The following is a 56,894-nucleotide window of genomic DNA, read 5'->3' as shown; positions in this document are numbered from 1 at the left end:
GATTTCGCGCCCAACCTCGCAAACACGCACAGACAACTCCCAGCAATCTTCCAGCCGTATGCAGGCCGGGCACAGCCATAATGGAGGCATGTCCCTACCTCACCGCGCCAACGGTCCCGAAAAGCTCACCCGGCAGGGCGGCGAACCCATCCGCGCCCTGGTGGTGGATGACGAGCCCTCCCTGGCCGACCTGATGCGCATGGGGATTGAACTGGCCGGCTGGGACGTAGCCGTGGAGCACGACGGCCAGGAAGCTCTCAAAACAGCCAGGGCCTTCCACCCGGACGTACTGGTCCTGGACGTCATGATGCCCGGCATGGACGGCGTGGAACTGCTGGGCCGCATCCGCACCATCTACCCGGACATCCCCGCCCTGTTCCTGACCGCCAAGGACGCCGTTGCGGACAGGCTCACGGGGCTGCATGCCGGCGGCGACGATTATGTGACGAAGCCCTTCAGTATGGAGGAGGTGCTGCTGCGCCTGCACCGCATTGTCCAGCGCGCCGGGGTCACCGCACCCAATGCCGCTGAGTTGACGGTGGGGGACCTGTCCCTGAACCGCGACACCCGCGAAGTGTCCCGCGCCGGCGCCGAAATCACCCTGACCAGCACCGAGTTCGAGCTGCTGCAGTACCTGATGGAAAATCCGCGCCACGTGCTGAGCAAGACCCGCATCCTGGACCGCGTGTGGGACTACGACTTTGGCGGCCAAAGCAACATTGTGGAGCTGTACATCTCCTACCTGCGCAAGAAGATCGATGCCGACCGCGAACCCATGATCCACACCGTCCGCGGCGCCGGCTACGTCATCAAGCCATGCGTGTGAGCAGCAGCCCCCGTTTCACCGCGGCCCGCACCACGGCCAGCAAGGCCGCCCGCTCCGCGGCCGCCCGCCTTCGCCACCCCGGCACCTGGCACCTGCGCACCCGCCTGGTGGCCGTCATGCTGGCCCTGCTCGCCGTGATCTGCGTGCTGGTTGGAATGATCAGCTACAGCGCCATGAGCATGTCGCTCAATAGCCAGGTCAACAGCCAGCTGGCCCAGGCCACCTCCCGTTCCCACGACTTCAACCTCAACGCACCCTCCGGTTCCGCCTGCGCCCGGCCCGATCCGCTCAACGCCCGCGGCACCGGGACCGGCCAGCTCAATGCCATCATCTGCGGCGGCTACGTGGTCACCGGTGGCGTCCTCTCCCCCAGCGGCACGCGGCAGCAGCTGACCAACAATGATGCACAGATCCTGGCCGGGCTGCCCACGGCCGGGTCCATGACCGACCAGGCCCTGTCCATCGGCAGCTACCGGCTTCAGGCAGTTGCCGTCCCCGACGGGGGCGTCCTGATCACCGGGCTGCCGCTGGGCGCCGTCGACCGCACCCTCGCGAAACTGGTCCTGACCATCATCCTGGTCTCCCTGGCCGGGCTGGTGTTCCTGGGCCTGGCGGGCACCGTGATCATTCGCCGGAACATGGCCCCGCTGGAAAAGCTCTCCGCCGTCGCCACCCGGGTGGCCCAGCTGCCGCTCGACGCCGGCGAGGTCGCCCTGAGCGTCCGCGTCCCCGACACCGTGGCGAACCCCGGCACTGAAGTGGGCAATGTGGGGCATGCCTTCAACGCCATGCTGGACAATGTTTCCCACGCCCTCCAGGCCCGCCAGCGCAGCGAAACCAAGGTGCGCCGCTTCGTGGCCGACGCCAGCCACGAACTCCGCACGCCGCTGACCGCCATTCGCGGCTACACAGAACTGCTGCAGATGACCGAGTCACTGACCCCCGGCGGCAAGACGTCGCTGGGCCGGGTCACCGCCCAGTCACTGCGCATGGGCCGGCTGGTGGAGGACCTCCTCACGCTGGCCAGGCTCGACGACGGCCAGCCGGTGGCGCTGCGCACCCTGGACCTGGCCCCGCTGGTCATGGATGCCGTCAGCGACGTCCGGGTGGGCGCCCCCGGGCACCACTGGACGTTTGAGGTGCCCGACGATCCCGTAACGGTCAAGGGCGACGACGGCCAGCTCAAGCAGGTGTTGCTGAACGTGCTCTCCAACGCAGCCAAGCACACCCCCGACGGGACCACGGTGTCCACGGTGCTGACGCAGGGTGCCGACGGGGCCGCCACCGTGCAGGTCACGGACAACGGGCCGGGCATTGACCCGGCCTTCCGGGACATCATCTTTGACAGGTTTTCCCGGGCGGACGCGTCCCGCACCGGCGGCCAGGGCAGCACTGGGCTGGGGCTGAGCATTGTCCAGGCCATCGTGGCCGCGCACCACGGCACCATCCGCGTGGACAGCCGGCCGGGCGCCACCACCTTCACGCTGACCCTGCCCGCTGCACAGGCGGAGCTGCCCGCAACCGGGTCTGAGCGACACCTGGAAGGCCACGGGGAGGCTGTTTCCTCGATAAGCTAGACAGGTCGGCTGATCGAAGGGAGCACAGTGCGCCACGCTCCCTTCAGGCTGCTCCGAACCACCGCCGTCGGAGCCACCATTCTGGGCCTGGCCGCCTGGGCGCACGTCGCGGCTGGCGGGGCATTGCCCTCCCCAGCCATCATGGCGGCGCTCACCTCCCTGCACATCCTGTGCTCCACGGTCGCCACGCGGTTCCGGCTGCGCCTGCCCGCCATGACGGCGCTGCTGGCCACGAGCCAGCTGGTGCTCCACCAGGCCTTCGAGTCACTTTCCGTCAGCGCCCCCCTGGCCGAAGTTCCGGCCGGGGCGCTGAACAGCATGCACCACGGCATGCCCGCCGACTTCCCGATGCTGCCGGACATGGGCGCCACGCAGCTGGCCGGCACGGCGATGGCGGCCCATGCGGCCATGCCCGGCTGGATGGTGGTGGCCCACGTCGCCGCCACCCTGGCCACCGCCGTGCTGCTCACCCAGGGCGAAAGCGCCCTCTGGGCCCTCGCCGGCTGGCTGCGGCCGCTGTACCGTGCCGCCGCCGTCGTGCTTCAACTGCCCGCCCGGCAGGAGCGCCCCGCGGTGCTGCCGCGCACCCTGCCGCGCCTGCCCTGGCGCAATGTCCGGCCCGACACGCGCCGCGGGCCGCCGCTGGCAACGGCACTCTTCGCATAGCACCCTTCGGCAATCGCGGGGTGCCCAACCCCACCATTTTTGCGCAATTCCGCGCGCCCGAAAGGTTTCACCATGCGTTTTTCCCGTACCTTCAAGACCACCCTTGCCCTCGGCGCCACGGCCGGCCTCATGGCCCTGGGGCTCGGCGCTGCGTCCGCCCATGTGGACGCCACGCCGGATTCGACCGCAGCAAACTCGTACTCGCTGCTCACCTTCAGCGTCCCGCACGGCTGCAGCGGCTCGCCCACCACCAGCCTGAAAATCACGCTGCCGCAGGAACTGAACGCCGTCACGCCCACGGTCAACCCGAACTGGACCATCAGTGAGTCCACCGAAAAGTTTGCCACCCCGCGGACACTGGCCGACGGCAGCAAGATCACCGAACGGACCAGCGCCGTCACGTATACGGCCAAAACACCGCTTGACCCGCACCAACGGGACACGTTCACGCTCTCCCTGCAGGTTCCGGACACCGCGGGCAAGACGCTGTATTTCCCCACGCTGCAAACATGTGAAAAGGGATCCACGGACTGGAAGGACATTCCGGCCGCCGGGGCGTCCGAGGACAGCGTCCAGTCGCCTGCACCTTCCCTGACGGTCACCGCGGCCGTGGCCGCAGGCGCGGACCACGGCTCGCACGGCACCACGGACGGTACCACGAACAGCGCCTCGGCGGCTTCCGGCGAGAATGCCGGGAACGACGGCGCCGCCTGGCCCGCGTGGCTCGGCTTCGGTGCCGGTGTGGCCGGGTTGGTCCTGGGCGGGCTGGCGTTTATCCGCAGCGGCAGGACCGTTTCGCCGAAGTAGCCCCACCCGTTTTCCCCTTCCGCCGAAACAGCGGATGCGCGTCGAGATCCGCACAAACATTGTGCGGATCTCGACGCGTGGCCGCTAACTCGCGTTAATTTCGGCCAGGATGGTCCGCCGGTTGGCGAGGACGGGAAGGGTTTGCCGGACCTGTTCGACGGCGGCCACGTCCAGATCGGCCACCAACAGTCCCTCGCCGCCGTCGAGCCTGCCGAGCACCTCGCCCAATGGCGAGATGACTGCGCTGCGGCCGATGCCTGTGGGCGCCGTGCCGGTGGCGGCGATGCCGGCCGTGGCCGGGTCACCCTGTCCGCAGGCCAGCACGAACGAGGTGGCATCCAGGGCCCTGGCGCGGACCAGCAGGTCCCATTGATCCGCCTTGCCCGGGCCCGCTCCCCAGGATGCACAGACGATGGTGATGGACGCGCCCGCCTCGGCGTTTGCCACAAAGAGCGCGGGGAACCGGACGTCGTAGCAGGTGGCCAGGCCCAGCGTGGTGCCTCCCAGGTCAAAGGTGGCCACCCTGTCGCCCGCATCAACGGTGCTGGATTCGGAAAATCCGAAGGCGTCGAACAGGTGGATCTTGTCGTAGTGGGTGTCCGCATCCGGGCCGGCCACCAGCAGGGTGTTCCTGACCCGTCCGCCGGCTCCCGGGGTGAACATTCCCGCGACAATGGTGACGCCGAATTCGCGGGCCAGTTCCCTGACAGCGTTGGCCCAGGGGCCGTCCAGTGGCTGGGCGGCGTCCGCCACCGGGTTCCCGAAGGCGCACATGGCCGCCTCGGGGAACACCACCAGCTCCGCGCCCTGGTTCCGGGCGTCGGCGGTGTAGCGTCGAATCAGCCGCAAGTTTTCTTGTGGATCCGCGGAACTGATGATCTGGGCGAGCGCAACGCGCATCTTTTTCTCCTCGTTAGTGTATACGTAGGGTATGCAAGCAAATCGTGAGTCCCTGTCGGGACGCGACAGGGCCTACGAGTTTCTGCGCGACCACATTCTGACCGACCCCAATATGCAGGGCACCTTCCTCAACGAGCAGGAGCTCGCGGCACAGATTGGCGTGTCGCGGACCCCCGTCAGGGAGGCACTGCTGCTGCTGGTGGCGGACGGATTGGTGGAGCTCATCCCCAAGCGCGGGGCGCTGATCCCCACCATTTCCGGCCGCCAGATTTCCGAACTCTTTGAACTGCGCAACGTCCTGGAAAAGTACGCCGCCGGCGCCGCCATCGGCGCCGGGCGCGTGCCGCTGGCCGAAATGGCGGAGACCCTTTCGCAGCAGGCCGCGCTGGTGGACAGCCTCGAGCCGGATGCCGCCACGGAGTTCATCCGCCTGGACCAGCATTTTCACCAGCTGCTCATCGACGCCGTCGGCAACGAGCTGATGTCGCAGACGTACTCCAAGTTGCGTGCCCGCCAGGTCCTGATCGGCGTCCAGGCACTGTTCCGCAGCCAGGACCGGCAGAACCGGGTGTGCGAGGAGCACGGCCTGATTGTCGGCGCGCTCAGGGACGGCAATGTCCCTGCCGCAACCGCCGCCATCGACGCGCACCTCGCCGTCACCCTGGACCTGTTCCTGCGCGGCTAGCTGTGCTGGTGCGCCGGTTCGCCGGCGCTGGAGCCGGACTGGCCGGCGTCGTCGTTGGATTTGGCTTGGGCTGCCAGGCCCGCCGCGAGGTAGTTCTCATCCTCGCTCACGTCTGAATTCCGGCCCATGGCCAGCCCGACGACGGTCAGGGCGGCCGCCACCGCGGCGTAGATTGCCACGGGAACCCAGCTGTGGAAGCTGCTCAGCAGTACGGTGAACATGAGGGGTGCAATGGCGCCGCCCACAATTCCGGCCAGCGTGTAGGCCAGCGAACTGCCGGTGTAGCGCAGCCGCGGGCTGAACTGTTCAATGACATATGCTGCCTGCGGGCCGTACATGAACGAATGGAATGTCAGGCCAAGGACAATCCCCAGGATCAGCAGGGGAACGTTGTGGCCGTGCACCACGCCAAAGAAGACAAATGCCCACACCCCTGAACCGGCAGCCGCAATGCCGTACAGCAGGCGGCGGTTGATGTGGTCGGACATGGCCCCGGCCAGCGGGATGGTGATCACCTGGCAGCCCGAGGCCACCAGGACGGCCATCAGGACGTCATTGCGGGTGTAGCCGAGCTGGGTGGTGCCGTAAACCAGGGTGAAGACGGTAAACAGTGCATAGGTGACATCCGGCCCGATGCGGCAGAGGATGGCCGCCGTCAGGGGACGGAGCTGGGTGGTGAAGACTTCCTTTACCGGTGCCGTGGGCCGGTCGCCGCTTTCGGCGATGGCCTTGAACACAGGGGTGTCCTCCAGGCGCAGCCGGATCCACAGGCCAAAGGCCACCAGCAGTGCGGAGATCAGGAAGGCAACGCGCCAGCCCCAGGCCAGGAAGGCCTGCTCGCTCAGGGATGCCGTCAACACGGCCAGGGCGCCGTTGGCCATCAGATTGCCCAGGGGCGGGCCGATCTGGGCTGCCGAGGAAAAGAAGCCGCGTCGCCTGGGATCGCCAAATTCACTCGAGAGCAGCACGGCGCCGCCCCACTCGCCGCCGACTCCCACGCCCTGCGCGAACCGCAGGAGCACCAGGATGATGGGTGCCGCATAGCCAATGTTTGCGTAGGTGGGCAACAGCCCAATCGCGAAGGTGGCTGCGCCAATCATGACGAGTGTGACCACCAGGACGTGCTTGCGCCCCAGCTTGTCGCCCAGCCGCCCAAAGACGATGCCGCCGATGGGGCGGGAAACATAGCCCACGGCGTATGTTGAAAATGCCAGGATGGCGCCGGTGAGGGCATCATTGCCCGGGAAGAACAGGGCCGGGAAGACGATGGCCGAGGCCGCCGAATAGACGGCAAAGTCGTACCATTCCAGGGATGTGCCGCTGAGGCTGGCAATGAATGCCTTGACAAGATCCCGTCGCTGTGGCTGCGGGCTTTGTGACTGCCCGCGGGCAGCGTGTGCTGTATTCGCCATGGAGGTTCCTTTCAAAAATATGATACCGGTCACGTGTTGTACTTCTTGTATACAATACGCATACTAGAAAGGGAAAGGCGAGAGCAATCTCAAAATTTCCCAAAAAACATCCCACAGCGAAGGAACCCTCCCATGAGCGCCCTGACTTTTGAACTCCCCGACGCCACCACCACCGTGGTGTCCGTCAAGAACCTCCTCAATGCCGGATACGCCGGACGCGCCCAGGCCGAGGTCCAGGCGCACATCGCCGAACTGGCCGAACTAGGCATCCCCGGACCGTCCACCACCCCGGCCCTCTACCCGGTGTCGGCCTACCTGGCCATGCAGGCTGATTCCGTGGAAGTGCAGCACGCGCGCACCTCCGGCGAAGCGGAGTGGGCCCTGGTCATCAGCGAGGAGGGGCCGCTGCTGACAGTTGCCTGCGACCACACCGACCGCGCCTTGGAAGTCCACGGCGTCGCGTGGAGCAAGAACGCCTCCCCGGACCTCCTGGGCCGGCAGGCCTGGCGGCTCGACGACGTCCGGGACCACCTGGACCAGATCACCATCAAGGGGTGGGTGACCGGCGACGACGGCCTGGAGACCCTGATCCAGGACAGCTCCCTAGGCGCTCTCCTCCCCCCCGACTACTGGCTCGACGTACTCGAAGACCGCCAGCTCAACGGCGTTGGCACCGTCCTGCTCTCCGGGACCGTTGCCATGACGGCAGGCGTGGACCAGTTTGCCCCCGTCTGGCGGGTGGAGATGGGTGACCCCGTCACGGGACGGACCATTGGGCTGGACTACACGATTTCCACCATGCCCGAGCCCATCGGCTGACACGCCCCCCCTTTCGCCGAGTTAGCGGGCCCGCGCCGAGACACGCCCTCCTATTGCGCGGTCTCGGCGCGGATCCGCTGACTCGACGGGTTCGACGGCGGCGGGGCTGGTTGACTCCGGGAACACAGGGGACAAAAGTTAAGCCATGACCATTGAGCAGCGCACCACAGTCCGGCAACGTACCACCCGACGCCTCCCGGCCGCTGCCCTGCTGGGCGCCGCGGCCGTCCTGGTCCTTGCCGCCTGCGGGCCGTCCGCCGGACCCGCGGCCGGCACGTCCGCGGCCACCACCGCGGCGCCAACCACCGCCTCAGCCGAGCCTGCCCCCACAACGGAAGCGGCGACGTCGTCCGCTCCTTCAATGGCGCCAAGCACGGCCGCAACCCCGCCCCTCTGCGCGGCGGCCTCCCTGGCCGGCTCGCTGGACGACACGGGCGGCGGGGCGGCGGGGCACATCTACATGAAGCTGATCGTGAAGAACACCTCGGCCGCCACGTGCATCCTGGACGGCTACCCCGGAGTCTCCCTGGTCAAGGCGGGGGTGGACACGCCCATCGGCGCCGCGGCCGTGCGCGATGCTACCGCGCCCTCGAAGGGCCCCATTTCCCTGGCCCCCGGCAAAAGTGCGGCCGCCGTGCTGCGGTACACACAGGCGGGGAACTACCCGAACTGCACTCGCGTGGCGGCGGATTCCGTGATGGTGTACCCGCCCAGCGCCACGGACCGGTTGGTGATCGCACACCCGCTGACCGCGTGCAGCAATAGCAATATTGAGCTGCTGACCATTGGCGCATTCCAGCAGTGAGCATCCCTCTCGGGGCAAATATTGGGGCGAGTTTTGGGGCGCGTTTTGGGGCGAACCGCGTGCCGGAACAGCTCGAGGCCATGTGCCGGCGAGCTTTCGGACCTGCCACCATTGAGGCCGTCGCGCAGCTGCCGGGCGGGAACTACAACTCCACGTTCCGGGTGGAGCTGGCGGGCCGGGCGCCCGTGGTGCTGCGCATTGCCCCGGAACCGGCCGGCCAGTTCCGCATCGAGCGCACCCTGATGCGCAATGAAGTGGCGGCGGTGCCGTTCCTGGCGCCAATCGCTGAGCTCATGCCGAAGGTGCTGGCCACGGATTTCTCACACCAGTTGGTGGCTGGCGACTACCTGTTCCAGGAATTCCTCCCCGGCGTCCCGGCGGCCACTGCACTGGCATCGTACCCGGACATCGGCCCGTTTTGGGAGGAGCTTGGCGGCCTCCTGGCCCGCATCCACGCCGTCCAGGGCACCCATTATGGCCAGGTCCAGGGCCCCCACTTTGGCTCGTGGAGCGGGGCGTTGGCGGACTATTTCCATGACCTGTTCCTTGACCTGAACACCGCCGGCCTGCCCGCCAGCGACATCCGAACGGTGGGTTCCTTGCTGGCCAGGCACGCCGATGCAGTGGACTCCGTGCCCGGGCCGAGGCTGCTCCACGGGGATTTGTGGATTGGCAATCTGCTCCTGGACGCGGACGCGAAGGCGCCGCACATCACCGCCGTGCTGGACTCGGACCGGACGTCCTGGGGCGATCCGCTGGCGGACTGGACGTTCCACCTGCTCCGCCGGCGCGGCACCAGGGAGAAGGACGCCTTTTGGCGCGGCTATGGCGGGAAGCCGGCCGAATCGGAAGGCGCGGCTGTCCGGCAATTCTTCTACAGGGCCCGCAGCCTGGGCGAGGCCCGGCTGGAGTACCACCGCCTGGGCCAGGAGTCCAAGGCCGAGGCCACGTATCCCCGGCTGGAACGAGAATTGGATACGTTTATCGCTGCGGTTTGATGCGTGGCTTTGATGCTCCGGTGTGATGCTCCGGCCACGCCTGGGCCCGACGCCGAAAGCCAGCCCTACTTCGGCCGGCTGCTCTGCCAAAAGTTGGGTGGCTCGTCCCCGTCAAATTCCTCGAAGAAACCGATGAACGCCGGATCGCTCTCCTGGGACTCCCGGCGTCGGCCGTTTTTCAGCACATACAGCCTGTTGGCGCCGAAGGCCAGGACTGCCGCGGCGGTCAAGTGCATGGCGCCGCCCCAGACTTCCACCGGCACCACCATGGCCAAAAAGCCCGCCACGGCCACTGCGGCCCCCACGGTCACCAGCAACCGCAGCCGTTCAAAGTAGCCATAAACGGCCACACTGGCGCCCAGCACCAGCCACGGCCCGCAACCGTTGTCAAAGGGGATGAGCGCCCCGAGGAGGACTCCCGCGGCCGTGCCGCCGGCCAGGTACAGGTAGTGCCTGCGGGGTGCCACCCACCAGGTGGGGCGCCGCCACAGCCAGCCGGCACTGACGGCGGCAGCAGCCAGGCTGCCGATCACAAATGCAAAGGACGACGCCCCGTTGCCGTGCTGGCCCACCATGCTGACGGCGCCGGTGAACAAAAAGAGCAGCGACAGGCAGACAAGCGGCACCCAATTGTTCCCGATATGCCGTTGTTGCACCGCAGCCGCCTTCTCCCGTCATTTCCACAGTCCCGGACCGCCGTCCTGGCACCACAAAGTTGGCGGGGACCGGCAACGGCAGTCATTGCCACTCCTAGGGCTAGATTACAGCTCCGCCCGGACACTTTTTGCCCGCATCCGCCCCGCCTGTGCGAATCGTTATCCTCTCGCATCTTTGTCACTCCGGTGAGGCATGATGGAGCCGTGCAAACTAATTCCGCCTCCGGTGGCATGGAACTGTTCGGGGCACCCGCCCGCGAATGGTTTTTGGGCGCCTTCGGCTCCCCCACGCCTGCCCAGGCGGGCGCGTGGCACGCCATTTCCGGTGGCGCACATTCCCTGGTGGTGGCCCCCACCGGCTCCGGCAAGACGCTGGCCGCGTTCCTTTGGGCACTTGACGGCCTGGCCGCCGGCACCGGTGCCAGCACCGCCAGCACCGCCAGCACGACGCCGGAGCTTGCCTTGGGTGCCCCGCCCGCCCCGGGTGCCCCGCCCGCCCCGGCCGCCACGGCCCGCGCGGGGTCCACCAGCGTCCTGTACATTTCCCCCTTGAAGGCCCTCGGCGTGGATGTGGAGCGCAACCTGCGGGCGCCCCTGATCGGCATCACCCAAACCGCCAGGCGGCTGGGCCTGGACCCGCCGCACGTCACCGTGGGCGTCCGCTCCGGCGACACCCCCGCCAATGAGCGCCGGCGCCTCCTCAGCCACCCGCCGGACATCCTGATCACCACGCCCGAATCGCTCTTCCTCATGCTCACGTCCAAGGCCCGCGAAACGCTCGCGGGGGTGCGCACCGTGATCATCGACGAAGTCCATGCCGTGGCCGGCACCAAGCGCGGCGCGCACCTGGCCGTGTCCCTGGAGCGCCTGGACGCGCTGCTGCCCCAGCCCGCACAGCGCATCGGCCTCTCCGCCACAGTGGAGCCGCGCGAAACAGTGGCGCGCTTTTTGGGCGGTTCCGCACCCGTCACCATCGTGGCCCCGCCCAGCACCAAGAACTGGAACCTCAGCGTCACCGTGCCGGTCGCGGACATGACCGACCTCCCCGCTCTTGCCTCAGCCCACGACCTCGGCCCTGCCTCCGGCCTGGCTCCCAACGCCTCGATCTGGCCGCACGTGGAGGAAAGGATCGTGGACGCCGTCCTGGCCAACCAGTCCACCATCGTCTTCGCCAACTCCAGGCGGCTGGCCGAACGGCTCACCGGCCGGCTCAATGAAATTTACGTGGAACGGCTCGAGCTGGCTGCCTCCGGGGACGTCCCTGCCCCGCAAGGCCCGGACGACGCCGCCCCCTCCGACACGGAGCCCTGGCGGACCGCGCCGTCCCCCACCGGCCCGGCCCGCCTCCCGGCCGAAATGATGGCGCAGGCAGGGGCCACGGCCGGCGCGCCGAACGTGCTGGCCAAGGCGCACCACGGCTCCGTGTCCAAGGAGCAGCGGGCCCTCATAGAGGATGACTTGAAGTCCGGTCGGCTGCGGTGCGTGGTGGCGACGTCGAGCCTGGAACTGGGCATTGACATGGGCGCCGTGGACCTGGTCATCCAGGTGGAGTCGCCGCCGTCGGTGGCCAGCGGGCTGCAGCGCGTGGGGCGGGCCGGGCACCAGGTGGGCGAGGTGTCCGAAGGCATGCTGTTCCCCAAGCACCGTGCGGATTTGCTGCATTCGGCGGTCACGGTGGAGCGCATGCTGGCGGGGCACATCGAGCCGCTTTTTGTGCCGAAGAACCCGCTGGACATCCTGGCGCAGCAAACCGTGGCCGCCGCAGCGCTCGGGTCCATAGACGTGGACGAATGGTTTGACACCGTCCGGCGCAGCGCCCCTTTCGCCGCACTCCCCCGGTCCGCCTATGACGCCACCTTGGACCTGCTGGCCGGGCGCTACCCGTCCGACGAATTCGCCGAACTGCGGCCCCGCATCATCTGGGACCGGGTGGGCGGGACCATCACGGGGCGCCCCGGCGCGCAGCGGCTGGCCGTCACCTCCGGCGGCACCATCCCCGACCGCGGCCTGTTCGGCGTCTTCATTGCTGGCTCCGATGAATCTGACGCCGGCAAGGCCAACAAGGGCGGGCGCCGCGTGGGCGAGCTCGACGAGGAGATGGTCTACGAATCCCGCGTGGGGGACCTTTTTGCCCTCGGCGCCACCAGCTGGAAGATCGAGGACATCACCTTCGACCGGGTGCTGGTGACGCCGGCGTTCGGCCAGCCGGGCAAGCTGCCGTTCTGGAAGGGCGATTCGCTGGGCAGGCCAGTGGAACTGGGCCGGGCGCTCGGCGCCTTCATCCGCGAACTCAGCGCCGCTCCCCGCAAGCAGGCCCTCGAACGCTGCGAAGCCACCGGCCTGGACCAGTGGGCGGCCAACAACCTGCTTGGCTACCTGGACGAGCAAAAGGCCGCCACCACGCAGGTCCCGGACGACAAAACCCTCATGGTGGAGCGCTTCCACGACGAACTCGGCGACTGGCGCGTGGTCCTCCACAGCCCATTCGGCATGCCCGTCCACGCACCCTGGGCCCTGGCCGTTGCGGCCCGGCTGCACGAGCGCTACGGCCTGGACGGTTCCGCCATGGCCTCCGACGACGGCATCGTGCTGCGGGTGCCCCTGATGGATGACGAGCCTCCCGGCGCGGACTTGTTCCTCTTTGAACCCGACGAGCTGGACGGCATCGTCACCGCCGAGGTGGGAGGCTCCGCACTGTTCGCCAGCCGCTTCCGCGAATGCGCCGCCCGCGCCCTGCTGCTGCCACGCCAAAACCCGGGCAAGCGATCGCCCCTGTGGCAGCAGCGCCAGCGCTCCGCCCAGCTTCTGGACGTGGCCCGGAAATACCCCCAGTTTCCCATTGTGCTGGAGACCGTCCGGGAATGCCTGCAGGATGTGTACGACCTCCCCGCACTGAAGGACATCGCCGCCAGCATTGAGCGACGCGAGCTGCGGATCGTGGAAACCACCACCCAACAGCCCTCACCCTTTGCCCGGTCGCTCCTCTTCGGCTACGTGGCCAGCTTCCTGTACGAGGGCGATTCCCCGCTGGCCGAACGCCGCGCGGCCGCCCTGTCCCTGGACCCAGCCCTGCTCGACGAGCTGCTGGGACGGGCCGAGCTGCGCGAACTCCTGGACCCGGACGTCATTGCCGCCACGGAGGCCGAGCTCCAGCGGCTGGCCGGGAACGGCAGGGACACGGACAGGCGAGCCCGCGGGCTGGAAGGAGTTGCCGACCTGCTCCGCCTGCTGGGCCCGTTGACGGTTGCCGAGGTGGCGGACCGCCTGGTCCCCTCCGCTCCTCCCGGACAAGGGACGGGCGACGCCGGCCTGCCGCCCGCCGCTGCCGGCCGGACTGCCACTGCGGCCGGTTCAGGGGCCACCGCTGCAGCTGCCGCTGAAGGGGCTGCCGCCGCTGCGGATGCCGCCCACCTCGCCGCGGCGGCCGGACACCTGGAGGCCCTTGTTGCCGCCAACCGCGCCCTGCGGGTGAATATGGCTGGCAGGGAATGTTTCGCGGCCATTGAGGATGCGGCAAGGCTGCGGGACGCCCTCGGCATCCCGCTGCCCATGGGCGTGCCGCTGGCGTTCATTGAACCCGTGGCCGATCCGCTGGGCGACCTGATCGGCCGGCATGCGCGCACCCACGGCCCCTTCACCGCGGCGGAAGTGGCGGCGAGGCTGGGACTGGGCATCGCCGTCGTGCATTCCGGGCTGGCACGGCTTGCCGCAGACAAGCGCGTGACGGAGGGCGAATTTATCCCCAGCGGCTCCCATCACTCGCAAGTCCCCGGCTCTTCCCATAGCTCGCAAGCTCACTTCGGGACCCTCGCCGCAGTGGGCCCTGGCTTCGAGGATGGCGCCAGTGAATGGTGCGACGTGGAGGTGCTGCGCCGGCTGCGCCGCCGGTCCCTCGCCGCGCTGCGGGCCGAGGTGGAACCCGTGGATGCGGCCACCTTCGGCCGGTTCCTGCCGGCGTGGCAGCATGTTTCTGCCGCATCCGGGGCGCCGGCGCTGCGCGGGCTGGACGGGCTGCTGACCGTCGTCGACCAGCTGGCGGGCGTGCCCATTCCGGCGTCGGCCTGGGAGCCGCTGGTGCTGGCGCAGCGGGTGGCCGACTACCGCCCGGCCATGCTGGACGAACTGACGGCCACGGGCGAGGTGCTGCTGTCGGGCGCCGGTGCCCTGGGCGGCAGCGACGGGTGGCTGAGCCTGCACGTGGCCGAGTCCGCCGCCCTGACGCTGAACCCGCCGGCTGATTTCGCGCCCACGGAGTTCCAGCAGCGCGTCCTGGCGGCCCTGTCCGGCGGCGGCGCGTACTTTTTCCACCAGCTGCGCGAGATGGCGGCCGGCGGGCCGGATGACGTCCCCGCCGACGACGAGCTTTCCGCCGCCCTGTGGGAGCTTTTTTGGGCTGGGCGGATCAGCAATGACACCTTCACCCCGGTGCGTTCCCTGCTGTCCGGGGGGCATACGGCGCACAGGCAAAAGCCGGCGCCGTCGCGCCTGCGCCCGGCGCGCTCGGGGCGCTATGGGCGGCTGCCCGGCCGGGCCGGAACCGTCCAGAGGGGTGCTCCGCCGCTGGGTGCCGGGCGTTGGAGTGCGCTGCCGGATGGCGACCTGGCTGCCGCTGGTATGCCTGAGGCAGGCGGCGCTACGACGGCAAGTGCGCAGGCCACGCTGCGCAGCCATGCCCTCGCCGAGCTGTTTCTGGACAGGTATGGCGTGGTCACCCGCGGATCCGTCATGAACCACGGGATCCCCGGCGGCTTCGGGCTCATGTACAAGGTGCTGGCGAGGCTCGAGGAAACCGGAAAGTGCCGCCGCGGGTACTTCATTGAACACCTGGGCGCGGCACAATTCGCGGTGCCCGCCACGGTGGACCGGCTGCGCACCTTCAGCGACGACGCCGCCCTCAACCCCCGCCCGCCGCAGGCCCTGGCCCTGGCGTCGACCGACCCGGCCAACCCCTACGGAGCAGCCTTGCCGTGGCCGCCGCTGGATTCCGGCCACCGCCCCGGGCGCAAGGCGGGTGCCCTGGTGGTGATGGTCGACGGCGCCCTGGTCCTGTATGTGGAGCGCGGCGGCCGGACGCTGTTGTGCTTCAGCGACGACGACGGCGCCGTGGCCCTGGCCGCGGATGCCCTGGTCCAGGTGGTCAGGCGCGGTGCGGTGGACAAGCTCGCGATGGAGAAGGTCAACGGCGCCGGCATCCTGGACACCCCGCTGGCCGCGGCGCTGCTGGCTGCCGGGGCGTACAGTTCCCCGGGCGGGGTGCGCATCCGTGCCTAACCCCCTGAAACCCTCCCTCACATTTGGGGCGTTTTCTTCAATCGCTCTCTCAGCAATTGACGTGAAATGCGGGACGCTGTCGCACTCATTGCGAGAGCGTTCGGGAAAAACCCGCAAATGCTGCGGGAGCGTTGGGCGTGTGGGTGGACATGAGTGACGTGTTGTGGTTGGCGGACCGTGACTCGAACCGTCGGCCGGCCCTCCATGCCTGAGGGGGACACTGTCTGGCGGCAGGCTCGGGACCTCCATGGCGCCCTGGCCGGGCAGCCGCTGACGGGCTGCGACTTCCGCGTGCCGCAGCTGGCAACCGTTGACTTCACCGGGCGCACCGTGGAGTCCGTCCAACCCCGCGGCAAGCACCTGATGATGATGCTGCCCGCCCGCGGCCCGGCCGAGGGCGCGGCGGTGATCCACTCGCACCTGGCCATGGAGGGCCACTGGGACATATACCCCGTCAGGAATGCGACGCAGCCTCCGACAGGCCCGCGGACCGGGCGCGGCGGCGAGTGGCGCCGGCCTTCCCATACAGCGAGGGTTGTCCTCACCACTGAACGGCTGGTCGCCGTCGGCTTTTCCCTGGGCACCCTGGAAGTGCTCTCGCCCGCGCAGGCGGCGGCCGCCGTCGAACATCTTGGGCCGGACCTGCTCGGGCCGGATTGGGATGCGGATGAGGCGCTGCGCAGGCTCCATGCGGATCCGCAGCGGCCCGTCGGCTTGGCTCTCCTGGACCAGCGGAGCCTGGCCGGGATCGGCAACATTTACCGCAACGAGCTGTGTTTCCTGGCCGGAGTCCACCCGTCCATGCCGGTTGGCGGGGTGCCGAGGCTGCCACGATTGGTGGAGCTGGCAAAGCGCCTGCTGGAGGCCAACAAGGACCGGCCGCAGCGCTCAACCACGGGCGGGCCGGCACGCGGGGACGCCTCAGTGTGGGTCTACGGGCTGGCCGGGAAGCCGTGCAAACGCTGCGGTTCACTGATTCGGCACGCAAAAATGGCCGATCCAGCCGCGCCGACACATGCCCCGCGGGACATTTACTGGTGCCCGAACTGCCAGGCCCTGCCGGAATGACGCCCGGGGTGGTTGTTGCCATTCGCCTGTGGAAGTTCTGCCGCTGACGGAAAGTTACTGAGCAGTCGGTGCTGCACGGTCCATTTTCTGCAGCCGCAATCTGTCCGCCGTGGCCGGATCATGCAGGAAGGCCGACAGTGCCAGCGCAAGTGCGGGCAGCGCGATCAGCACCGTGAGCGTGAAATGCAGGGTGGTTGCATCGGCCAGCACCCCGAGCACCGGGTTGAACAGGCCGCCCACGGTGACGGCCAGGCCCACTGTGACGCCGCTGGCCGTGCCGATCCGGTTTGGCAGGTAGTTCTGCCCCAGGATGACGAAAACGCTGAATGGGACGAAAATGCTTACGCCGGTCAGCACCACGAAGACCATGGCGAGGCGCCACTCCCGCACCAGCACCAGGCCAGCCATGGCAGGAAGGCAGCAGGCAAAGCCGTACCTGATGGAGACCATTGCCCCGAATCGGTCCGCCAGCCAGCCGCCCAGCAGGGTGCCGCACGCACCGGACACCAGGAAGACGGTCAGCGCGGCGCCGCCGATAACCTCCGAGGCACCCAGCCCGTGGATGAAGTACAGGGCCAGAAAGGAACTCAGCCCAAAGAACACGATGGAGCGAACCACCACAATGGACGTCAGTTTCAAAAAATCCGGCCAGTTGTCCCGCCCCTTGGGCATGGCCGCGGGACGGCGCTCGCCGTCGCGCCCGTCGAGCACCGGCCCCAGGCGCCTGGCCAGGATGAGTGCCATGACGAGGGCCGGGAGCACCAGCAGGGCGGTCCCCCGGAGCCCGAACCAGAGGAGCACCGGCGTGGCCAAAAGGGAGCCGAGCGCGAAACCGATGTTCCCGCCCAGGGCGAATATGCTCATGCCCTTGTTGCTGTCGCCGGCGGCCCGCCGTGCGGCACTGGCTGCCGAGGGGTGGAACGCTGCAATGCCCAGGCCCGAGATGGCGATCATCACCCACGTGACGGCGTAACTCGGGAACAGGCCGGCGGCACCCACGCCCAGCGCCGCCGTCGTCATCCCCAGCGGAATGAGCCAGCGGCGCGGCTTGCGGTCCGTCCACACGCCAAAGGCCGGCTGGACCACGGAGGAGAGCATGGTTGCCGCGAGGGTCAGCCCCGCCACGGCCGCGTAGCTGTAGTGGCGTTCGGAGACGAGGAAGGGCAGCATGGCCGGCACGATGCCCTGGTAGAGGTCGTCGACCATGTGCGCCGAGGACATCATGCCAATTCCGCGTCGATTCACCAGCGAACCCCACCTTTCCGCCTTCGCGCCACGCTTGTTTGCCCCGGATCCTGCACCGTCAGGCACTCCCGACACTACGCCCTGAATCCATCGGTACCCTTGAAGGGTGATGAAATCCCCGCTTCCCGTGCGCAACGGGGTCAATGCGACGCGCATGCGCATGCCGGACGGCGGCCCCTGGGCCACGGCCATGGAATATGTGCTGGACAAGTTCAACCACGTTGACCCGGCCGGAATCGTAGACAGGTTTGAACGCGGTGAGGTCATGGCCCTGGGCGGGGAGGTGGTCACGCCCACCACTGCGCTGAACGAACATGTTTTTATTTGGTACTACCGCGAACTCCCGGTGGAAAAGCGCCTGCCCGTGGAGCTGTCCATCCTGCACCAGGATGAAAACCTGGTGGTGGTGGACAAGCCGCACTTTTTGCCCACCACGCCCGGCGGCATGTACGTCCAGGAATCGGCCCTGGTGCGCCTGCGAGTGTTGCTGGACCTGCCGGACCTGGTGCCGATCCACCGCCTGGACCGCATGACGGCGGGCGTGCTCCTGTTCTCCGCGAATCCGGAGACCCGCGGAAACTACCAGCTGCTCTTTGAAAAGCGGCACATTGAAAAGACGTACCGTGCAGTGGCCCCTGTCCTGCCCGGGCTGGAATTTCCGCTGGTGGTGCGCAGCCGCATGGTCAAGTCACGCACGTACCTGCTGGCGCAGGAAGTTCCCGGGGAGCCCAATGCGGAAACCCGGATCGAGCTCATGGACACCCGGATGGACCCTTCATCCGGGCGCCAGCTGGGGCTGTACGAGCTGCAGCCGCACACGGGCAAGACGCACCAGCTCCGTGTCCACCTGGCCTCTCAGGGCATCGGCATCCTCAACGACCCGTTCTACCCGGTGCTCCACGAGCAGGCGCCGGATGACTACACGAAGCCGCTTCAGCTGCTGGCCCACAGCATTTCCTTCACGGACCCGCTGACGGGCGAACCCGTGAAGTATTCCTCCGGGCTGCGCCTATCCGCCTTCCCGGACCACAACTGAGCGGATCCAGCGGGCCCGGGCCGCATAAAGTGATGGAGCGTCGGGCGAAACACCGCAAAAGGTGATGGAGCGTCGGGGGGGCGAAAACGGCGCCCTACTTGCGGCCCTTGATGGCCCCGTAAACGGCCGCCACGACCAGTCCGCCGCCGATGGACAGCAGCCACGTCTTGATGTTGAAGAAGGAGCCGAGGTCGGTGTGGAAAATCAGCGAGCCCAGCAAACCGCCCACAATGGCGCCAACCACGCCGAGGATGATGCTGGTGACCCAGCCGCCCTGCACCTTGCCCGGCATGATGGCCTTGACAATGGCTCCCACGATCAGGCCGAGAATGATAAATCCAAAGAATCCCATGGTGTTCTCCCTGTCTTGCGTAGTTGTCCATGCGCGTTCGGTGCGGACATGTTGGCTGCACCAAAGCTAAATCGTACTGGGAAGTAACATCCCCACGATCAATCTACTGTGATCGACACCACATGACAAACTTGACAGGCTCGACGGCGGATTGCCCGCCAGGTGTCGGCTACAGGGCCAGCCACTTGCCGGCCGAGCGGCGGTAGCTGCGCAGCGCGGCCGTGGTGGCCACCGTCTTCACCCCGTGGCGCATGGAAGCCGCCGCGTCGCGCGCGAGGCGATTCTCGGCGTCGTACTCGCTGGCCTCCACCATGAAGCGGACGGTGATGCGCGGGACGCCGGCCACGACGTCGAGCTGGTTGGCCTCAACCACGTGGGCCGCACCGACGGCGGCAACCGCCATGGCCATGACCTCCTCGGGGGCGTGGCCCGGGCGCAGGCCGGTGATCTGGATGGTGGCGCGAAAGGAAGGCATTGTCCCAGCCTATTGGGTGGCGGGGCCGGGGCAGCAGCCATAAACTCGGATGTGGCAGCGGAATGTACGGAACTCAAGGAGCCGGCATGAACCAGAGAAATGACTATCCCGCGGGCGTTCCCTGCTGGGTTGAGACCTTTCAGCCCGACGTGGATGCCGCGCTGTCCTTCTACACTGCCGTCTTTGGGTGGCAGCCGGCCGGTCCGGGGGACCTCTCCGGCGACGGGGACGGCGGCCGCTACTACGTGGCCCGCCTGCGGGGGCTCGATGTTGCCGGGATTTCCTCCCAGCCCGTCCCCGGCGCACCCACTTCATGGCTCACGTCCGTGGCGGTGGCCGACGTCGATGAGGCAGTGAAGGCCGTGACCCAGGCCGGGGGAACCGTGGTTGCGGCCCCCTTCGACACCCCTCCAGTGGGCCGCGCCGCCGTGGTGGCCGATCCGGACGGGGCGGTCCACGGCTTGTGGGAGGGTTCAGCCCGGGCCGGCGCCCAGCTGGTCAACGAGCCCGGCGCGTGGTCCATGAGCCAGCTGGCCACCCCCGACACGAGCCGGGCCGCCGCGTTTTACGCCGACGCCTACGGCTGGACCACGGAAACCCTTGGCGCGGGCGACGGCGCCGCCACCCTTTTCCGCCTGCCCGGCTATGTTGGGGGCGTGCCGCAGCAGCCGGTGTCCCGCGAAGTGGTGGCGGTCATGGTTGCAGGCCCCGGCCCCGCGCAGTGGACGCCCAATTTCTGGGTGCCCGACGCCGACGCGGCTGAAAGCACGGCGGTGCGCCTTGGCGGCCGGACCCTGGTGCCTGGCTTCCCGTCACCGGCGGGAAAGACGGTGGTTCTGGCGGATCCACAGGGCGCCGTGTTTTCGGTGACGGGGGTCGACCACAGGGCGTGAACTGGGCGGCGTGAACTGCACGGCGTGAACAAATGCCGCCGCTCCCGCATTTTGCCGCCGCTGTACCGGTGGCAAAATGCGGGAACGGCGGCAAAACTTCGCTGGGGGGCTATCCGGTGTTGCGAAGGCCCGCGGCCACCCCGTTGATGGTGATGAGCATGGCCCGCTGCAGGCGCTCATCCACCTCCGTCGCGCCGGCGTCGGCCTCGCGGACGCGGCGCAGCAGCTCCACCTGCAGGTAGGAGATCGGGTCCAGGTATTGGTCGCGGACGGACAGGGAGCGCTTGAGGAGCGGCTGGCGGTCCAGGAGTTCGTCCTCGCCGGTCAGCAGCTGGATTTGCTCAACCGTGAGCTCGTACTCGGCTCGGATCGTGGCAAAAAGATGCTGCAATTCTGCCGGAACCAGCGTGCGCACGTAGTGGGCGGCGATCTCCATGTCCGTTTTGGCCAGCGTCATCTCCACATTGGAAATGGTGGAGGAGAAGAAGTGCCAGTTCGCCAGCATGTCCGTCAGTGCGCCGGCATGCCCGGCGTCGCGGGCCGCCTTGAGGCCGGAACCCACGCCAAACCACCCCGGGACGATTTGGCGGGACTGCGTCCAGCCGAACACCCACGGGATGGCCCGCAGCCCGCCCAGGCCGGAGCCGGAATCGGGCCGCTTGGACGGGCGGGAGCCAATGTTCAGGCTGCCCAGCTGCTCCACCGGGGTGGAGGCGAGGAAGTACGCCGGAAGGTCGCCGTCGTCAATCAGGGCCCGGTAGCCAGCGAAGGCGGCGTCGGAAACTATTTCCATGACCGCCCCGAAGCGGACCAGCTCGTCCTCGGTGTGGCGCGGCGCCTGGTGCAGCGCTGAGGCCTGCATGACGGCGGCCAGCGACAGCTCCAGGTTTTCCCGGGCCAGCTCGGGCAGCGAGTACTTGTCGGAGATGACCTCGCCCTGTTCGGTGAACTTGATGGCCCCCTCCAGCACGCCGTTGGGCTGGGCCAGGATGGCGTCGTACGTGGGCCCGCCGCCGCGCCCCACGGAGCCGCCGCGGCCGTGGAACATGCGCACGTTGACGCCATGCTTGACGGCGACGTCGCGCAGCTTGCGCTGGGTCTTATGGATCTCCCACTGGCTGGTCATGACGCCGGATTCCTTGTTGGAGTCCGAGTAGCCGAGCATGATCTCCTGCATGTTGCCGCGCAGGCGCACCAGCTCCCGGTAGGAGGGGTCTGAAAGCAGCTGGTCCACAATTTCGGCGGAGGCACGCAGCTCGTCAACGGTTTCCAGCAGGGGCGCAAAGCCGATCTTCGCGTAGCGGTTCTCGCCCGTCAGCTGGACCAGGCCTGCCTCGCGGGCCAGCACGGCGGGCGCCAGGACGTCGTCCGCGCCGCGGGTCATGGACACAATGTAACTTTCGACGACGTCGGGCCCATAGGTGCGCAGCGCCCGGCGGACCACGCGGAAGACGTCGTACGTGCCGTTGGCGGCGCCGTCGAGCCTGATGGGGTGGCCGGAAAGCGGACGGTGGCTGGCCAGCTCCCGGCTCAAGACCTGCAGGCGTTCGGCCCGGTCCAGCTCGCCGTAGGGGCGGGGCAGCTCGCCCACGCGGTCCATGAGCTGCCCGACGGCGTCGTGGTGGTGGTCGGCGTGCTCGCGGATGTCCAGGGTGGCCAGGTGCAGGCCGAAGGAGGCGACGGCGCGGCGCACGGTGGCCAGCGCCCCGTCCGCCACGAGCGACGCGGAGTTGTTGCGCAGGGACGTGTCTAGCAGGGCCAGGTCGGCCAGCAGTTCGGCCGTGTCCTCATAGTCGCGTCCGGGCTCGTGGAAGGCGTCCGCGGCGGCGCGGCGGCGGGTGTTGAGCAGCTTGGCCTTGATGCAGGTGAGCTTGAGGCGGTAGGGTTCCTCGGCGTTGAGCTCCAGCACGCGCGGGTCAAGGCCCGGCAGCCTGGCCAGGTCCGCCGCGATGGACGCAGTCAATTCCGGATCCGCACCGTACAGGGCGCTGGAGTTGGAGAGGATGGAGAGTAGCTCGTCGATCATGGCGATGCTGATCTTCACGGCGTTGGCGTTTTGCAGGACCAGCACCTCGCGGGTGACGTCGGGGGTGACGTTCGGGTTGCCGTCCCGGTCCCCGCCGATCCAGGAGCCGAAGCGCAGGGGTGCCGCGCCGGGCGGCAGGGTGACGCCGTGTGCGGCCAGAAGCTGGTTCAGTTCTGTCAGGACCTCCGGCATGGCATCGCTGAGGATGTTCTGCAGGTAGTAAATGGCGTTGCGGGCCTCGTCGAGGGGCGTGGGGCGGACCTTGCGCAGCTCGTCCGTTTGCCACATTTGGTCAATGATCTCAGCGAGCTTGCGGTCCTGGCGTGCCCGGGCGCTGCTTCCTTCGGCCGACGGCGTCGCGAGGATGTCGGAGAGCTTGCGGACCTTGTCCAGCACGGAGCGGCGGGACGCCTCCGTGGGGTGGGCTGTAAAGATGGGGCGCACGTCCAGCTCGTTGACCACTGCCTGCAGGGCACCGGGGCCGGCCTTTTCGGCGATTTCGGTGACGGCCTTCGCCAGCCAGCCGTCCGTTTCGTCCCGTGCGCGCAGGCTCCTCACCCGGTGGACCTGCTCGGCAGCGTTGGCCAGGTGGAAGTAAAACGCAAAGGCCCGCACCAGCTCCGTGGCCTGCTCCAGCGGCAGGGAGGCGAGGACCTCGCGGACCTGCTCGGCGACGTCGTTGGCGCTCCACGGGCCGGTGCCGGTCTCCCCGCGGGCCGCTTCCTTGGACTCCTTGGTGAGGAGGCGGACCTCCTCCACCATGGCGAGCAGGTCCGGGCCGTGCTGGCGGACCAGGGACTCGCCCAGCAGGGTGCTGACACGGCGGACATCGGCCCGCAGCTCCGTGTCCTCCGTGGGATCGCCGGCATTTCCGGGTGCGTTGGCTGAGAGTTCCGGACTCATGGGTCGGTGTCCTTACGGTGTGTGGTGCTGGGGGACACGTATGCTGCGTTGGATACGGTGGGGCTTCTTTGGTGCCGATTGGATTCTATTGTGCGGGGGCCCACACGGCGAATCCGTCCCGGCAGCTGTTCACTTTCCGGCACCGCCCCCGGATTGCGGCCCCGCAGCATACCCGGCGTGGACCTTTTCCCAGCACGGATAAAAGTCGTCCCACCAGTGCTGCCAGTCAACGCTTTTGCCGTCCAGGGCCTCCTGCAAATGGTCAAGGTGGACATGCCAGCCGGCCAGGGACATGGGCACCACTTCATCCGGGACGGCCAGCGTGTTGGTGAACACCAGCCGGGTGCCGCCGTCGTCGTTCGGGGCCAGCTCAACTCGGATGGTGCCGTGCATGGCATTGCTCAGTTCCAGCAGCTGCGGGGCTTCGGCGGCGAGCACGCGGCCGTTCCACCAGTCGCTTTCAATGCCGTGGCCCTCATCCTTGACGTTGAGCCATTTGAGGTCAAAGGAGGAACCGGTCCGGGCCTGGCCGCGCACCCGGCACCACCACATTTGAGTTTTTGCCGGGTCCGTGAACATGGCCCAGACGTCCGCGGGCGCCGCCGAGTAGTCCCGGACGAGAGTCAGCTTCACGCCGTCCGGGCCCGCCGGGTCCACGGTGCCGGGGCCAAAGCGGGCCATGTCCTTGTTCAGGTGGTTGTTCGTTCCCATCGTCCCATTCTTCCATCCCCCGGGCGCCGGGCGGGGGCGCGGGCGGAACGGTGGGACGGGGGTGGGCGCCGGGCAGGATGGGGCGCTGGCGCCGGCGGCGGGCGGAATAGGCGCCTCGACGCCCCGCGTTGTGCCTACAGTGGATTCAGACACAGCACCCGCAGCAAGGAGCACCATGAGCACGCAACACGCCGAACAGATCCCCCTGACGGAAAGGTGGGACCGCTTCCGCGCCGGGCGCAACTCAGCCCTTGCCTCGCAGCACGGCTGGCTGACACTGACCTCCTTCCAGTGGCTGCCCGCCTCCCCCGCCGCGCTGGACGCCGTCCCCGGGCTCTGGAGCACTGACGGCACCGCCGCGTTCCTCACCGCCGCTGCCCCGGACCACCTGACGCTGGTGGAGGGGGAAACGCCGGTTGACGGCACCATTGAGGCCACCCTGGCCGATGAAGAATCGCTCATGTGGGTGCAGTTTGGGACGGTGGTGGTTGAGCTGGGCATGCGGGCCGGGCGCTACATGGTCCGGACCCGCGATGCGCAGTCCCCGACGCTGACCGGCTTCACGGGAGTTCCGGTGTTTGGCTACAACCCGTCACTGGTGCTCACGGGCGCCTTTGAGCGTTACGCCGAGCCGCGCACGGTGGCGATCACCACGGCCCACCCGGACGTCCCGGGTGCCGCCGTCCTGGTGGGCGACGTGGTCTTTGAGCTGGGCGGCGCCACATACCGGCTCGGGGCCGAGGACGGCGGGCCGGACTCCCTGGTGGTCACGTTCCACGACGAAACGAATAATGCCAGCAGCTGGCGCTGGCGCAAGCTGGAGGTGGCCAAGCCGGGCGCGGACGGAGCCGTGGTGCTGGATTTCAACCGCACCGTCAACTACCCCGCCGCCTTCAGCGACTTCGGCACGTGCCCTGCCCCTGTCGAGGGGAACCGAATCAAGGTAGCCGTTCAGGCCGGCGAGCGCGACCCGCGGAAGTAGCCCTCCCCACCGACCCGACGCTCCCTCACCTTTCGCGCCCTCCCCGCCGACCCTCCCTCACCTTTCGCGCCCTCCCCGCCGACCCTCCCTCACCTTTCGCGCCCTCCCCGCCGATCCTCCCTCACCTTTCGCGCCCTCCCGGCCGACCCTCCCGAGCGAATTGAGGGAGGGTCCGTCTTGGGGCCGCGTTTGATGAGGGAGGGTCCGTCGTGGGGCCGCATTTGATGAGGGAGGGTTGGCCATATGTGCCCATTTGCTGAGGGAGCGTCGGTGGTGGGGGTGGGGGCTAGACGATCGCGGAGACTCCTGTGATGGCGCGGCCCGCAATCAGCGTGTTGATCTCATGCGAGCCCTCATAGGTGTAGATGGCCTCCGCGTCCGCAAAAATCTTCGCCATGCGGTAATCCGTGACGATGCCGTTGCCGCCCAGGATGGAGCGGCCCATGGCCACGGTTTCACGCATGGCGGCCGTGGTGTGCGCCTTGGCCAGGGCCACCTGCGCCATGGTGGCGTCAGAGAGGAAGCCCCCGGCGGCCCCGGCATCCCCGCCATCCTGCAGCGCGGCGATGCGCACCATCATGGCCAGCGACGCCGTGGCGTTGCCCAGCATTTTCACCAGCTGCCCCTGGATGAGCTGGAAGGACGCCAGCGGCTTCCCGAACTGCTGCCGTTCGACGGCGTACGCCCGGGCCACGTCGAACGCCGCCAGTTGCTGGCCCACGGCCTGCCAGGCCACGGAGATCCGCGATCCGCGCAGCATCTTGTTGGTGTCGCTGAAGGAGCCGACGCCGGAGAAGCGGTCCCGCTCCTCCACGCGCACGTTGTCCAGGGTGATGTGAGCGTTCTGCACTGTCCGCAAGGCGATCTTGTGTTCGATCTTGGTCCGTTCGACCCCTGGCAGGGACCCGTCCAGGATGAAGCCGCGCACCTCTCCCGTGTCCGCATCCTTGGCCCACAGCAGCATGTGGTTGCAGAACGTCCCGTTGCCGATCCAGCGCTTGGTGCCGTTGAGCACCCAGTGGGTGCCGGCGTCGTCCTCCACCTTGCGGGCGGTGGTTTCCATGCCCCCGGAGACGTCGCTGCCGTGGTCCGGTTCGGTGAGGGCGAAGGCGCCGGTGGTGCGCAGGGCGATGGCGTCGGGGAGCAGCCGTGCCTTTTGTTCCTCCGAGCCGAAGTCGATGAGGGCCTGGACAAAGAGGTCGTGGTGGACCAGGAAGAAGGTGGCCAGCGAGGTGTCTGCGCGCGTCATTTCCGCGATCACCAGGCCCGTGAACAGGTGGGAAAACTGCAGCCTGTCCGGGGCGGCAAGGTTCAGGGCGGCGATTTTGGGTAGGATGTGGGCCGGGAATTCGGCGTCGTTCCACCACTGTGTGGAGTACGGGGCCACTTCCTCCGCCAGGAACGTGCGCAGCTGCGCCAGCTTGGCGGCTTCCTGGTCCGTCAGGAGGGACTCGTAGCCGAAAAAGTCGGCCGGCGGCAGTGCCTGCATTCCAGTCACTTGGGCCCCATCCGGATGGCGCCGTCAAGCCGGATCGTCTCCCCGTTGAGCATGGCGTTCGCTGTGATGTGCTCAACGAGGGCAGCGTATTCGGCCGGCTTGCCCAGGCGCGACGGGTGCGGCACCTGCTGTCCCAGCGAATCCTGCGCGGCCTGCGGAAGTCCGGCCAGCATGGGGGTTTCAAAAATGCCGGGCGCAATGCTGACCACGCGGATCAGGGAGCGCGCCAGTTCCCGGGCCAGCGGCAGCGTCATGGCGGCCACGGCCCCCTTCGACGCCGCATAGGCGGGCTGGCCGATCTGTCCGTCAAAGGCCGCCACGGAGGCTGTGTTCACAATGACGCCGCGCTCCGGCCCGAATTCCCCTGCCAGGGGTTCCGCCGCCGCCATGGCCTCGGCGCACAGCCTGACCACGTTGAAGGTGCCCAGCAGGTTGATGTGGATGACGCGGGCAAACTGGTCCAGCGGCAGCACGCCGTCGCGCCCCAGCACCTTGCCCGGCGTGGCAATTCCGGCACAGTTGACGGCGATGCGCAGGGTCCCCAGCGCAGCCGCTGCCCCAATGGCGGCCCGTACCTGGTCCTCAAGCGTGACGTCGGCGGGCGCAAAAACAGCCCGCTCCCCCAGTTCCGCCGCCAGCTCGGCACCCTTTGACTGCGGCAGGTCCACCAGCACGACGGCGGCCCCCGCCGCATGCAGCCGCCTCGCCGTCGCTGCCCCCAGGCCCGATGCGGCGCCCGTAATGAGCGCGACGGTGCCGTTCTGTGAAATTTCCATGGTTCCTCCTCGTTGAGGTTGGCCGGCCCGCACTGGGGCCGCGAAAACTGCAAAGGCTTGCGTTAATGAATACTAACTGAAATCCCTTGTCCGGGACATGCCTCCCTGCAGCAAACAGTACGCTTGGGTCCATGACGGATCACGGAATGGCACCCTCCGGCGGGCAGTGGGCGGAACGCGCGGCCCGCACCGCCCTCAACGTCCATGCCCGCTTTGGCCACCGCCTCATGGGCGTCCCCGGCACGTGGATTGGCGCCGTGTCCGTTCCCGCCACGCAGGACCCAACGCCCTGGTCCGAATGGCACTACTGGTGGCAGGCCCACTACCTCGACGCCGTGGTGGACGCCGGGTTGCGCGAACTGGGGTCCGGCAGCAGGGCCTCCGCCGCCCTCTCTCTGGCACGGGGGCGTGCACTGCTGAGGGGCATCATGGTCCGCAACTTCGGCCGCTTCCCCAACTACTTCTACGACGACATGGCGTGGCTGGCGCTCGCCGCCGACCGGCTCAACGGCCTCTCCCTGGCATTGTCCGGCCGGCCCTGCCTTTTGGCGGGCGTGGCATCCTCCACGTTGACGGCGCAGCTTGGCCGGGCCCGCGACGGCGTCCTGGGCGGCGGCATTTACTGGTCACGGAAGCGCGACTACAAGAACACGCCGGCCAATGGCCCAGCTGCCCTGCACTTCGCCCGGACCGGCAACCTGGACCTGGCCCGCGCCATCTCGGACTGGCTGCGCACCGAGCTGTTTGATGCCGGCTCCGGCCTGTACCTCGACGGCGTCCACCCCACGCCCCGGGGCCCGGAAGTCGAGCGCACCATCTACACGTACAACCAGGGCCCCATCCTGGCCACCCTGCTGGAACTCGACCACCCGCAGTACGTGAGCCAGGCCGCGGAGTTGGTAGCCGCCGTCGAACGCGGCCTGGCCACGGCGGCTGGCGGGCTGCGGCTGGAGCCCGGCGGCGACGGCAGCCTGTTCACCGGCATCCTGTGCCGCTACCTGGCAGTGGCGGCCCGGGACCTGCGGCTGCCGGAAGGATCACGCACGACGGCGGCGCGGCTGGTGGCGCTGACGGCCGCCGGCCTCGCAGGGGAGCCAGACCCTGAGGGTGCGAGCGGGCCGGCCCTGCTGTCGGCCGCAGTCCAGCGCTGGACCATATTTGAGGCCGCCGCCACCCTGCCCACTGCGTAGCTACCGTGCCCGATGCGCGGCCGGCCCGGGGCCCGACGAATTATGCGCAAAACGTACCGGACAGTCCGGCGCACAAGCAGCGGTGCCTGATTCCGCATCGACTCAGGGGCGGCGCTTTTGCGGGTGCGGGGTCTCCCCGGCCGCCAGCATCTCCACGAACCGGGCAATCTTCGCCACCCGGGCCGCCGGTGTCTTGACGGTGGTGGTCCGGTAGATCAGCGCGTAGCGGTTCACCGCCGTGAGCACCTCAAACATGGCCTGCGCCCGCGGATTCGCGGCGATGGCGGCGGCCAAATCAGGTGGGAGCTGCGCATCCGCCTGATTGACATAGGCCGCCTCCCAGCGGCCGTCGGCCTTGGCTGCCTCGACGGCGGCCACCCCGGCAGCTTCCATGACGCCGGCCGCGGTGAGCCGCCCAATGTTCTCGACGTTGTTCTTGGACCACTTGCTGGTCCGGGTGCGGGGTGTGAAGCGGGTGAGGTAGCTGCCGGCGTCGCGCTTGCCGATGACCCCGTCGATCCAGCCGAAGCACAGGGCCTCATCCAGCGCGCCCGCGTAGTCCAGTGCGGTGACGGTGCCGCCCTTCTTGTGGAGCACCAGCCGCACGCCCGGGCTCGATGCATGGTGTTCCAGCAGCCAGGCCCGCCACGCCGCAGCGTCCGGGAGCAAGAGTTCGGGGAGCTCGATCATGGCTACACCCTAACGTTGGTAGCGTGGAGGCACCACCAACCACGGAGGCACCATGCTGCGCGTCCGCCCCATCCTCTCCACCTCCGCCCTGGACGACCATGCCGCCCTGCTCAGCGCGCTCGGCCTCGGGTGCACGGAAAACCACACCGACTGGCGCGTTTTTGACTCCGGCCGCGGCAAGGTGGGCCTGCACCGCACCGCTCCCGGCAACGACGGCGGCCGGCAGGACACCAGCACCGCAGACGACGGCGGCCGGCGGGACGGCTCCGTGCAGCTGGGTTTTGAGATCCGGGACCGCGACATTTTTGTCCGGCGCACGCTGGCCGACGGAACCCGCGCGGAACTGCTCGAAACGCCGCACGGACCCTCAGCCCGCGTCACTGCGCCGGATGGCTTCACGTTCCTGGCCGACCCTGTCGTGGACCCCGCAGTGGACCCCGCCAACCCGGGCCCCGGCCCCAACACCGCCGGCCCCGGCCCCGTGAACCCCCACACGCGACAAAGCAGCGCCGTGCAAAACAGCCCCGCGCGCCCCGGCCCGCCCACCGTGGTCCAGCTGTGGCACACGCCGGACGTGGATGCCGCCCGGAAGGTGCTGGCGGACATCGGCGCCCGCCTCCTGCCGCCCCGCCCCGACGGCACAGGCGGCAGCAGGTTTCAGGCTAAGAACGGCGGGCTGGTGGAGGTGCACCCGGGCGGGGTGGCCGGCGTCGGGCTGTGCCTTGAGTTCCCAGCCGAACCGGCCGCCCTGAAGACCTGGCTCACCGCGGCGGGACTCACCGCGGCGCCTGCCCCCGGGCCGGCCGGCAGCTCCTTCCGGGTGCACACGCCGGGCGGGGCCGCCATTTGGGTCCGTGCGGGCGGGTTCATGGGGTAGAACTGTTACATGAGCGTCCGCACTCCTGATCCCTACCCCGGCTGGCTGTCCAACGAGGACCTGTACGAGGCCCGGAACCGGCTTCCCATGGTCTACGTGGAGGTGGTGCCCGTCCGGCTTGACCCCCTGGGCTACGTCAACGAGGTGGGGCTGCTGCTCCAGGCCGACGACGAGGGCTCCATGGTGCGCACCCTGGTGTCGGGGCGCGTGCTGTACCGCGAAACCATCCGGGCTGCCCTGGTGCGGCATGTGGAAAAGGACCTCGGCCCGCTGGCGTTCCCGCAGCTGCCCGTGAGCCCTGTGCCGTTCACCGTGGCCGAATACCTTCCCTCGCCTTCGCAGACCGGGTTCACGGACGAACGCCAGCACGCCGTGGCCCTGGTGTATGTGATCCCCGTGACGGGCGAGTGCGAACCCCGCCAGGACGCCCTGGAGCTGACTTGGATGACGCCGGAGGAAGCGCTCAGCCCCGGCGTGCAGGCCGAATTCGTCGGCGGCCGCGGCTCCCTGGTGCGGCAGGCAATCTCCTACGCCGGCGTGGGCAGGTAACGAACAGGCGTAGGGTGCTGGCCCGTTCCTGCCAAGCGGCGTAGATTACGATGCATGGACAAGACCCAGCTCTCGGTACTCGTCAATGCGGACGCGGAACAGGTGTGGCTCATGCTGCGCGAACCAGCCAGGATTGCCCAGTGGCACGGCTGGGAAATGGACGGCCTGCAGGAGGAGATCCAACAGATCTACTATGGAGACGACGTCACGGAAAGCGACGATCACCTCCGGCTTGAGCTGGGCATGGGCGACGTCTTCACCCTGGAGCCCGTCCCGGACGGCACCCGGCTCACGCTGACCCGCGGCCAGGCGACGGGTGAATGGGCCAAGTACGACGCCGACATCACGGAGGGCTGGTCCGTCTTCATCCAGCAGCTCAAGTTCAAGCTGGAACGCCACCCGCACACCCCCCGCCGGACCATCTTCGCCGACGGCACCAGCGCTGCACACACCCGGCTGTGGGACGCCCTGGGCATTGACACCGGATGGCTGCCCGACGCCGGCGAACCGTACAAGCTGACCCTGACCACAGGGGCCACGCTGGAGGGCAAGGTCTGGTACCGCACCGAGTCCCAGTTGGGCCTGACAGTGGCGGACTACGCCGAACACGGCGACGGCCTGCTCATCCTGGCCCAGCAGGCGCCCGTGGAGGGCGTGCGCGAACATCCCGGTGCCCAGGTCATCGCCTCCACGTGGGGGCTCGGCGCCGCAGCGATGGATGCCATCGGCTCCCAGTGGGACTCCTTCATGGAGACCCACTACCCCGACGCCTAACGGTCCCCGGACGGGCAACTAACAACCGCGCCCGCCCCCCGCATTCGCGCCCAGTGGTACGGGCGCGAATGCGGGGGACGTGCGCGGTTGCGTCCCGAGTGGGCCACAGACTGGCTACAGAACGGGTCCCGGTGTTTCCACCGCCCGGGCCGCAAAATCGGAAACCTCGGGATCGTCCTCATTGGCGCCAAAGTCCGAGGGCTTGGTGATGTCCTTGCCGTTGGGCACCTTCAGGGCCTGCAGCACCAGGGTGACCACCACGGCCACCAGGGCGTTGAGCACAAACGCCGTGACGGCGATGTAGACCTTGATGTTGGTGCCCGGGATGGCCGCAATGGAACCGCCAAAGTGGGCGTGCGAGACGGGGTTGACAACGCTGTAGGCCGCCCACGTGCCGTAGATGATGCCCACGGCCCAGCCTGCCAGCAGCGCCCACTTGTGGAACCAGCGGGTATACAGGCCTGCCACAATGGCCGGGAACGTCTGCAGGATCCAGATGCCGCCCAGCAATTGCATGTTGATGGCCGTGGAGGCGTCCATGCCGATGACGAAGATCAGGGCTCCGAATTTCACCACCAGCGAGGTGACCTTGGAGACCTTGGCCTCCTGGCGCGGGGTGGCATCCTTTTTGAAGAAGTCCTTGTAGATGTTGCGGGTGAACATGTTCGCCGCCGCAATGGACATGATGGCGGCCGGCACCAGGGCACCGACAGCGATCGCGGCCAGCGCCACGCCTGCGAACCAGGACGGGAAATTGTCCAGGAACAGCTGCGGGACCACCAGCTGGGGGTTGATGGTCTTGCCGTCCAGCTCCACGGGGCGGGTGCCGGCGGCGATGGCCACGTAGCCAAGGAGCGCCAAGAAGCCCAGCACCAGGGAGTAAAGCGGCAGCACGGCCGCGTTCTTGCGGATCGTGTTGCGGCTCTTGGTGGCGAGCACACCCGTGATGGAGTGCGGGTACATGAACAGCGCCATGGCCGATCCCAGCGCCAGGGTGGCGTACGCCGCGTAGCTGTCAGCGCCCGGAATGAACGGTCCGGGAACCTTGCCGGTGACAGGGTTCACGGTGGTCATCTTTGCCTGGGCGGCACCGAAGATGTGCTCCCAGCCGCCGAACTTGGTGGGCAGGTAGATGATGGCCACAATGACGGCCAGGTAGATCAGCACGTCCTTGACCACGGCAATCATGGCCGGGGCGCGCAGCCCGGAGGTGTACGTGTAGGCGGCCAGCACCACGAAGGCCACAATCAGCGGCAGGTCGTTGAGGAACCAGTTGCCCGGGCTGCCCACGCCCAGCACGGTCAGCACGGACTTGATGCCCACCAGCTGCAGTGCAATGTAGGGCATGGTGGCGATGATGCCGGTGAGCGCAATGGCCAGCGAGAGCGGCTTGCTGCCGTAGCGCCCGCCCACAAAGTCTGCCGTGGTGACAAAGCCGTGCCGCTTGGACACGGACCACAGCCGGGCCATCAGCAGGAACACGATGGGGTACAGCACAATGGTGTACGGAACGGCGAAGAAGCCGCTCACGGAGCCTGCCGCCCACATGGCTGCCGGGACCGCCACGAAGGTGTAGGCCGTGTAGAGGTCCCCGCCCAGCAGGAACCAGGTGATCCAGGTGCCGAACTTCCGCCCGCCCAGGCCCCATTCGTCAAGCGAATGCAGGCCGTCCGGCCCGCCCGTGCGCCAGCGTGCGGCATAGAACCCGAGCACGCCCACCAGCACAAAGAGCACGACGACGACGACCAGTGCGGTGACGTCCACGCCCCTGGCTGCTGTCGGGGCGGCGGCCAGTGCCGCGCCCACCATGGCCGGTGCGGCGCTCACTTGGCCTCACCTCCGGCGTCGTGCCTGCCCCTGCGCCCGGCCTGGTCCTGCAGGACGGCGCGGCGGCGCTTGTCTTCGGTGGTCATCAACTTGTAGCAGATGCCGATCAGGATGGCGCAGATGGGCACCCACAGCATCTGGTACCAGAAGAAGAACGGAAAGCTGAAAAGGTGGGGGTCTGCGTGCGCGTACATCGGCACGGCAAGGGGGAAAATAATGGCAACGGCCAGCAGTATTCCACTGACCACGTACGGCATGGGTCGTGCCGGTCCCCGCGTGGGTGAATCATGAGTGGTGTTCGGATAGGACATGAGCGGCTCCTTTGGGCTCTGCAGTCCATGGGTGTTTCTGACTTTTTCATGGTAGGGACACATACGGAACGATCGGTAGGTATTGGGAAAATTAGTTTCCCGTGTCACCGGCCACATTCCGCATCGTTGCACACCGCTTTTACAACGTGCTACGTTTGCGTTCGATCGTGATCAACCGGCAGGAGGTGGTACCCATGAACGCAGCATCAACAGTGGGCGCTCCCCTGCAGTCCACGATCGCGCGACTGAGGTAGTCGCCGCTGGGAGCGCCGGATCCGGCAATTCGCGAAAGGCGACTCCCATGAACACAACACCTTCTTCAATTCCCCGCATCTCCCCGGCAACGGCCTCCCATGGCATGCCCGGGCCTGCTTCCGTCCCCGGCGGACGGGCAGTGGTCCTCGGCGGCGGCGGATCGACAGGCAATGCCTGGCTGATCGGCGTGATTGCCGGGCTTCACGAGGCCGGGCTGGACGTGACCGGCGCCGACGTGACCATCGGGACGTCGGCCGGGTCCACGGCCGCGGCCCAGCTCGCAGGCACCACGCCAGCCGAACTGCTGGAAGCCGTCCTCACCGCGGCGCCCCCGCCGCGGACAGGGCCGGCAGGACCCGTTGCCCCGGGGGTTGGGCGCCCCGCCAACGGGCTGGCCGCCGACTACATGGCGCAAACACAGGCCCTGATCGATGCCGCCGTGGATGCGGCTGACATGCGGCGCCGCATGGGCGCGGCCGCGCTTGGCCGGGCGGCATCATCGGACGGTGCCGCGCAGGCCAGGTGGCGAGCCACTGTCGCCGCCCGCCTCCCCGGCCTGCAGTGGCCTCAACGTCGCCTGCTCATCACGGCCGTCAATGCCCAGACGGGGGAACCTGCCGTCTTCGATCGGGACAGCGGCGTGGACATTGTCGACGCCGTGGCCGCCAGCTGTTCCAGCGGCTTTGCCTACACGATCGGCGGTCAGGCCTACATCGACGGCGGCTACCGGCGTAACGAGAATGCGGACCTGGCTGCCGGGTGCGGGCGGGTGCTGGTGCTGTCGCCCTTTGGCGGGCGCACCCGGCATCCGGCGGAGTGGGGCATGCAGCTGGCCGCCCAGGTCGAGGAACTGCGTTCAGCCGGCAGCCGGGTCGAAACGATCTTCCCAGACAGCGGCTCCGAGCACATTTTCGGCGCCAACGCGATGGACTTGTCACTGCGTCCCGCCGCTGCCCGGGCCGGCTACGGGCAAGGCAAGGCCTTGGCAGGGCGGCTCGCCGAATTCTGGGGCTGAGGCCTATTTTTTCGGTGGCGCACCCGCTGCGTACCCGGGGAAGCCGCGCATGTCCTTATTTAGGGACATGCCATTCTCGTCGACGGGGAAGCTATCCAGCACCTTGTTGGTGGCTGTGTCGACAATGATGATTGATTTCTTCGGCCACCGTGGATCCGGGTGCACCGTGTAGTTGATTGCGTGGCTCCCCGTGGCGCGGTTGTAGCCGTCGACGACAGTATTGGTTCGGGTGCTGATTTGGACGGTTTCATTAGGCAGACCGGCGTCGCTGCCATCCTCGGTGGTGCTGTTCCACCAGCCAATGTAGCCGCCGATTTTAGTCTTTATGGTTTCGCCGTTTGTGGGGCGACCGGAGGCATCAACCGTGAAGCTTTCCATCACCCGGTTTTGTGCCGGATCGAGTACGAGCATGACATTGCCTGCCCATGTTCCGTCTCGGAGGACCGCCCAGTTTTTCGCCGACAGCGTGGCCGGGGCACCGATTCGCTGTACGACAGTGCCTTTTCCGGTGCTGAAGATGACGAGGTTGGTGGGCTGTCCCGGCAGGGGCTTGCCATCCCACCAACCGTGGTAACTGCCGTCCGGGGACAGCGTGAACCTCTCAGCTGTGGTGAGCCGTTGCACACCGGAAACGTCAAGGGGCGTGAGCTTTTGCGAGGCACAGCCCGTCAGCAGCGCAAGGGCAATGACGAGTAACCCAATCGCCCGCCTAGTCCGGCTGCCCTGTCCAAATTGGTGCGGCTTGCACGTGGCCTCCATCATTCGTCCCTCCCGGACTGGTAGGGCGAAGAACACAGTGTGGGTGCAGCCGTGCCGGGAAGGTAAGGACGGTACAGGAGCATGATTCCGTCGTCTTCGTGGACTACCCGAAAGCCGTAGGATTCCTTGAATTGGAGGGCGTCGAAGGGAGTGAAATTGCCGTCGCCCCCGCCGCCGGTGTCGGTTTGGGTGAAGTCAATGACGGCCCAGCTGGCGTAGTCCACCTGACGGCCAAGCATGCCCACATTCGTCCGGTTAGTCAGGTGCGGCACCAACCGGTCATCTGCCTCCACACAGACGCCGGAGGGAACCATGTTGACCACCCGCTGTTGGGCAGCCATGTGGGCCGTGTACACCCCCGCCTTTCCCGTGAGCACATCGTGGACGGGGAACAGTCCAGGCAGGAAGGCAATGCCTAGTGCCGTGGATGCTGCAAAGACTGCGGGACCCCACACTTTCACGCCGTGCAGGCGCGGATGTCGCCGGACGACTTTAGCAACGACATCCACGGCCGCAAGCACCAGAATCGGGGCAAGGATGGCGTTGTATTGGAAGGCCGTCGACCACGTGCCTGGACGATCGCTCAGGAGCCTACTGGCGATAATGGGCGCCGCGAGCAGGACATAAGGCGACAGAAACGGGAGCAGCCCCAGTGGAAGGAATAAGGACGCCCACAGGAACTGTTTCGTGTTGTTATCGAACATGATGGCGGCCGATTTGAAGGGGTGGGCCGCGATGAACGACAGCGCGGCGCCCATTGTCGGCCCCAGAGCGGCGTACTGCCAGTACCCAAAGCTGGAGGACCTGTTGAAATGGGGGATGAGGCGTCCCGTGGTGAACAGGTAGCCGCCGACGCCCGTGACGAAGAGTGCCAAGGAGAGCTTCCATCGCCGGCGCAGCGCTAACACCATGGCCACGGCGACCACCATGAACCCCATGTCCTCACGAACCCCGAGGAGCATGACAGAAAGGATCGCGACTACAACATACCGGTTCCGGTCCACGGCGAGGATAATCCACGCGATCAGCGGAACGCCGAAGGCTATTTCGTGAAAGTCAAAATTCACCAGGCCCTGAATTGGCCACCAGAAAACATAACCGCCCGACACTGCCAGCGCCGCCCAGGAGGCAAGCCGCGCGCGGCAAAAGAGGTAGACGGGATAGATCGAGGAGGCCATCAGGACGGCCAAGGCGATGCCCAGCATGCGTGGGTCGTTCCACAGCCAATACAACGGAGCAAGGAGAGCAATGATGGGGTGGAAGTGGTCACCCATGATGTTGTAGATCAGGCCCTTGATCTCGCTATAGGGACCCATGAATGCGGAATATTGGCGAACCACCTGGTCGAATATTCCCAGGTCATATCCAGCAGAGCGAAACGTGCTGTACCGGAGCATGGAAAGGGTCGAATAGGCCGTTGCGGCCACCAGGGCAAGTAGGTTCACCCAGCGAAGCTCGCCCGTAAACAGGGTTCCGGCACGGCTGGCAAGCCGCCGCCCAAGGGATTGACGCCACACCACTTGGCGTTGCGATCCGTCCAAAACTTCCGTCGTCATCCATTCCCCCTGCCGGCTGCCAAGTCTACGTGTCCGACGGCCCAGCATCCCTCACCCCAAGGCCGAAAATGAAGGATCGGGGCCGGCAGGCGAACAGGACGGCACCGAAACACTGGCAAAATGGGGGCATGCCCTCCCCCGAATCTGCCACGAAGCTTTTCACGCCCGCGCCGGCCACGGCACCGCACGCCCTCCCCGCCGGACCGGCATCCCAGGACGAGTTCGGCTTCCGCGTGGCCACCCGGCTGGAGGATTCGTGCACTCCCACGTTGGCCGCCGTCGAACTTAACGGCGGAAGGTTCCAGGGCCGCACCGGGGTCATCACCACCCCGCACGGGACCATCAAGACGCCCGCCTTCATCGCCGTGGGCACCAAGGCCACCGTGAAGTCGGTGCTGCCGGAATCCATGGAGGAACTGGGCGCGCAGGCGCTGCTCTCCAACGCCTACCACCTGTACCTCCAGCCCGGCGCGGACATCCTCGACGAGGCGGGCGGGCTGGGCAGGTTCATGAACTGGCGCGGCCCCACCTTCACCGACAGCGGCGGATTCCAGGTCATGAGCCTGGGCTCCGGCTTCAAAAAGGTCATCAACATGGACGCCGCGGCCGCCTCACCCCACGCCGGCGCGGACGATTCCGTGGCCGTGGGCAAGGAGCGCCTGGCGCACATTGACGACGACGGCGTCTGGTTCAAGTCGCACCTGAACGGCGACATGCACCGCTTCACCCCAGAAGTTTCCATGCAGGTCCAGCACCAAATCGGCGCGGACATCATGTTCGCCTTTGACGAGCTGACCACGCTGCTGAACTCGCGCGGCTACCAGGAAATGTCGCTGGAGCGGACCCGGCTGTGGGCACAGCGCTGCATCGAGGAGCACTTCCGGCTCACCGAAGATCGGGTTGGCAAGCCGTACCAGGCGCTGTTCGGGGTCATCCAGGGCGCCCAGTATGAGGACCTGCGGCGCAAGGCTTCCCGCGACCTGGGCGCCATGAACTTTGACGGCTTCGGAATTGGCGGGGCGCTGGAGAAGGAAAATCTGGGCACCATTGTGCGCTGGTGCGCCGAGGAGCTGCCGGAGGACAAGCCGCGCCACCTGCTGGGCATCTCCGAGCCGGATGACATCTTCACGGCCATCGAAAACGGCGCCGACACCTTCGACTGCGTCTCCCCCACCCGCGTGGCCCGCACCTCGGCGTTTTACACCCCGGACGGCCGCTTCAACCTCTCCGGCGCCCGCTACAAGCGCGACTTCACGCCGCTGGTGGACGGCTGCGACTGCTATGCCTGCGCCAACTACAGCCGCGCCTACATCCACCACCTGTTCAAGGCCAAGGAAATGGTCGCGGCCACGCTGGTGTCCATCCACAATGAACGCTTTGTGGTGAAAATGGTCGACGACGCCCGCCTGGCCATCGAGGACGGCACCTTCTTCGAGTTCAAGGCGGAGACGCTGCGCCGGTACTACCCGAAGCGGTAGTCGGAAGGGAGGACGGCGGCGGCAGGGGGGTGCAGCCCTTTAGAGCACGTACGTCGGTTCGTGCCTCTTGAACCAGCCGATCACCAGCGTGGTTACGGGAACCAGCAGGTACTGCACGCCCACCTTGTACAGGAAACCCACCACCACGTAGTTGGCGAACATGCCAAAGCCCACAATGCCGATCACCGGCGCCGCAATGCTGCAGAAAATGAGGGTGTCGATGAATTCGCCTACTCCGCTGGAGCCCATGAGGCGCATCCACAGCTTCCGCTCCCCCTGGCGCGCCTTCAGCCGGACCATGATGAGGGAGTTGATGGTCTGCCCGGCCAGGAACGCGAGCAGGCTGGCCAGCACAATCTGCGGCACCGGGCCCAAGGCATCGACCAGGGCGTGCTGCTTGGCCACCCCGTAGTCGTCGGTGAACCCGGGCAGGGCAATGATCACCCAGTAGCTCAGGGACGCAAAGATGGACAGCGCGAAGGTGGTGAAGATGGCTTTCCGTGCCATCTTGAAGCCGTAAATCTCACTGATCACGTCTCCCAGGATGTAGGCGAACGGGAAGAGGAAGAAGCCGCCGTCCGTCACGATCGGCCCAAACAGCACACCCTTGGAGGCGCCGATGTTGGAAAGGATCACGATGACGGCCATGCAGGCGAGCAGGATGCCGTAGTAGCGGCTTCCAACGTCGGCAAAGCGCGGGGCGGACCGGGGACTGGCAGCGGTTTCGGGCGTGGCGGCATTGTTTTGCAGCGAGGGCATGGCGGTGTCTCAAATCATTGGTAAGTGGTTCGCCCAGCCGCCGCCCGTCAGGCAGCAGCCGGCTGTATTATCACTGGGCCCGTCTGCACCCGGGCCATCCCAATTCTGCCATGCCGGGTCAGGGCTTGGTGAAGCTGATGATCTCCGCCGCCTTTGACCAGCCTTCGACGGCGGCAAAGCGGGCGGCCTGCGCGGCGTCGGCCACGAGATACAGGACATCGGCTCCGTGCAGGAACGCCTCGTCGCCCAAGGCAGCCACCATCGCCTGTTCAAACGCGACCACCAGCTCGTCGTGGCCGTCGTCCACGGTCAAGTTGCCCAGCACGCCCAGCCCATCCTCGAGCTTGATGCGCCCGTCCGCCACGGGGCGGTCAAAAAGTGCCACCTCAACGGCGTCGTAGTTCTCCATCGGCGCCTCCGCCACGTACGCGTCGGCGGGGAGCGAGGGCACCAGGTCAAGGTCGTCAGTTTGGGCCGTAAGGAGCACCAGGGCGCCGGTTTCGCGGAACCCGAGCGGGCCGGCAAACTCCCGTGCCGCCGCGGCGTCCTCGGTCACGAGGGACAGCACGGTGCCGGGGGGAAAGGACGCTGCATGTGCCCTGGCGCCGTCGCCGGGCCACGGAGCCAGCCGCTCGGGCACGGCACCGGTGATGACCACCGAACCGTCCTCCGCGGAGCCTTCCAGGTCACGCACCGCAGCCCATGCCGGGCCCCACACCGCTAGAGTTTCCTGCCAATGCGCCATGTGCTTCATCCTTTGCCTCAATGCCTTCGGTGGCCACACGCCGGCGCGGGCGGTCCGTGGAGGGCTGCGGGTCCGGCCCCTCAAGCATAGGCACAGCGGCGGCGTGCCCGCAGCGGCGATAGCATCGAGCCATGAACGGATGGCAGCAGGACGTCCTCGGACCCGGCTTTGAACAGCTCACCCTGGAGCTGCCCGCCGGCTCCCCCGCCACGCTGGTCCGCCACGCGGGCGGCGGCGAACGCTGGGAGCCCTCCGCGCTCACGGGTGCTGACGTGCTTTACGTCCACGGCTGGTCGGACTACTTTTTCCAGCGCGAACTGGCCGAATTCTGGACCCGGGCCGGCGCTTCGTTCTACGCCCTGGACCTCCACAACTACGGCCGCAGCCTGCGCCCCGGCCAGTCCCCGGGCCAGGTTTCCTCCCTCTCCGAGTACGACGGCGACATTGCCGCCGCGCTGAAGGCGATGGGGCGGTACGGGGCCGGGACCCCGGTGGAGCCCGCAACGGCCAACGCGCCCATGGCCGGAAACGGAAATGGCGGCAGCCCCGGCGCCGAACCGGAAGAACCGCACCCAGGCGGGCCCATGGCGTGGGTGGCCGAGGCCCTGGCCGCCCTGGCCCGCCGCCGGGCCGCCCCCGCCGAGCCAGGCAGGCGTCCCCTGGTGCTGCTGGGGCACTCCACGGGCGGGCTGACACTGAGCCTGTGGGCCGCGCGGCACCCGGGCGCGGCAGACGCCGTCGTGCTTAACAGTCCGTGGCTGGAGTTCCAGGCTTCGGAAGTGGGGCGGGCCATGGTGGCCCCGCTGATCCAGGCCCGGAGCCGGTTCCGCCCCCTGGCGCCGCTGCCGCCCCTTGATCCGGGGTTTTACACGCGCGCGGTGTCATCACGCTTTGACGGCGAGTGGGACTACGAACAAAAGTGGCGCCCTGACCGCGGCTTTCCGGTCACGCCGGGATTCCTCAATGCAGTATTCCGCGGGCAGGCCGAGGTGGCGCGCGGGCTGGGGATCGAGGCACCGGTGCTGGTGATGCTTTCGGACAAGAGCTACCTGCAGCCGCGGTGGTCCGGCGATGCGCTCGCGGCGGATGTGGTGCTGAACGTGGACACCGTGGCGCGCCGGGCCCTGGACCTGGGCAGGGACGTCACGCTGCACAGGGTCGCCGGCGCCTTCCACGACATCTTCCTCTCCCCCAGTGCCATCAGGGCGCACGCATATGCGGGAATGGGGCGCTGGGCGGAGGCAGCCCTGGATGCAGCGGCTGCTCGCAGGTGGGCGGAGCGGGCAGAACCGGCCACGGAAGCCTAGTTGCCGATTTCCGTCCGCACCGCGTACAGCTCCGGGAAGAACACCAGGTCCAGGGCGCGCTGCAGGAAGCCCACCCCGGAGGATCCGCCCGTGCCCCGCTTCATGCCAATGATGCGGTTGACGGTGCGCACATGCCGGAACCGCCACAGCTGGAAATTGTCCTCCAGGTCCACCAGCTCCTCGCAGGCCTCGTAGAGGTCCCAGTAGTCGTCCGGGGACTCGTACACCACGCGGATGGCCTCCATCAGCTCCGCGTTGAACACATGCGCCTTGCTGACGTCGCGCTCCAGCAGCTCCGCCGGGACCGCGAAACCGCGCCGGGCCAGCAGCTGCACAAACTCATCGTAAATGCTGGTTTGGGCCAGGATTTTGGCCAGCATCGCCTGGGCGGGCGGGTTCGCCTCAAACACCTTCAGCATGGCCGCGTTCTTGTTCCCCAGCATGAATTCCACGGCCCGGTACTGGTACGACTGGAACCCGGACGCGGACCCCAGTTCGCCGCGGAACTGCGCATATTCGCTGGGCGTGAGGGTGGCCAGCACGCTCCACTGCTCCGTCAGCGAGCGCTGGATGTGCTTTATCCGGGCCACGCCCTTCATGGCCGCCCGCAGGTTGTCCGAGGCGAGCTGGAGCCGCACGGCCCTCAGTTCGTGGAGCATGAGCTTGAGCCAGAGCTCGGAGGTTTGGTGCTGGATGATGAACAGCATCTCGTCGTGGTGCCCGCTGACGGGCTGCTGCGCACTGAGCAGCGTGTCCAAGGCCAGATAGCTGCCGTAGCTCATCTTGTCGCTGAAGTCCGTTTCAATGCCGGCTTCGAGCCTGCGCGTGTTCGCCTCCACGCCGTCGCCGCCGCCAGCCTCCACCGGCCCTGTCTCCCTTGACATCGCCACAGCCTTTCCACAAAAGTTCCACAATGGTTTCACCACACACTACGCCCGCCGCAAAAGCTCCAACACCAAGTCCCGGCAGGTGGCGTACTGGCCACTGCTGACGTCAATCAGCGCGTAGTGGTCCCCGGGCACCTCCACCAGCTGCGCCTCCCCGCCCGCGGCCACCGCTGCGGCAACGTAACTTTGGCTCTGGGAGGCGGGGACGTCGCCGTCGTCCATGGCGTGGACGGCGTACACCGGAACGGCCAGGGGCACGGCGGCCAGCGGGTCCGCGCGCCGCACGCTGTCCCCCAGGAGCGCGGTGACCGCATGGTTGCTCAGCCCCAGCCGCTGTGCCTCGGCCAGGTTGAGCAGCCCCGACTGGCTCACGACGCCGGACAGCACCACCGCGGGCCCGGCACCCGCCGCCGTGGCCGGGAAGGAGGGGCGGCCCGCAGCCCAGGCGGCCAGCTGGCCCCCCGCGGAATGACCCAGCGCCACCACGCGGGACAGGTCCAGCCCGTGTTCGGCGGCCGCGGGGGCCAGTGCGTCGATGCCCGCCGCCACGTCCTGGAACGTCTCCGGCCAGCCGCCCCCGTTGCCCATGCGCCGGTACTCCAGGTTCCAGGCGGCCACGCCGTGGGCGGCGAGGTCGGCAGCCAAAGGGGCCCCCAGTTCGGCCCCGTAGCGGCTGCGCCAGAAGCCGCCGTGGATGACCACCACCGCGCCGGGCAGCTTCCGTTCGGGAGGCTGCTGATTCGGCTGCTGGGGCAGCACTTGGGGCAGATACAGCTCTGCCCATTGGGACGGGTCCGGGCCGTAGGCATAACGCTGCGGGTTCATGGACCACAGCGTATCGGCACCACGGCACCCCGGCAGGGCCGCGGGGCGGAATTTCTGGCCACTTTCGGAATATTCAAGAGGTATTCCGTGTCTAATGTGGTGTCAATTTGAAAGGCGGGATTGCCATGAGTCCAACAATGAAGGCCATGACATACGCGCAATACGGCGGAACTGACGTTTTGAGCAGCACCGAGCTGCCTTTTCCCAAGGTTTGGCCCGGCTGCGTTTTGGTCCGGATGAAGGCGGCAGGCGTCAACCCGATGGACTGGAAGATCATGGCCGGTTGGATGGACGACTTCTATGCCGTCCGGTTCCCCGTCATCCCCGGCGCCGATGTGGCGGGCATTGTGGAGGCCGTTGGCATAGACCCCCCGAATTTTCCGTGGGCGATGAGGTATATTCCTTTGTCTTGTTGATCCACAACGGTTCCGGCGGCGTGGGGCGCATTGGCGTCCAGCTGGCTGTCAACGCCGGAATCCGCGTCATCGCCACCACCTCCCCCGAGAACTTCACCCTCCTGCGCGAACTCGGCGCCGAACCGGTGGAATACGGCGAGGGACTGGCGGACCGCGTCCTTGCCCTGGCCCCGGGCGGCGTGGACGCCGTTGCCGACTTCATCGGTGACGTTGTGGACCAGACCATGGCAGTGCTCAAGCCGGCAGGCCGGCATGTGTCCATCACGGATGGGGCCGTGCTGGGCCGGGGCGGACTGTTCATTGGCGGACGCGCGGACACACACAGCCTGGACCGCCTCAGCCAGCTGGTGGACGCCGGCGCACTGACGGTGGACGTGGCCGCCACCTACCCGCTGCAGGACGTGGCCGCCACCTACCCGCTGCAGGAGGTGGCCGCCGCGTTCCAGGCCAGCATGTCCGGGCACAGCGACGGCAAGATCGTGATGACGGCGTTCACCAGCTGAGGCTGGCGGGAATCTTCCGGCCCGGCGCACGGTTGGCCGAAGGGACAGCGTTCCAACGACAGCTTTCAACCCGAGCAGCAAAGGTGGATCCCCATGAAGGCCATGACATACCCGCAGTACGGCGGCCCCGAAGTCCTTGAACAGTCCGAACGCCCCGACCCGAAGGTGTCTCCGGGCTCGGTCCTGATCCGCGTCAAGGCTGCCGGGGTCAACCCGGTGGACTGGAAGGTCATGGCCGGCTACCTGGACCAGATCATGGATGTCACCTTCCCCGTCATCCCGGGCTGGGACGTGGCCGGCGTGGTGGAGGCCGTGGGCCTGGACACCCCGGAGTTCCAGGTGGGCGACGAGGTGTACTCCTACGGCCGGCGCGACACCGTCCAGGGCGGCACCTTTGCCGAACTCGTGGCGCTGCCCGCCTCGGCGGTGGCCCGCAAGCCGCAATCGCTGAGCTGGGAGCAGGCCGCCGGGCTGCCGCTGACGGGGCTGACGGCCCTGCGGTCGCTGGATGTGCTGGAGCTGCAGTCCGGGGAAACCCTCCTGGTCCACAACGGTGCAGGCGGGGTGGGGCGCGCCGCCATTCAACTGGCGGTTCACTCCGGCGCCCGCGTCATTGCCACGGCGTCAGCCAAAAACCATGCCCGGCTGCGCGAACTCGGCGCCGAGCCCGTGGAATACGGCGACGGCGTGGCGGACCGCGTCCTGGCGCTGGCACCCCGCGGCGTGGATGCCGTTGCCGACTTTGCCGGCGGCGTGCTCGAGGCAACTTTGGCCGCGCTCAAGGACGGCGGGCGGCACGTTTCCATCGCCGACGGCTCCGCGGCCGCGCACGGCGGACGCTACCTCTGGGTCCGGCCCGATGCCCGCGAATTGGACCGGCTCAGCGGGATGGTCGACGCCGGCACCCTCACCGTTGACGTCGGCGCCACGTTCCCCATGGAGGAGGCGTCCGCGGCGTTTGCCGCGAGCATGTCCGGCCACGGCGGCGGGAAAATCGTCCTGACCCCGTTTAGCTGACAGGCTGCGGGGCTGCCCGCCGCGGGCGGCTACGGTTAAAGGGTTCGCTTTCCGCCGACTGCAAGGAACCCCTGTGGCCAAGAAGTCCAAGAAGTCCCGATTCGGCAACCCTGCCAGGGCTGCGGCCGACGCCGCCGCGAGGGCGAATTCCGTGCCGTTGCGTGAGGTGCGGCTGGACCGCGCCATGGAGGCGCTGGCGCCAGGCTATGCCCTGTGGCTGGAATCCCAGGGCCGCCCGGACGCCGACATTGACATGAGCTTGATGGTCCTGGACGACTTCTTCGACCTGTACCGCATGCTTGAGCCGACGACCGACGCGTTGTCGCTGGTGCCTGGGGCGGTGCGTGAGGTCCTCGCGGCCGCGGCCGCAGCGAATCCACAAGCCACATTCGCCCTGCGCTCCGGGGTGCGGGACTATGTGGGCTACCTGGTCCAGGCTTCATTGTGGACGGGGACCCCCGGCGAACTGGCAGAGCTGGCGGACGTTTTCAAGCAGCCTGCCTGGCCCGGTGTGGACCCCGCCAGCCCTGCGTCACTGGCTCTGCCGCCTGAAGGCGCCGCGGACCACGACGTCGACCTTGACGACGGCTGGGACGACGACGGCTGGGACGACGGCGGCGGCGCCGTTGACCCCGCGGACTACGCCTTCGCCGACGTCTTCGTTCCGGAGCAGGCGGCGGGGCAGTTCGCCAGCACGGCCAGGGAATCACCGCTCTGGAAAAACGTGGAATCGATCCTGGCCTGGGTTGGCGGCGGCAGGGACGTTACCACCAAGGGGGTCCTGCGCAAGAAGGACAGGGCGCAGGCTGCCGTGGCAATCCGGCACAGCGGCGCCGGACTTCTCGGCGCCGCCGTGAGTTCCTCATACACGGCTGCGGAACTCGAGGCCGAAGCCCTCGACAGGCTCGCGCTGTACTGGCACCTGCTGACCAGCCTGGGGCTAGTTGCCATCGAGGCCGGCCGGGCCGTCGTCGGGCCCCGCCTTGGCGAGCGCCTCGGGGACGAAGCGGCAACGCTTGAGGTGTTCCGGGACGTGCTGGGGCAGTTCATCTTCGTTTCCACCCTGTCCGGGTCAGAGCCCGGCCGCTACACCAGCTGGCATGTGGACATGGCGAGCTTCATGGCTGAATGCTCGTCGGAAAACCCGCCCGAATCGGCGCCGCTCGTCCAGGCGCTGGAATCGCCCGACACCGCCCATCCCGAGCTATACATCCTGGCCAGAAACGTCGCCAGCTGGGCAGCCGAGGGCCTGGTCACAGTTGACAGCCACGTCACGGTTCCGCCTGCCTTCCGCCGCGAGGTGGCCGACATGCTGGCGGAGGATTTCCACATCAAGGCCGTCGGACCCGGCGCGAAAAAGCAGCCCCAGCAAGTCACGGTGGACGCGGTGCTGTTCGACCTGGACGGGACACTGATCGACTCCACGCCAGCCACCGAGCGGGCCTGGCGCCGCTGGGGCGAGCTGATGGGGCTGGACGGCTTTGAATACGGCAGCCACGGCGTGCCGGCCCAGGCCCAGGTGGAGCAGTACCTTGAGCCGGCACGGCAGGAGGAAGGCTTTGAACTGATCAAGGCGCTGGAAACCGCTGACACGGACGGCATCCTGTGCAAGCCGGGCGCAGCAGAATTGCTGGCCTCGCTGCCGGACGGATCATGGACCATTGTCACCTCCTGCACGCGCGGGCTGGCCGAAGCCCGGCTGGCTGCAGCCGGCATCGCCGTCCCTGCGCACATGGTGACGGCGGACCAGGTGGCGAACGGGAAGCCGCACCCGGAACCGTTCCTGCTCGGCGCCGCCCGGCTGGGCTCCGACATTGCGCAGTGCCTGGTGGTGGAGGACGCCCCTGCGGGACTGGCCTCCGGGACGGCGGCGGGTGCCATGACCCTGGCCGTCGCAGGAACCACTGACGCCGCGGACCTCACGGCGCACTATGTGGTGGACAGCCTGGCCGGCGTGGCCGCCGCGGTGCTGCCCAACGGCCAAATCCAGCTCACGCTGCCCTAAGGAAACAGCGCCGGCTCAGCCGTCCAGGCCGGTCTGGGCCTCGTGGACGCGCAGGTGCATGAGGGCCAGGTCAATGAGCGGCGTCTCGAGGCCCTGCTCCCGCGCGCGGCGGGTGAAATCGCCCAGCAGGTGCTCGCCCTCGTTGGGCAGCCCGGCGCTCATGTCCCGGTACAGCGAGGAGGTAAACGTGGAACCGGGCTCGGTCAGGAGTCGCAGCGCCATCCCAAGCTGCTTCTCCGGCACCGGGAAGCCGGCCTCCGTGGAGACCGCCACCGCCTCGGCCAGCGCGGCGTAGACAAATTCCAGCCCGCCGGGGACGGCCACAATGGCACCGGCCGGCCCCCGCATCAGGCACGTCACCACGCCCGCCGTGACAATGAAGACCCACTTGTGCCACATCGCGGCCAGGGCATCCCGGACGGCAGTGGCCTCAAATCCGGGCACGTCAATGACGGCCAGGATGTCCCGCACCCGTGAGCTGACCTCCCCGTGCTGTTCGCCGATGGCCCAGCGCGCCAGGGGCATGAGCACCTCAATGTCGCCGTCGGGCGTGACGGTGGTGATGAGCTAGACGGTGCTGCCAAGGACCTTGCCGGCCCCAAACGCCGTGGCCAGCGCATCCATGTGCGCCATGCCGTTCAGGAAGGGGATGACCACGGTGTCCGGGCCAACCGCCGGGGCCATGTCCGCGATGGCGGCCTGCAGCGCGGTGGCCTTCACGGTCAGCACGACGACGTCGAACGGCTCGCGCAGTTCCGCGGCGGTCATGAGGGCGGGAACCACTGTTTCCACTTTTGGTGCGCCTTCCGGCCCGGCCGGCCCGCCGCCGTCGAGCACCAGGCGCAGTCCGCGCTGGCGCAGGGTTTGGGCGCGCCCCTCCCGGACAAGGAACGTCACGTCGCGCCCGGCCTGGGCCAGCCGCGCACCAATGTAGCCGCCGGTTGCCCCGGCCCCCACCATCAAAATCCTCATGCCAGCTCTTTTCTGCGTCTGCGGTGCCTGCCGTATTCGTGCCAGGTCAGCACCACAATCAGAATATCGAACACGGTCAGCGCCACCAGCCCCAATGACGGCGTCACGGACAGTTGGTAGAACTGGTACAGGATGAAGATGACCAGGACGCCTATCATCCACGGGTACGCCCACAGCTTGTCCAGCAGCAGAGCCGTCACCAGCACCACTTTCACCACCCCGTGGGCCAGGAGGTACAGGGCGGTGAAGAAGACCACGTGGTTGGTCAGCCCCGAGGCGCCCTGGAGGATGTGGTTGGCGATGAAGTCGTTGGGGTCGTCGGTCAGTTCCGGCTGGGTGACCAGGATGGCCAGCTGGTTGATTTGGGCGGGCGCCACGAAGAGCAGGAAAGCGCCCCCCACCAGCTCAAGGACGCCGTCGAGCCCCTTGAGAATGATGCCGATGGCGAAGAACCTGTCCCACCAGTCCGTGAACTTCAGCACTGCCATATTCGCCTCCCGCCAGGATTGCTGCTTGGAGCGTAGCACCGTCAGCCGGGCGGCGGTTGGGCGCGGCAGTCAGGTCCGCACAACCACATTGAGCGGCTCTTCACCGCGAAGCATGCGTTCGGCCTGGCTGCGCAGCAGGCGCGCCATCCTTGGCATCATGGCGCTTGAGGCACCGCCCACATGCGGGGTTACGATCACGTTGGGCAAGGCAAACAAAGGGTGCCCGTCGGGCAGCGGCTCCGGATCCGTCACATCGAGGGCCAGCCGGAGCCGGCCGCGGCTGGCATGGTCAAGCAGCGCGTCGGTGTCCGCCACGGCACCACGGGAGACGTTGACGACCAATGCGCCGTCCTGCAGGAGCGAGAGGAAGCCGTTGTCGATCAGGTGCGTGGTGGCCTCGTTGAGCGGAACCCCAACCACCACGATGTCGGCCTGCGGCAGCAGGGAAGGGAGCTCGTCGATGCCGTGCACGTGCCCGCCGGCGTCCTCGCGGGCCCGAGAGGCAACGCGAACCACAGTCGTTTCGAACCCGCGCAGCCGCTCCTCTATGGCCTTGCCAACGCCGCCGTAGCCAACAATCAACACTGTGCGGTCAGCGAGGGACTCCCGTCGCAGCGGCTCCCATGTGCCCCGCCCGGCTGACCTGACAAATTCAGGCAGGCCCCGCTGGGAGGCCAGCATGAGCGCCACCGCAAGCTCCGCCGTCGAGGTCTCATGCACCGAGACCGCATTGGCGAACACGTTTCCCGCCGGAAGCGCATCCGCGACGCCGTCATAGCCAATGGACTGGCTTTGCACCAGCCTGGCTGCGACACCGTTCAACGCCGCGAGGGGTCCCGTTCCGGCCATGTAGGGCGGCACCACAATGTCAATGTCGGCTGCAGGGGGAGGTCCGGCCATGTCCCATTCGACGAGCTCGACGCCGTCGGGCACAGCTCCGAATGCTTCACGCAAGGCCGAATCGGGGACACTGACAAGTATGTGGTTTTGACCCATCCCTTGAGGATAGCCCAGTACGGCCGTACGATCAGGACAAGTCCCCACGCCCTCCCCGGCGCAGTTCCCCAGCCGGGCCCGGCGAGCGCGTGGGCCCAACCAACAGGGACGGGGTGCCGCATGGAACTTGCACAGCGTTTGGGCCGGCTCGGCACCGAGACTGCGTTTGCGGTTTCCCAGGCTGCCTCCGATTGGGCTGCACAGGGACACAGGATCTATCCCTTCCACCTCGGCGATATCGACCTGGCGACGCCGCCGAACATTGTCGAGGCGATGGACAAGGCCATAGCCGACGGCTTGACGGGATATTGCCCGGCCGCCGGAATACCGCTGTTGCGCGAAGCGCTCGCCGAAGACATTGGCGCCAAGCGCGGGATGGCAGTGGGCCCGGACCAGGTGACCGTGCATCCGGGCGGGAAGCCGGTGATCGGCCGGTTCATCCAGACGGTCATGAATCCGGGGGACGAGGTCCTGTACCCAAACCCCGGCTACCCCATCTATGAGAGCCAGATCGAATACTTTGGCGGCACGGCCCGGCCATACCGCTACCTCCCCACGGACCATGGATTCGCGATCGACCTGGGGCAGCTCGAGTCGATGATCGGCCCGGCCACCAAGGCCATCATCTACAACGACCTGCAAAACCCCATCGGCGCCGAATCCACCGAGGCGGAACGCAGTGCCATTGCAGGGCTGGCGGAGCAGCACAACCTCTGGGTGCTCTCCGACGAGGCTTATTTTGAGATGCGCTATTCTGGCTCGTCCCACTCGATCGCGGCGCTGCCGGGCATGGCCGAACGCACCGTCATTTTGTACACCTTCAGCAAGAAGTTCGCGATGACAGGCTGGCGGCTGGGGTGCGCCGTTGCCCCGCGGGCCCTCTCCGAGGCGTTCGCCAAGCTCAACACCAACGACGAATCCTGCACCACCCACTTTGTCCAGCGCGCCGGCGTGGAGGCACTCCTTGGCGACCAGTCCGGCCCCCAAGCCATCCTCGCCGAACTGGAAGCCCGCCGGGATGCCACCGCCGAACTGCTCAACTCCATGCCGGGAGTCAGCGTTGCCAAGCCGAACGCCACGTTTTACCTCTTCCCGGATGTCACCGGCGCCATGGCGTCTAAGGGCATCAAGGAGCTGCAGGTTTTCGCGACGGAGGCGCTGCACGCGACGGGCGTTTCGTTTTGCACCCGCCTGCACTTTGGCCGGCCCCAGCCGGGGGAAGAGCGCTCCTACGCCCGCTTCGCCTATTCCGGCCTGCCCGTGGACGACATCCGGGAGGGACTGGGCCGGTTGAAGTCGTGGCTTGAAATGTAGGCTGCGGGCAGGCGCGCCAGTTCGGGAAAAGTGGAAGGTCGCGCCGCTAATTGCGCCGGCCGGCCCCTTCTGCTGCTAGCCGCACCAGTTCGTCGTCGAGGTCCTCCACGTGGAGGCTGTTCCCGCGGGTTTCCCCCACCCACAGCACGGCCGCAACCGAGACCACTGTCAGCGCCATGATGTACAGCGCGATGGAGCCGGACCAGCCCGTTTTTTGCAGCAGGACCTCGGCCACGGTGGCGGCAAAGGCCCCGCCCAGGATGGCCCCGATCGCGTAGCCAATGGAGATGCCCGAGTAGCGGATGTGCGCCGGGAACATCTCCGCGTACATGGCGGACTGCGGCCCGTATGACAGGCCCAGGCCGATGGTCAGCACGAAGATCGCAAAGCCGTAAACCACCACATTGCCGGTGTCGATGAGCAGGAACATGGGAATCATCCACACGAAGACCAGTGCGTAGCCGGCTACAAACGTGGCGCGGCGCCCGATCTTGTCCGAGAGCCAGCCGCCCACCAGGGTGAAAATCAGCCAGCCAAAGGAGCCGATGGTGGTCGCCAGGAGCACCGGAGCCAGGGGCATTTTCAGGACCTTGGTGGTGTAGGCGATGAAGAACGCGATGACCAGGTAGCCGGCGGCGTTGTTGGAAACGAAGATCAGCGCCGCCTGGATGACCTGCTTGGTGTTGGTCTGGAACAGCTGCTTGAGAGGGGTGTGCTCGGAGGCCTTGCGCAGCGCCAGCTGCTTGAACACGGGGGATTCCTCCACGGCGCGGCGGATCAGGTAGCCCACCACCACCAGCACCACGGAGAGCAGGAACGGGATGCGCCAGCCCCAAGCCGTGAACTGTTCCGGCGTGGTGGCGGAGCGCAGGATGTAAAGCATGCCGGTGGCCAGGATCATGCCGAGCGGCACGCCGATCTGCGGGTAGGCGCCAAAGTAGCCCCGCTTGCCGGCCGGGGCGTGTTCCACGGCCATCAGCGCCGCTCCGCCCCATTCCCCGCCGGCGGAGAAGCCCTGGATGACGCGCAGCAGCACTAGCAGCATCGGCGCCCAGAGGCCGATCTGCGCGTACGTGGGCAACAGGCCGATCAGAGCCGTGGCGGCGCCCATGAGGATGAGGGTGAGGACCAGGATCCGCTTCCGGCCAAATTTGTCGCCCAGGTGCCCGGCAACAATTGCCCCCAGGGGCCTGAAGAGAAAGGATATGCCGATCATGGCGAAGGCCAGGATCTGGCCAAGGCCGGGATTGTTCTCACTCAGCGGCTTGAGGAAAAGCGGGGTCAGCAGGGTTGCCGTGAGCTGGGCGAAGATGAAGAAGTCGTACCACTCGATGGTGGTGCCGACCAGGGTGCCGGCGAGGACCCTGCGGGCCTCGGAGCGGTTTTCCGGCGATGCTGTCGGTGCGAGGGACATGCGAACTCCGTTGTTCAGCGCGCGGACGCGGTGTGCGGGACATATAAATTACCGACCGTTCGGACGGTAATAAAGTTCCGCCAGCCTACCATGCACCGTGTTTCAGCTCACAGTGGTCCGCCTGGTGAGACGCGTCCTAGCCCAGCCAGTCGGCGTCGTCCCCAGGTCCGCGGAAGTGGGAGCGCAGGTATTCCCCCACCACGGCGGCGCCGAGTTCGCCGGCGTCGGGCGCCACCACGCGCCCGCCGATCCGCCGGGCCATCGCAGCCACGAAGCGCTCCAAGCCGGGGTCATCGCCCAGCCGGAAGAACGTCACCTGCGTGCCGGCGCGCCCCAGGCGGTCAAGCTCAGCCACGGTGGCGCCAATGGTTTCCGAGTCCGGCGGCCAGGAGAACCACGGCTCGCCGTCGGCCAACAGATGGGCGGTGGGTTCGCCGTCGGTCACCACCAGCAGGACGGGCTGGAGGGAGCGGTGCTGGCGGAAGAAGCGCCCGGCCAGCAGCAGGCCGTGGTGCAGGTTGGTCCCCTGTTCCCGGTCCGCGGGCAGGGCCGTGAGCTCGCCAATGTCCATGGACCGGGCGCGCAGGCCGAAGGACACCAGCTGCAGCCGGTCGCCACGGAAGCGCGTGGAGACCAGGTGGTGCAGGGCCAGGGCCGTGCGTTTCATGGGCACCCAGCGGCCCTGGACTGCCATGGAGAAGGACACGTCCACCAGAAGGACGACGGCGGCGCGGGTGCGGGCTTCCGTTTCGGCCACCTCGATGTCCGCCACGTCCAGGTGCAGGCCCGCCGCCGGATTGCCGCCGCCGGCAGCCGTGCGGGTGATGGCGTTCGTAATGGTCCGGGTGACGTCCCACGGCTCGGCGTCGCCAAACTGCCACGCCCTGCTGGAACCGGACGGCTCCCCCGCGGCGCCGGCAGCCCGCGTGTCCCGGGACCCCGTCCGCCCGGACAGCTGCCGCGCCGTGTCGCGCAGCAGCGACTTCCCGAGGCGCCGCATGGCCTGTGGGGACAGCCGGAGGTCGCCGTCGGCACCCCGGCGCAGGTAGCCGCCGTCGTGCATGGCGCGCTCAATCTCGGCGAGGGTCCTGGCGGAAACGGCGGCGTCCCTGCCCAGCTGGCGGGCCAGGGCGTCCAGGTCGAGGTCGTCCAGGGTGGAACCGTTGTAGGACTGGGACAGCTGTTCGGCCAACGCATCGAGTTCGGCGAGGTCCTGGAGGACTCCTGTGCCGTCGCCAAGCCCCAGCCCTTCTTGGCCCTGGAAGCGTTCGGAACCGGACCAGTCCTCGCCGGGGCGAAGGGCCTGCAGATTGGCGTCAAGCGCCTCAAGCCCGGACATGAGCCCGGGCGAGCCGAAGGCCTGGGCCGAGAGCCGCATGAGTTCCTCGCGCTGCTCCGGGGACATGGACTGCATCAGGCGCTGTGCCGCCGCCGCACGCTTGGCCAGGGCATCCACCAGCTCGTCCACCGACTGCGGATTTTCCGGAAAGAATCCGCCGTGCCGGGCCATGAATTCCGCGAAGTCCCCGTCGGTGTCTTCCCCGCGCCGGTGTTTGTCGAGCAGCCCGTTGAGGTCCCGCAGCATCGCCTCGACGGCCTCGCGGTCCTCCTCCGTGGCGCCCTCCAGGGCTTGCTTCATCCCGGCGAATCGCTGGTCCAGGAGTTCGCGGCCCAACAGGTCCTTGATGCGTTCGTAGGCTTCCCTGGCCTCGATGGACTGCCAGTCGTAGGAGGCGAGTTCATTGACCGCGGCCGCGGTGGACGGTGGCAGGTTTTCCAGCTGCATTTCCCGCAAGGCCCTGTCGGTGTCGTCCATGGCCACGTCGCGGGCCAGCTGCTTGCGTTCATTGAGGACTGCCTGCTCCAGCAGCTTGCGGACCTCCTCAAGGGTGCCGTCCAGGCGGTGCCTGCCCAGCAGCTCCTGGCGGCGTTCTTGGATGCGCCCCGCCAGCTCATCGAGGCCCGGCCTCCGGGCGCCGCCGCGCCGCAGGTACTCCCGGAGCGCCCGCCGCGGCGAGTATCCGGCCATGACGTCTTCAGCAATGGCGTCGAGGGCGTCGGCCAGGTCCACCGGCGGCGCCAGCGGATCGGGGCCGCCGGCATAGCGGCCGTACCGGGACAGGTGTTCGCGTGAAGCCATGATGCCTCTTATCCGTAGACGGTCTCCCCGCCGTCGGAATCCTTGGAAATCCGGCGGGCCAGGAAGAGCCCTTCCAATGCCAGTTCAATGGCGGCGGCGCGCTGTCCGTCGTTTCCGGCCTGGAGGTGGCTGCCGATCGCCTCGTACAGGCCGGAGCCGTTGAGTGCCGGGAGGTTGTCCAGGAACTCCCGCGCCGTGACGGCGTCACCGGTTGTCACTGTGGTCCGGCCGTCGAAGGCGGCAACCAGCGGGGCGAAGTCCAGGCCCCGGTAGTGCTCCCGGACGGTCTCGGCCGTGGCGGTGCGCAGCAGGTGGTCAAGAATTTCCCTCTCGCGCCCCTCCTCGCCGGATTCAAACTCCAGCTTGCCTGACAGCACGTCCACGGCGCTCTCCAGGTCGACGATTCGGGCCACGGCCGCGTCCTCCCCGCGCACGGCCGCCCTGCGCAGGGCGGCCGCCGCCACGGTCTCGGCGCCGGCAATGCCGAACCTCGCCGAGACGCCGGAACTCTGGTTGATGGCCGGGGACTGGCGCAGCGCACGGGTGTAGCGGGCCAGGATCTCCAGGATGACAGCGGGAACGTCCGCCACCAGCTTGCCCTCCTGCCGGATGACGGCGATTTCGTCTGCCAGTTCCAGCGGATAGTGGGTGCGGATCTCGGCGCCGAAGCGGTCCTTCAGCGGCGTGATGATCCGGCCGCGGTTGGTGTAGTCCTCCGGGTTCGCTGAGGCCACCACCAGGACGTCCAGCGGCAGGCGGAGCACGTAGCCGCGGATCTGGATGTCCCGTTCCTCCATGACGTTCAGCAGGGCCACCTGGATCCGCTCGGCGAGGTCGGGCAGTTCGTTGATGGCCACAATGCCCCGGTTGGCGCGCGGCACCAGGCCGAAGTGGATGGTTTCCGGGTCCCCCAGCCGCCGCCCTTCGGCCACGCGCATGGGGTCCACGTCGCCGATGAGGTCGGCCACGGAGGTGTCCGGGGTGGCCAGCTTCTCCAGATACCGCTCGCTGCGGTGTCGCCACTCCACGGGCAGCGCATCGCCTTCCTCGCGGACGCGGGACCAGGACTGCGCAGTAATGGGTTGGTAGGGGTGTTCGTTCAGTTCGGAACCGGCGATCACCGGCTGCCATTCGTCCAGGAGCCCGGCCAAGGTGCGGAGCAGTCTTGTCTTGCCCTGCCCGCGCTCACCCAACAGCACCACGTCGTGGCCGGCCAGCAGGGCCCGTTCCAGCTGGGGCAGGACTGTGCCGTCCAGGCCGTGGATTCCGGGCCACGGATCGCGGCCTTCGGCGAGCGCCGCGAGCAGGTTGTCACGAATTTCCCGGCGCAGTTCCTTGTGCACATGGCCGGCGGCACGCAGCTGGCCAACAGTGGAGATGTCTGGATGCTCACTCACACCTCCACGGTAGACCCCGCCGGCTTGGGAATCGAGACCCCGGCCACGCCGCCGGAGGGACATGGCGCATCCTTCAACCCGCCGAGGATGCCGACTCGGACATTTGAGGTCGATATATTGACCTCAAATGTCCGGGTCGACATCCGTGACCCCCGGGGGTGGTTGAAATGGCCACGCAACCCGGCCTCTCCCGGAGTTCAATAGTTGAACTGCCCTTCCAGATACGGAACAATGGCTGGTGGAACCCCAGGTACTTCAGCCTGCCGGCCGGTCCGTGAAAAGGATGATGACGTGGGCACAGCTTCAACTGGCGACGCCGCGAAGGCCCCGGCGCACTCACAAACCCTCTCGCGCGGCATCCGTGCACTCGAAATCCTGGCGGACGCCCAGGCGCCCATGACCATCACCGAACTGTCCGCAGCCTTGGGCGTCCACCGCTCCATTGCCTACCGGATCCTGCGCACGCTCGAGGACCATTCGCTGCTCATGAGGGATGATTCCGGCCGGGTCCAGGCGGGCCCCGGGCTGGCGGCCCTGGCCCGCGGCGTCTCCCGCGACCTGCAAACGGCCGCCCTGCCGGAACTCACCCAATTGGCGAACGAGCTGGCCATGACCGCGTTCATCGCCGTATGGGACCATCGTGATTCGGTCACCCTGCTGACCGTGGAACCGCGGCATTCCGGCGCCACCCTGGCCCAACGCCCCGGCACCCGCCATTCCTTCAGCTCCGGGGCTCCGGGCATCGCCATCCAGTCCGCCATCAGCGAGGAAGCGTGGGCGCGACTGGCCCCGGGCCTGCCCTACCGCCCCGAGGCGCGCGCTGCCAAGTTGGCCGGATACGCCACCAGCCACGACGAAGTTCTGCCCGGCGTCTCCGCCATTGCTGCCCCCATCCACAATCCCCACGGCACACCGGCAGCCATCTGCGTGGTCTTCCTGGGACCCAGCGCAGACCCGGACTCCATCGGAGCGCGGCTTGCAGCCAGCGCCCGCACGGTCGAGGCCCAATTGCAGTAGCCCGCCGATGGTCACGGCTAGCCG

At 67.7% G+C, this 56,894-nt stretch carries 50 protein-coding genes and 1 pseudogene; 25 read left to right on the top strand and 26 right to left on the bottom strand.

What is annotated here, in order from left to right; translation table 11 throughout:
- Positions 1-88 precede the first annotated feature (88 nt).
- The 4 genes from G6N77_RS07795 to G6N77_RS07780 all read left to right on the top strand — a co-directional run bounded on the left by G6N77_RS07795 (position 89) and on the right by G6N77_RS07780 (position 3,876).
- Entirely contained in the window at positions 89-826 is a 738-nt protein-coding gene (locus tag G6N77_RS07795; RefSeq protein ID WP_165181464.1) for a response regulator transcription factor, read from the top strand.
- The gene (locus G6N77_RS07790) at positions 823-2,403 is read left to right on the top strand and encodes a sensor histidine kinase (protein ID WP_306987270.1); all 1,581 of its coding nucleotides are present in this window, start codon (positions 823-825) and stop codon (positions 2,401-2,403) included. The genes G6N77_RS07795 and G6N77_RS07790 overlap by 4 nt, the downstream gene beginning before the upstream one ends.
- Before the next feature lie 27 nt (positions 2,404-2,430).
- Complete coding sequence (locus tag G6N77_RS07785; protein WP_165181462.1) at positions 2,431-3,069, top strand: hypothetical protein; 639 nt, start codon at positions 2,431-2,433, stop codon at positions 3,067-3,069.
- Positions 3,070-3,141: 72 nt separating this feature from the next.
- On the top strand, positions 3,142-3,876 hold the full coding sequence (locus G6N77_RS07780) for a YcnI family copper-binding membrane protein (RefSeq protein ID WP_165181461.1): 735 nt from the start codon (positions 3,142-3,144) through the stop codon (positions 3,874-3,876).
- 84 nt (positions 3,877-3,960) lie between these two features.
- On the opposite strand, the gene G6N77_RS07775 is transcribed toward G6N77_RS07780, so the two are convergent.
- Positions 3,961-4,776 (bottom strand): carbon-nitrogen hydrolase family protein, encoded by an 816-nt coding sequence (locus G6N77_RS07775; RefSeq protein ID WP_165181460.1) that lies wholly within the window; start codon positions 4,774-4,776, stop codon positions 3,961-3,963.
- Positions 4,777-4,807: 31 nt separating this feature from the next.
- Between G6N77_RS07775 and G6N77_RS07770 the strand changes: the two genes are divergently transcribed.
- Positions 4,808-5,461, top strand: a complete 654-nt coding sequence (locus G6N77_RS07770; protein WP_165181459.1) for a GntR family transcriptional regulator — start codon at positions 4,808-4,810, stop codon at positions 5,459-5,461.
- Here the strand turns inward: G6N77_RS07770 and G6N77_RS07765 are convergent.
- A complete protein-coding gene (locus G6N77_RS07765; protein ID WP_165181458.1) occupies positions 5,458-6,873 on the bottom strand; it encodes an MFS transporter in 1,416 nt (471 codons plus the stop codon). The two genes, G6N77_RS07770 and G6N77_RS07765, sit on opposite strands and share 4 nt — an antisense overlap.
- A 132-nt stretch (positions 6,874-7,005) precedes the next feature.
- On the opposite strand from G6N77_RS07765, the gene G6N77_RS07760 reads away from it, so the two are divergent.
- The 3 genes from G6N77_RS07760 to G6N77_RS07750 all read left to right on the top strand — a co-directional run bounded on the left by G6N77_RS07760 (position 7,006) and on the right by G6N77_RS07750 (position 9,495).
- Positions 7,006-7,692, top strand: a complete 687-nt coding sequence (locus G6N77_RS07760; protein ID WP_165181457.1) for a DUF2848 domain-containing protein — start codon at positions 7,006-7,008, stop codon at positions 7,690-7,692.
- Positions 7,693-7,837: 145 nt separating this feature from the next.
- The gene (locus tag G6N77_RS07755) at positions 7,838-8,497 is read left to right on the top strand and encodes a DUF4232 domain-containing protein (protein ID WP_165181456.1); all 660 of its coding nucleotides are present in this window, start codon (positions 7,838-7,840) and stop codon (positions 8,495-8,497) included.
- Positions 8,498-8,556: 59 nt separating this feature from the next.
- Entirely contained in the window at positions 8,557-9,495 is a 939-nt protein-coding gene (locus tag G6N77_RS07750; RefSeq protein WP_165181455.1) for a phosphotransferase family protein, read from the top strand.
- Positions 9,496-9,560: 65 nt separating this feature from the next.
- On the opposite strand, the gene G6N77_RS07745 is transcribed toward G6N77_RS07750, so the two are convergent.
- Complete coding sequence (locus G6N77_RS07745; RefSeq protein ID WP_165181454.1) at positions 9,561-10,151, bottom strand: hypothetical protein; 591 nt, start codon at positions 10,149-10,151, stop codon at positions 9,561-9,563.
- 231 nt (positions 10,152-10,382) lie between these two features.
- On the opposite strand from G6N77_RS07745, the gene G6N77_RS07740 reads away from it, so the two are divergent.
- On the top strand, positions 10,383-15,422 hold the full coding sequence (locus tag G6N77_RS07740; protein ID WP_165181511.1) for an Lhr family helicase: 5,040 nt from the start codon (positions 10,383-10,385) through the stop codon (positions 15,420-15,422).
- Positions 15,423-15,626: 204 nt separating this feature from the next.
- On the top strand, positions 15,627-16,490 hold the full coding sequence (locus G6N77_RS07735; protein WP_165181510.1) for an Fpg/Nei family DNA glycosylase: 864 nt from the start codon (positions 15,627-15,629) through the stop codon (positions 16,488-16,490).
- A 54-nt stretch (positions 16,491-16,544) separates the two neighbouring features.
- On the opposite strand, the gene G6N77_RS07730 is transcribed toward G6N77_RS07735, so the two are convergent.
- Positions 16,545-17,735 carry an MFS transporter gene (locus G6N77_RS07730; protein WP_205678109.1) on the bottom strand — a complete coding sequence of 397 codons (1,191 nt, stop codon included), beginning with the start codon at positions 17,733-17,735 and terminating at the stop codon, positions 16,545-16,547.
- A gap of 109 nt (positions 17,736-17,844) precedes the next feature.
- On the opposite strand from G6N77_RS07730, the gene G6N77_RS07725 reads away from it, so the two are divergent.
- A complete protein-coding gene (locus G6N77_RS07725; protein ID WP_165181453.1) occupies positions 17,845-18,771 on the top strand; it encodes a pseudouridine synthase in 927 nt (308 codons plus the stop codon).
- Positions 18,772-18,865: 94 nt separating this feature from the next.
- Here the strand turns inward: G6N77_RS07725 and G6N77_RS07720 are convergent, their stop codons facing one another.
- Together G6N77_RS07720 and G6N77_RS07715 are read right to left on the bottom strand one after the other, a co-directional pair.
- Positions 18,866-19,123 carry a GlsB/YeaQ/YmgE family stress response membrane protein gene (locus tag G6N77_RS07720; protein ID WP_165181452.1) on the bottom strand — a complete coding sequence of 86 codons (258 nt, stop codon included), beginning with the start codon at positions 19,121-19,123 and terminating at the stop codon, positions 18,866-18,868.
- Between the two features lie 169 nt (positions 19,124-19,292).
- Positions 19,293-19,598, bottom strand: a complete 306-nt coding sequence (locus G6N77_RS07715) for a hypothetical protein (RefSeq protein ID WP_165181451.1) — start codon at positions 19,596-19,598, stop codon at positions 19,293-19,295.
- Between the two features lie 86 nt (positions 19,599-19,684).
- Here G6N77_RS07715 and G6N77_RS07710 point away from each other — a divergent pair, with 86 nt between their 5' ends.
- Positions 19,685-20,491, top strand: a complete 807-nt coding sequence (locus G6N77_RS07710; protein WP_165181450.1) for a VOC family protein — start codon at positions 19,685-19,687, stop codon at positions 20,489-20,491.
- Positions 20,492-20,600: 109 nt separating this feature from the next.
- Here the strand turns inward: G6N77_RS07710 and ppc are convergent, their stop codons facing one another.
- On the bottom strand, positions 20,601-23,420 hold the full coding sequence (ppc, locus tag G6N77_RS07705) for a phosphoenolpyruvate carboxylase (protein WP_165181449.1): 2,820 nt from the start codon (positions 23,418-23,420) through the stop codon (positions 20,601-20,603).
- 129 nt (positions 23,421-23,549) lie between these two features.
- Positions 23,550-24,131 carry an SRPBCC family protein gene (locus G6N77_RS07700; RefSeq protein WP_165181448.1) on the bottom strand — a complete coding sequence of 194 codons (582 nt, stop codon included), beginning with the start codon at positions 24,129-24,131 and terminating at the stop codon, positions 23,550-23,552.
- Between the two features lie 175 nt (positions 24,132-24,306).
- Here G6N77_RS07700 and G6N77_RS07695 point away from each other — a divergent pair, with 175 nt between their 5' ends.
- Positions 24,307-25,113 (top strand): DUF1684 domain-containing protein, encoded by an 807-nt coding sequence (locus G6N77_RS07695; protein WP_165181447.1) that lies wholly within the window; start codon positions 24,307-24,309, stop codon positions 25,111-25,113.
- 286 nt (positions 25,114-25,399) lie between these two features.
- Here the strand turns inward: G6N77_RS07695 and G6N77_RS07690 are convergent, their stop codons facing one another.
- Both G6N77_RS07690 and G6N77_RS07685 read right to left on the bottom strand, forming a co-directional pair.
- Complete coding sequence (locus tag G6N77_RS07690; RefSeq protein ID WP_165181508.1) at positions 25,400-26,602, bottom strand: acyl-CoA dehydrogenase family protein; 1,203 nt, start codon at positions 26,600-26,602, stop codon at positions 25,400-25,402.
- Between the two features lie 5 nt (positions 26,603-26,607).
- On the bottom strand, positions 26,608-27,381 hold the full coding sequence (locus G6N77_RS07685) for an SDR family NAD(P)-dependent oxidoreductase (protein ID WP_370875271.1): 774 nt from the start codon (positions 27,379-27,381) through the stop codon (positions 26,608-26,610).
- Between the two features lie 137 nt (positions 27,382-27,518).
- Between G6N77_RS07685 and G6N77_RS07680 the strand changes: the two genes are divergently transcribed.
- Positions 27,519-28,577 (top strand): glycoside hydrolase family 76 protein, encoded by a 1,059-nt coding sequence (locus G6N77_RS07680; RefSeq protein WP_240901769.1) that lies wholly within the window; start codon positions 27,519-27,521, stop codon positions 28,575-28,577.
- A gap of 102 nt (positions 28,578-28,679) precedes the next feature.
- Here G6N77_RS07680 and G6N77_RS07675 read toward each other — a convergent pair whose 3' ends face one another.
- Positions 28,680-29,267: a YdeI/OmpD-associated family protein gene (locus G6N77_RS07675; RefSeq protein ID WP_165181445.1), complete on the bottom strand. Its 588-nt coding sequence runs from the start codon at positions 29,265-29,267 to the stop codon at positions 28,680-28,682.
- Positions 29,268-29,319: 52 nt separating this feature from the next.
- Between G6N77_RS07675 and G6N77_RS07670 the strand changes: the two genes are divergently transcribed.
- Genes G6N77_RS07670 through G6N77_RS07660 form a run of 3 tightly spaced genes read left to right on the top strand, consistent with a single transcriptional unit; the run spans position 29,320 to position 31,467 of the window.
- A complete protein-coding gene (locus G6N77_RS07670) occupies positions 29,320-30,144 on the top strand; it encodes a hypothetical protein (RefSeq protein ID WP_165181444.1) in 825 nt (274 codons plus the stop codon).
- A 9-nt stretch (positions 30,145-30,153) separates the two neighbouring features.
- Entirely contained in the window at positions 30,154-30,693 is a 540-nt protein-coding gene (locus tag G6N77_RS07665) for an NUDIX hydrolase family protein (protein ID WP_165181443.1), read from the top strand.
- A gap of 54 nt (positions 30,694-30,747) precedes the next feature.
- Positions 30,748-31,467, top strand: coding sequence for an SRPBCC family protein (locus G6N77_RS07660; protein ID WP_165181442.1), 720 nt, complete (start codon positions 30,748-30,750; stop codon positions 31,465-31,467).
- A 114-nt stretch (positions 31,468-31,581) separates the two neighbouring features.
- Here the strand turns inward: G6N77_RS07660 and mctP are convergent, their stop codons facing one another.
- Positions 31,582-33,294, bottom strand: coding sequence for a monocarboxylate uptake permease MctP (gene mctP / locus G6N77_RS07655; protein WP_442321263.1), 1,713 nt, complete (start codon positions 33,292-33,294; stop codon positions 31,582-31,584).
- Entirely contained in the window at positions 33,291-33,605 is a 315-nt protein-coding gene (locus G6N77_RS07650) for a DUF3311 domain-containing protein (protein ID WP_205678108.1), read from the bottom strand. The genes mctP and G6N77_RS07650 overlap by 4 nt, the downstream gene beginning before the upstream one ends.
- A 301-nt stretch (positions 33,606-33,906) precedes the next feature.
- On the opposite strand from G6N77_RS07650, the gene G6N77_RS07645 reads away from it, so the two are divergent.
- Positions 33,907-34,875 carry a patatin-like phospholipase family protein gene (locus G6N77_RS07645; protein ID WP_370875231.1) on the top strand — a complete coding sequence of 323 codons (969 nt, stop codon included), beginning with the start codon at positions 33,907-33,909 and terminating at the stop codon, positions 34,873-34,875.
- A 3-nt stretch (positions 34,876-34,878) separates the two neighbouring features.
- Here G6N77_RS07645 and G6N77_RS07640 read toward each other — a convergent pair whose 3' ends face one another.
- On the bottom strand, positions 34,879-35,637 hold the full coding sequence (locus tag G6N77_RS07640) for a hypothetical protein (protein ID WP_165181441.1): 759 nt from the start codon (positions 35,635-35,637) through the stop codon (positions 34,879-34,881).
- The gene (locus G6N77_RS07635; protein ID WP_165181440.1) at positions 35,634-37,079 is read right to left on the bottom strand and encodes a DUF2079 domain-containing protein; all 1,446 of its coding nucleotides are present in this window, start codon (positions 37,077-37,079) and stop codon (positions 35,634-35,636) included. The genes G6N77_RS07640 and G6N77_RS07635 overlap by 4 nt, the downstream gene beginning before the upstream one ends.
- A gap of 239 nt (positions 37,080-37,318) precedes the next feature.
- On the opposite strand from G6N77_RS07635, the gene tgt reads away from it, so the two are divergent.
- A complete protein-coding gene (tgt, locus tag G6N77_RS07630; RefSeq protein WP_165181439.1) occupies positions 37,319-38,668 on the top strand; it encodes a tRNA guanosine(34) transglycosylase Tgt in 1,350 nt (449 codons plus the stop codon).
- A 39-nt stretch (positions 38,669-38,707) separates the two neighbouring features.
- Here tgt and G6N77_RS07625 read toward each other — a convergent pair whose 3' ends face one another.
- Together G6N77_RS07625 and G6N77_RS07620 are read right to left on the bottom strand one after the other, a co-directional pair.
- Positions 38,708-39,427 (bottom strand): queuosine precursor transporter, encoded by a 720-nt coding sequence (locus tag G6N77_RS07625; RefSeq protein ID WP_165181438.1) that lies wholly within the window; start codon positions 39,425-39,427, stop codon positions 38,708-38,710.
- A 118-nt stretch (positions 39,428-39,545) separates the two neighbouring features.
- Positions 39,546-40,172: a hypothetical protein gene (locus G6N77_RS07620; protein WP_165181437.1), complete on the bottom strand. Its 627-nt coding sequence runs from the start codon at positions 40,170-40,172 to the stop codon at positions 39,546-39,548.
- A gap of 131 nt (positions 40,173-40,303) precedes the next feature.
- On the opposite strand from G6N77_RS07620, the gene G6N77_RS07615 reads away from it, so the two are divergent.
- Complete coding sequence (locus tag G6N77_RS07615) at positions 40,304-41,479, top strand: alpha/beta hydrolase (protein WP_165181436.1); 1,176 nt, start codon at positions 40,304-40,306, stop codon at positions 41,477-41,479.
- On the opposite strand, the gene kynA is transcribed toward G6N77_RS07615, so the two are convergent.
- Together kynA and G6N77_RS07605 are read right to left on the bottom strand one after the other, a co-directional pair.
- Entirely contained in the window at positions 41,476-42,363 is an 888-nt protein-coding gene (gene kynA, locus G6N77_RS07610) for a tryptophan 2,3-dioxygenase (protein WP_165181435.1), read from the bottom strand. The genes G6N77_RS07615 and kynA overlap by 4 nt on opposite strands.
- A gap of 45 nt (positions 42,364-42,408) precedes the next feature.
- Positions 42,409-43,191, bottom strand: coding sequence for an alpha/beta hydrolase (locus tag G6N77_RS07605; protein WP_165181434.1), 783 nt, complete (start codon positions 43,189-43,191; stop codon positions 42,409-42,411).
- Positions 43,192-43,328: 137 nt separating this feature from the next.
- Between G6N77_RS07605 and G6N77_RS07600 the strand changes: the two are divergent.
- From G6N77_RS07600 to G6N77_RS20300, 3 genes and pseudogenes are all read left to right on the top strand, one after another.
- A pseudogene (locus G6N77_RS07600) lies at positions 43,329-44,110 on the top strand (NADP-dependent oxidoreductase).
- 93 nt (positions 44,111-44,203) lie between these two features.
- The gene (locus G6N77_RS07595) at positions 44,204-45,127 is read left to right on the top strand and encodes an NADP-dependent oxidoreductase (protein ID WP_165181433.1); all 924 of its coding nucleotides are present in this window, start codon (positions 44,204-44,206) and stop codon (positions 45,125-45,127) included.
- 73 nt (positions 45,128-45,200) lie between these two features.
- Positions 45,201-47,132, top strand: a complete 1,932-nt coding sequence (locus G6N77_RS20300; RefSeq protein ID WP_205678107.1) for an HAD-IA family hydrolase — start codon at positions 45,201-45,203, stop codon at positions 47,130-47,132.
- Between the two features lie 15 nt (positions 47,133-47,147).
- Here the strand turns inward: G6N77_RS20300 and G6N77_RS19810 are convergent, their stop codons facing one another.
- The 4 genes from G6N77_RS19810 to G6N77_RS07575 form a co-directional block, all read right to left on the bottom strand.
- Positions 47,148-47,657 (bottom strand): ketopantoate reductase family protein, encoded by a 510-nt coding sequence (locus G6N77_RS19810; RefSeq protein ID WP_240901768.1) that lies wholly within the window; start codon positions 47,655-47,657, stop codon positions 47,148-47,150.
- Positions 47,658-47,699: 42 nt separating this feature from the next.
- The gene (locus tag G6N77_RS19805) at positions 47,700-48,104 is read right to left on the bottom strand and encodes a 2-dehydropantoate 2-reductase N-terminal domain-containing protein (RefSeq protein WP_240901767.1); all 405 of its coding nucleotides are present in this window, start codon (positions 48,102-48,104) and stop codon (positions 47,700-47,702) included.
- Positions 48,101-48,592, bottom strand: a complete 492-nt coding sequence (locus G6N77_RS07580; RefSeq protein ID WP_165181432.1) for a DUF2127 domain-containing protein — start codon at positions 48,590-48,592, stop codon at positions 48,101-48,103. The genes G6N77_RS19805 and G6N77_RS07580 overlap by 4 nt, the downstream gene beginning before the upstream one ends.
- A gap of 69 nt (positions 48,593-48,661) precedes the next feature.
- On the bottom strand, positions 48,662-49,588 hold the full coding sequence (locus G6N77_RS07575) for a 2-hydroxyacid dehydrogenase (RefSeq protein ID WP_165181431.1): 927 nt from the start codon (positions 49,586-49,588) through the stop codon (positions 48,662-48,664).
- Positions 49,589-49,708: 120 nt separating this feature from the next.
- Between G6N77_RS07575 and G6N77_RS07570 the strand changes: the two genes are divergently transcribed.
- The gene (locus G6N77_RS07570; protein WP_165181430.1) at positions 49,709-50,902 is read left to right on the top strand and encodes a pyridoxal phosphate-dependent aminotransferase; all 1,194 of its coding nucleotides are present in this window, start codon (positions 49,709-49,711) and stop codon (positions 50,900-50,902) included.
- A 46-nt stretch (positions 50,903-50,948) separates the two neighbouring features.
- Here G6N77_RS07570 and G6N77_RS07565 read toward each other — a convergent pair whose 3' ends face one another.
- The 3 genes from G6N77_RS07565 to G6N77_RS07555 form a co-directional block, all read right to left on the bottom strand.
- Positions 50,949-52,316, bottom strand: a complete 1,368-nt coding sequence (locus G6N77_RS07565) for an MFS transporter (protein ID WP_165181429.1) — start codon at positions 52,314-52,316, stop codon at positions 50,949-50,951.
- A 136-nt stretch (positions 52,317-52,452) separates the two neighbouring features.
- Positions 52,453-54,456 carry a vWA domain-containing protein gene (locus G6N77_RS07560; RefSeq protein ID WP_165181428.1) on the bottom strand — a complete coding sequence of 668 codons (2,004 nt, stop codon included), beginning with the start codon at positions 54,454-54,456 and terminating at the stop codon, positions 52,453-52,455.
- An 8-nt stretch (positions 54,457-54,464) separates the two neighbouring features.
- Positions 54,465-55,853, bottom strand: a complete 1,389-nt coding sequence (locus tag G6N77_RS07555) for a sigma 54-interacting transcriptional regulator (protein WP_165181427.1) — start codon at positions 55,851-55,853, stop codon at positions 54,465-54,467.
- A gap of 291 nt (positions 55,854-56,144) precedes the next feature.
- Between G6N77_RS07555 and G6N77_RS07550 the strand changes: the two genes are divergently transcribed.
- A complete protein-coding gene (locus tag G6N77_RS07550; RefSeq protein WP_306987260.1) occupies positions 56,145-56,870 on the top strand; it encodes an IclR family transcriptional regulator in 726 nt (241 codons plus the stop codon).
- Positions 56,871-56,894 lie beyond the last annotated feature (24 nt).

The organism is Arthrobacter silviterrae (assembly GCF_011045165.1).
GTDB lineage: Bacteria > Actinomycetota > Actinomycetes > Actinomycetales > Micrococcaceae > Specibacter > Specibacter silviterrae.
Note: the sequence above shows the minus strand (reverse complement) of the source record. Positions and strands in the feature narration are given on the sequence as shown.

Bases quoted from the DNA above. Each gene is read 5' to 3' on its own strand.
- G6N77_RS07795 (WP_165181464.1), top strand. From the start codon at position 89: ATGTCCCTACCTCACCGCGCCAACGGTCCCGAAAAGCTCACCCGGCAG.
- G6N77_RS07780 (WP_165181461.1), top strand. From the start codon at position 3,142: ATGCGTTTTTCCCGTACCTTCAAGACCACCCTTGCCCTCGGCGCCACG.
- G6N77_RS07775 (WP_165181460.1), bottom strand. From the start codon at position 4,776: ATGCGCGTTGCGCTCGCCCAGATCATCAGTTCCGCGGATCCACAAGAA.
- G6N77_RS07770 (WP_165181459.1), top strand. From the start codon at position 4,808: ATGCAAGCAAATCGTGAGTCCCTGTCGGGACGCGACAGGGCCTACGAG.
- G6N77_RS07765 (WP_165181458.1), bottom strand. From the start codon at position 6,873: ATGGCGAATACAGCACACGCTGCCCGCGGGCAGTCACAAAGCCCGCAG.
- G6N77_RS07760 (WP_165181457.1), top strand. From the start codon at position 7,006: ATGAGCGCCCTGACTTTTGAACTCCCCGACGCCACCACCACCGTGGTG.
- G6N77_RS07755 (WP_165181456.1), top strand. From the start codon at position 7,838: ATGACCATTGAGCAGCGCACCACAGTCCGGCAACGTACCACCCGACGC.
- G6N77_RS07740 (WP_165181511.1), top strand. From the start codon at position 10,383: ATGGAACTGTTCGGGGCACCCGCCCGCGAATGGTTTTTGGGCGCCTTC.
- G6N77_RS07735 (WP_165181510.1), top strand. From the start codon at position 15,627: ATGCCTGAGGGGGACACTGTCTGGCGGCAGGCTCGGGACCTCCATGGC.
- G6N77_RS07725 (WP_165181453.1), top strand. From the start codon at position 17,845: ATGAAATCCCCGCTTCCCGTGCGCAACGGGGTCAATGCGACGCGCATG.
- G6N77_RS07720 (WP_165181452.1), bottom strand. From the start codon at position 19,123: ATGGGATTCTTTGGATTTATCATTCTCGGCCTGATCGTGGGAGCCATT.
- G6N77_RS07715 (WP_165181451.1), bottom strand. From the start codon at position 19,598: ATGCCTTCCTTTCGCGCCACCATCCAGATCACCGGCCTGCGCCCGGGC.
- G6N77_RS07710 (WP_165181450.1), top strand. From the start codon at position 19,685: ATGAACCAGAGAAATGACTATCCCGCGGGCGTTCCCTGCTGGGTTGAG.
- ppc (WP_165181449.1), bottom strand. From the start codon at position 23,420: ATGAGTCCGGAACTCTCAGCCAACGCACCCGGAAATGCCGGCGATCCC.
- G6N77_RS07700 (WP_165181448.1), bottom strand. From the start codon at position 24,131: ATGGGAACGAACAACCACCTGAACAAGGACATGGCCCGCTTTGGCCCC.
- G6N77_RS07695 (WP_165181447.1), top strand. From the start codon at position 24,307: ATGAGCACGCAACACGCCGAACAGATCCCCCTGACGGAAAGGTGGGAC.
- G6N77_RS07690 (WP_165181508.1), bottom strand. From the start codon at position 26,602: ATGCAGGCACTGCCGCCGGCCGACTTTTTCGGCTACGAGTCCCTCCTG.
- G6N77_RS07680 (WP_240901769.1), top strand. From the start codon at position 27,519: ATGACGGATCACGGAATGGCACCCTCCGGCGGGCAGTGGGCGGAACGC.
- G6N77_RS07675 (WP_165181445.1), bottom strand. From the start codon at position 29,267: ATGATCGAGCTCCCCGAACTCTTGCTCCCGGACGCTGCGGCGTGGCGG.
- G6N77_RS07670 (WP_165181444.1), top strand. From the start codon at position 29,320: ATGCTGCGCGTCCGCCCCATCCTCTCCACCTCCGCCCTGGACGACCAT.
- G6N77_RS07665 (WP_165181443.1), top strand. From the start codon at position 30,154: ATGAGCGTCCGCACTCCTGATCCCTACCCCGGCTGGCTGTCCAACGAG.
- G6N77_RS07660 (WP_165181442.1), top strand. From the start codon at position 30,748: ATGGACAAGACCCAGCTCTCGGTACTCGTCAATGCGGACGCGGAACAG.
- G6N77_RS07650 (WP_205678108.1), bottom strand. From the start codon at position 33,605: ATGTCCTATCCGAACACCACTCATGATTCACCCACGCGGGGACCGGCA.
- G6N77_RS07645 (WP_370875231.1), top strand. From the start codon at position 33,907: ATGAACACAACACCTTCTTCAATTCCCCGCATCTCCCCGGCAACGGCC.
- G6N77_RS07640 (WP_165181441.1), bottom strand. From the start codon at position 35,637: ATGATGGAGGCCACGTGCAAGCCGCACCAATTTGGACAGGGCAGCCGG.
- tgt (WP_165181439.1), top strand. From the start codon at position 37,319: ATGCCCTCCCCCGAATCTGCCACGAAGCTTTTCACGCCCGCGCCGGCC.
- G6N77_RS07625 (WP_165181438.1), bottom strand. From the start codon at position 39,427: ATGCCCTCGCTGCAAAACAATGCCGCCACGCCCGAAACCGCTGCCAGT.
- G6N77_RS07620 (WP_165181437.1), bottom strand. From the start codon at position 40,172: ATGGCGCATTGGCAGGAAACTCTAGCGGTGTGGGGCCCGGCATGGGCT.
- G6N77_RS07615 (WP_165181436.1), top strand. From the start codon at position 40,304: ATGAACGGATGGCAGCAGGACGTCCTCGGACCCGGCTTTGAACAGCTC.
- kynA (WP_165181435.1), bottom strand. From the start codon at position 42,363: ATGTCAAGGGAGACAGGGCCGGTGGAGGCTGGCGGCGGCGACGGCGTG.
- G6N77_RS07605 (WP_165181434.1), bottom strand. From the start codon at position 43,191: ATGAACCCGCAGCGTTATGCCTACGGCCCGGACCCGTCCCAATGGGCA.
- G6N77_RS07595 (WP_165181433.1), top strand. From the start codon at position 44,204: ATGAAGGCCATGACATACCCGCAGTACGGCGGCCCCGAAGTCCTTGAA.
- G6N77_RS19810 (WP_240901768.1), bottom strand. From the start codon at position 47,657: ATGCCCCTGGCGCGCTGGGCCATCGGCGAACAGCACGGGGAGGTCAGC.
- G6N77_RS19805 (WP_240901767.1), bottom strand. From the start codon at position 48,104: ATGAGGATTTTGATGGTGGGGGCCGGGGCAACCGGCGGCTACATTGGT.
- G6N77_RS07580 (WP_165181432.1), bottom strand. From the start codon at position 48,592: ATGGCAGTGCTGAAGTTCACGGACTGGTGGGACAGGTTCTTCGCCATC.
- G6N77_RS07575 (WP_165181431.1), bottom strand. From the start codon at position 49,588: ATGGGTCAAAACCACATACTTGTCAGTGTCCCCGATTCGGCCTTGCGT.
- G6N77_RS07570 (WP_165181430.1), top strand. From the start codon at position 49,709: ATGGAACTTGCACAGCGTTTGGGCCGGCTCGGCACCGAGACTGCGTTT.
- G6N77_RS07565 (WP_165181429.1), bottom strand. From the start codon at position 52,316: ATGTCCCTCGCACCGACAGCATCGCCGGAAAACCGCTCCGAGGCCCGC.
- G6N77_RS07560 (WP_165181428.1), bottom strand. From the start codon at position 54,456: ATGGCTTCACGCGAACACCTGTCCCGGTACGGCCGCTATGCCGGCGGC.